Origin of the sequence: Pseudarthrobacter sp. 1C304 (assembly GCF_052245515.1) — a bacterium.
GTDB lineage: Bacteria > Actinomycetota > Actinomycetes > Actinomycetales > Micrococcaceae > Arthrobacter.
Window position 1 is genome coordinate 1 of the sequence record NZ_JBQQCH010000008.1, and the last position, 55,367, is coordinate 55,367.

The 55,367-nt window shown below is 68.4% G+C and carries 56 protein-coding genes (1 of these 56 running past the window's edge); 28 read left to right on the forward strand and 28 right to left on the reverse strand.

Annotated features, from left to right (window positions below; genetic code table 11):
* Positions 1 to 237 precede the first annotated feature (237 nt).
* Positions 238 to 1,113, forward strand: coding sequence for a CHAD domain-containing protein (locus ACTWQD_RS14290; RefSeq protein ID WP_443196785.1), 876 nt, complete (start codon positions 238 to 240; stop codon positions 1,111 to 1,113).
* Positions 1,114 to 1,179: 66 nt separating this feature from the next.
* Here ACTWQD_RS14290 and ACTWQD_RS14295 read toward each other — a convergent pair whose 3' ends face one another.
* Positions 1,180 to 1,482 carry a YegP family protein gene (locus ACTWQD_RS14295; RefSeq protein WP_066439214.1) on the reverse strand — a complete coding sequence of 101 codons (303 nt, stop codon included), beginning with the start codon at positions 1,480 to 1,482 and terminating at the stop codon, positions 1,180 to 1,182.
* Between the two features lie 300 nt (positions 1,483 to 1,782).
* On the opposite strand from ACTWQD_RS14295, the gene ACTWQD_RS14300 reads away from it, so the two are divergent.
* From ACTWQD_RS14300 to ACTWQD_RS14310, 3 genes are all read left to right on the forward strand, one after another.
* Entirely contained in the window at positions 1,783 to 2,520 is a 738-nt protein-coding gene (locus ACTWQD_RS14300) for a DUF72 domain-containing protein (RefSeq protein WP_443196786.1), read from the forward strand.
* Between the two features lie 59 nt (positions 2,521 to 2,579).
* The gene (locus tag ACTWQD_RS14305; protein ID WP_443196787.1) at positions 2,580 to 3,650 is read left to right on the forward strand and encodes an App1 family protein; all 1,071 of its coding nucleotides are present in this window, start codon (positions 2,580 to 2,582) and stop codon (positions 3,648 to 3,650) included.
* A gap of 191 nt (positions 3,651 to 3,841) precedes the next feature.
* Complete coding sequence (locus ACTWQD_RS14310; protein ID WP_443196788.1) at positions 3,842 to 5,542, forward strand: DUF222 domain-containing protein; 1,701 nt, start codon at positions 3,842 to 3,844, stop codon at positions 5,540 to 5,542.
* Between the two features lie 111 nt (positions 5,543 to 5,653).
* On the opposite strand, the gene ACTWQD_RS14315 is transcribed toward ACTWQD_RS14310, so the two are convergent.
* The 3 genes from ACTWQD_RS14315 to ACTWQD_RS14325 all read right to left on the reverse strand — a co-directional run bounded on the left by ACTWQD_RS14315 (position 5,654) and on the right by ACTWQD_RS14325 (position 8,313).
* Positions 5,654 to 7,228, reverse strand: a complete 1,575-nt coding sequence (locus ACTWQD_RS14315; RefSeq protein ID WP_443196789.1) for a GH1 family beta-glucosidase — start codon at positions 7,226 to 7,228, stop codon at positions 5,654 to 5,656.
* A 120-nt stretch (positions 7,229 to 7,348) separates the two neighbouring features.
* Positions 7,349 to 7,738, reverse strand: a complete 390-nt coding sequence (locus ACTWQD_RS14320) for a hypothetical protein (protein WP_443196790.1) — start codon at positions 7,736 to 7,738, stop codon at positions 7,349 to 7,351.
* Between the two features lie 149 nt (positions 7,739 to 7,887).
* Positions 7,888 to 8,313, reverse strand: coding sequence for an Hsp20/alpha crystallin family protein (locus ACTWQD_RS14325; protein ID WP_443196962.1), 426 nt, complete (start codon positions 8,311 to 8,313; stop codon positions 7,888 to 7,890).
* A 169-nt stretch (positions 8,314 to 8,482) separates the two neighbouring features.
* On the opposite strand from ACTWQD_RS14325, the gene ACTWQD_RS14330 reads away from it, so the two are divergent.
* Positions 8,483 to 8,776: a MerR family transcriptional regulator gene (locus ACTWQD_RS14330; protein WP_443196791.1), complete on the forward strand. Its 294-nt coding sequence runs from the start codon at positions 8,483 to 8,485 to the stop codon at positions 8,774 to 8,776.
* A 49-nt stretch (positions 8,777 to 8,825) separates the two neighbouring features.
* Here the strand turns inward: ACTWQD_RS14330 and ACTWQD_RS14335 are convergent, their stop codons facing one another.
* Together ACTWQD_RS14335 and ACTWQD_RS14340 are read right to left on the reverse strand one after the other, a co-directional pair.
* The gene (locus ACTWQD_RS14335) at positions 8,826 to 9,137 is read right to left on the reverse strand and encodes an MmcQ/YjbR family DNA-binding protein (protein ID WP_443196792.1); all 312 of its coding nucleotides are present in this window, start codon (positions 9,135 to 9,137) and stop codon (positions 8,826 to 8,828) included.
* A gap of 95 nt (positions 9,138 to 9,232) precedes the next feature.
* The gene (locus tag ACTWQD_RS14340) at positions 9,233 to 10,015 is read right to left on the reverse strand and encodes a phosphatase PAP2 family protein (protein ID WP_443196793.1); all 783 of its coding nucleotides are present in this window, start codon (positions 10,013 to 10,015) and stop codon (positions 9,233 to 9,235) included.
* A gap of 169 nt (positions 10,016 to 10,184) precedes the next feature.
* Here ACTWQD_RS14340 and ACTWQD_RS14345 point away from each other — a divergent pair, with 169 nt between their 5' ends.
* Both ACTWQD_RS14345 and ACTWQD_RS14350 read left to right on the forward strand, forming a co-directional pair.
* Positions 10,185 to 11,321: a DNA alkylation repair protein gene (locus ACTWQD_RS14345; protein WP_443196794.1), complete on the forward strand. Its 1,137-nt coding sequence runs from the start codon at positions 10,185 to 10,187 to the stop codon at positions 11,319 to 11,321.
* 63 nt (positions 11,322 to 11,384) lie between these two features.
* Positions 11,385 to 11,594, forward strand: coding sequence for a hypothetical protein (locus ACTWQD_RS14350; protein WP_443196795.1), 210 nt, complete (start codon positions 11,385 to 11,387; stop codon positions 11,592 to 11,594).
* A 195-nt stretch (positions 11,595 to 11,789) separates the two neighbouring features.
* Here ACTWQD_RS14350 and ACTWQD_RS14355 read toward each other — a convergent pair whose 3' ends face one another.
* Positions 11,790 to 12,821 (reverse strand): aldo/keto reductase, encoded by a 1,032-nt coding sequence (locus ACTWQD_RS14355; protein WP_443196796.1) that lies wholly within the window; start codon positions 12,819 to 12,821, stop codon positions 11,790 to 11,792.
* A 10-nt stretch (positions 12,822 to 12,831) separates the two neighbouring features.
* Entirely contained in the window at positions 12,832 to 13,704 is an 873-nt protein-coding gene (locus ACTWQD_RS14360; protein WP_443196797.1) for an NAD-dependent epimerase/dehydratase family protein, read from the reverse strand.
* Between the two features lie 137 nt (positions 13,705 to 13,841).
* Between ACTWQD_RS14360 and ACTWQD_RS14365 the strand changes: the two genes are divergently transcribed.
* The 3 genes from ACTWQD_RS14365 to ACTWQD_RS14375 all read left to right on the forward strand — a co-directional run bounded on the left by ACTWQD_RS14365 (position 13,842) and on the right by ACTWQD_RS14375 (position 15,880).
* The gene (locus tag ACTWQD_RS14365; protein ID WP_443196798.1) at positions 13,842 to 14,306 is read left to right on the forward strand and encodes a universal stress protein; all 465 of its coding nucleotides are present in this window, start codon (positions 13,842 to 13,844) and stop codon (positions 14,304 to 14,306) included.
* Positions 14,307 to 14,350: 44 nt separating this feature from the next.
* A complete protein-coding gene (locus ACTWQD_RS14370) occupies positions 14,351 to 15,058 on the forward strand; it encodes an SRPBCC family protein (protein WP_443196799.1) in 708 nt (235 codons plus the stop codon).
* Between the two features lie 90 nt (positions 15,059 to 15,148).
* Entirely contained in the window at positions 15,149 to 15,880 is a 732-nt protein-coding gene (locus ACTWQD_RS14375; protein ID WP_443196800.1) for a hypothetical protein, read from the forward strand.
* A 4-nt stretch (positions 15,881 to 15,884) separates the two neighbouring features.
* Here the strand turns inward: ACTWQD_RS14375 and ACTWQD_RS14380 are convergent, their stop codons facing one another.
* Complete coding sequence (locus ACTWQD_RS14380; protein ID WP_443196801.1) at positions 15,885 to 16,298, reverse strand: DUF302 domain-containing protein; 414 nt, start codon at positions 16,296 to 16,298, stop codon at positions 15,885 to 15,887.
* A gap of 4 nt (positions 16,299 to 16,302) precedes the next feature.
* Positions 16,303 to 17,652: a phosphoribosyltransferase family protein gene (locus tag ACTWQD_RS14385; RefSeq protein WP_443196802.1), complete on the reverse strand. Its 1,350-nt coding sequence runs from the start codon at positions 17,650 to 17,652 to the stop codon at positions 16,303 to 16,305.
* Between the two features lie 418 nt (positions 17,653 to 18,070).
* On the opposite strand from ACTWQD_RS14385, the gene ACTWQD_RS14390 reads away from it, so the two are divergent.
* Positions 18,071 to 18,820 carry a GAF and ANTAR domain-containing protein gene (locus ACTWQD_RS14390; RefSeq protein WP_443196803.1) on the forward strand — a complete coding sequence of 250 codons (750 nt, stop codon included), beginning with the start codon at positions 18,071 to 18,073 and terminating at the stop codon, positions 18,818 to 18,820.
* Between the two features lie 55 nt (positions 18,821 to 18,875).
* Here the strand turns inward: ACTWQD_RS14390 and ACTWQD_RS14395 are convergent, their stop codons facing one another.
* The 5 genes from ACTWQD_RS14395 to ACTWQD_RS14415 all read right to left on the reverse strand — a co-directional run bounded on the left by ACTWQD_RS14395 (position 18,876) and on the right by ACTWQD_RS14415 (position 21,784).
* Positions 18,876 to 19,574 carry an esterase/lipase family protein gene (locus tag ACTWQD_RS14395; RefSeq protein ID WP_443196804.1) on the reverse strand — a complete coding sequence of 233 codons (699 nt, stop codon included), beginning with the start codon at positions 19,572 to 19,574 and terminating at the stop codon, positions 18,876 to 18,878.
* A complete protein-coding gene (locus ACTWQD_RS14400; protein ID WP_443196805.1) occupies positions 19,571 to 20,347 on the reverse strand; it encodes an alpha/beta fold hydrolase in 777 nt (258 codons plus the stop codon). Before ACTWQD_RS14400 ends, ACTWQD_RS14395 begins: the two co-directional genes overlap by 4 nt.
* Positions 20,348 to 20,423: 76 nt before the next feature.
* Entirely contained in the window at positions 20,424 to 20,633 is a 210-nt protein-coding gene (locus ACTWQD_RS14405) for a hypothetical protein (protein ID WP_443196806.1), read from the reverse strand.
* A gap of 17 nt (positions 20,634 to 20,650) precedes the next feature.
* Positions 20,651 to 21,070, reverse strand: a complete 420-nt coding sequence (locus ACTWQD_RS14410; RefSeq protein WP_443196807.1) for a VOC family protein — start codon at positions 21,068 to 21,070, stop codon at positions 20,651 to 20,653.
* A 147-nt stretch (positions 21,071 to 21,217) separates the two neighbouring features.
* Entirely contained in the window at positions 21,218 to 21,784 is a 567-nt protein-coding gene (locus ACTWQD_RS14415) for a type 1 glutamine amidotransferase domain-containing protein (RefSeq protein WP_443196808.1), read from the reverse strand.
* A gap of 162 nt (positions 21,785 to 21,946) precedes the next feature.
* Here ACTWQD_RS14415 and ACTWQD_RS14420 point away from each other — a divergent pair, with 162 nt between their 5' ends.
* From ACTWQD_RS14420 to ACTWQD_RS14440, 5 genes are all read left to right on the forward strand, one after another.
* Positions 21,947 to 22,198, forward strand: a complete 252-nt coding sequence (locus ACTWQD_RS14420; RefSeq protein WP_443196809.1) for a DUF2630 family protein — start codon at positions 21,947 to 21,949, stop codon at positions 22,196 to 22,198.
* 39 nt (positions 22,199 to 22,237) lie between these two features.
* A complete protein-coding gene (locus tag ACTWQD_RS14425) occupies positions 22,238 to 23,227 on the forward strand; it encodes a CapA family protein (RefSeq protein WP_443196810.1) in 990 nt (329 codons plus the stop codon).
* A gap of 104 nt (positions 23,228 to 23,331) precedes the next feature.
* Complete coding sequence (locus ACTWQD_RS14430; RefSeq protein ID WP_443196811.1) at positions 23,332 to 23,556, forward strand: hypothetical protein; 225 nt, start codon at positions 23,332 to 23,334, stop codon at positions 23,554 to 23,556.
* Positions 23,557 to 23,620: 64 nt separating this feature from the next.
* Positions 23,621 to 23,938, forward strand: a complete 318-nt coding sequence (locus ACTWQD_RS14435; protein WP_443196812.1) for a DUF6221 family protein — start codon at positions 23,621 to 23,623, stop codon at positions 23,936 to 23,938.
* A gap of 148 nt (positions 23,939 to 24,086) precedes the next feature.
* Positions 24,087 to 25,514: a S8 family serine peptidase gene (locus tag ACTWQD_RS14440; protein ID WP_443196813.1), complete on the forward strand. Its 1,428-nt coding sequence runs from the start codon at positions 24,087 to 24,089 to the stop codon at positions 25,512 to 25,514.
* Between the two features lie 34 nt (positions 25,515 to 25,548).
* Here the strand turns inward: ACTWQD_RS14440 and ACTWQD_RS14445 are convergent, their stop codons facing one another.
* The gene (locus tag ACTWQD_RS14445; protein ID WP_443196814.1) at positions 25,549 to 26,157 is read right to left on the reverse strand and encodes a J-domain-containing protein; all 609 of its coding nucleotides are present in this window, start codon (positions 26,155 to 26,157) and stop codon (positions 25,549 to 25,551) included.
* A gap of 217 nt (positions 26,158 to 26,374) precedes the next feature.
* On the opposite strand from ACTWQD_RS14445, the gene ACTWQD_RS14450 reads away from it, so the two are divergent.
* Both ACTWQD_RS14450 and ACTWQD_RS14455 read left to right on the forward strand, forming a co-directional pair.
* Complete coding sequence (locus tag ACTWQD_RS14450; protein ID WP_443196815.1) at positions 26,375 to 27,541, forward strand: glycosyltransferase; 1,167 nt, start codon at positions 26,375 to 26,377, stop codon at positions 27,539 to 27,541.
* Positions 27,538 to 28,989: a lipopolysaccharide biosynthesis protein gene (locus ACTWQD_RS14455; protein WP_443196816.1), complete on the forward strand. Its 1,452-nt coding sequence runs from the start codon at positions 27,538 to 27,540 to the stop codon at positions 28,987 to 28,989. Before ACTWQD_RS14450 ends, ACTWQD_RS14455 begins: the two co-directional genes overlap by 4 nt.
* A gap of 49 nt (positions 28,990 to 29,038) precedes the next feature.
* Here ACTWQD_RS14455 and ACTWQD_RS14460 read toward each other — a convergent pair whose 3' ends face one another.
* The 9 genes from ACTWQD_RS14460 to ACTWQD_RS14500 all read right to left on the reverse strand — a co-directional run bounded on the left by ACTWQD_RS14460 (position 29,039) and on the right by ACTWQD_RS14500 (position 41,541).
* Positions 29,039 to 30,940, reverse strand: a complete 1,902-nt coding sequence (locus ACTWQD_RS14460; protein WP_443196817.1) for a hypothetical protein — start codon at positions 30,938 to 30,940, stop codon at positions 29,039 to 29,041.
* 168 nt (positions 30,941 to 31,108) lie between these two features.
* On the reverse strand, positions 31,109 to 32,797 hold the full coding sequence (locus ACTWQD_RS14465; protein ID WP_443196818.1) for a long-chain-fatty-acid--CoA ligase: 1,689 nt from the start codon (positions 32,795 to 32,797) through the stop codon (positions 31,109 to 31,111).
* Positions 32,798 to 32,855: 58 nt separating this feature from the next.
* Positions 32,856 to 33,869 (reverse strand): aminoglycoside phosphotransferase family protein, encoded by a 1,014-nt coding sequence (locus ACTWQD_RS14470; protein ID WP_443196819.1) that lies wholly within the window; start codon positions 33,867 to 33,869, stop codon positions 32,856 to 32,858.
* Positions 33,866 to 35,134 carry a hypothetical protein gene (locus tag ACTWQD_RS14475; RefSeq protein ID WP_443196820.1) on the reverse strand — a complete coding sequence of 423 codons (1,269 nt, stop codon included), beginning with the start codon at positions 35,132 to 35,134 and terminating at the stop codon, positions 33,866 to 33,868. Before ACTWQD_RS14475 ends, ACTWQD_RS14470 begins: the two co-directional genes overlap by 4 nt.
* A 33-nt stretch (positions 35,135 to 35,167) precedes the next feature.
* Entirely contained in the window at positions 35,168 to 35,986 is an 819-nt protein-coding gene (locus ACTWQD_RS14480; RefSeq protein ID WP_443196821.1) for a glycoside hydrolase family 16 protein, read from the reverse strand.
* A gap of 1 nt (position 35,987) precedes the next feature.
* On the reverse strand, positions 35,988 to 38,246 hold the full coding sequence (locus tag ACTWQD_RS14485; RefSeq protein ID WP_443196822.1) for a hypothetical protein: 2,259 nt from the start codon (positions 38,244 to 38,246) through the stop codon (positions 35,988 to 35,990).
* A 121-nt stretch (positions 38,247 to 38,367) separates the two neighbouring features.
* Entirely contained in the window at positions 38,368 to 39,672 is a 1,305-nt protein-coding gene (locus ACTWQD_RS14490; RefSeq protein WP_443196823.1) for a glycosyltransferase, read from the reverse strand.
* Positions 39,669 to 40,676: a glycosyltransferase family 2 protein gene (locus ACTWQD_RS14495; RefSeq protein ID WP_443196824.1), complete on the reverse strand. Its 1,008-nt coding sequence runs from the start codon at positions 40,674 to 40,676 to the stop codon at positions 39,669 to 39,671. The genes ACTWQD_RS14490 and ACTWQD_RS14495 overlap by 4 nt, the downstream gene beginning before the upstream one ends.
* 1 nt (position 40,677) lies before the next feature.
* Positions 40,678 to 41,541: a glycosyltransferase family 2 protein gene (locus tag ACTWQD_RS14500; RefSeq protein ID WP_443196825.1), complete on the reverse strand. Its 864-nt coding sequence runs from the start codon at positions 41,539 to 41,541 to the stop codon at positions 40,678 to 40,680.
* 648 nt (positions 41,542 to 42,189) lie between these two features.
* Here ACTWQD_RS14500 and ACTWQD_RS14505 point away from each other — a divergent pair.
* Complete coding sequence (locus ACTWQD_RS14505) at positions 42,190 to 45,345, forward strand: PKD domain-containing protein (RefSeq protein ID WP_443196826.1); 3,156 nt, start codon at positions 42,190 to 42,192, stop codon at positions 45,343 to 45,345.
* 93 nt (positions 45,346 to 45,438) lie between these two features.
* Here ACTWQD_RS14505 and ACTWQD_RS14510 read toward each other — a convergent pair whose 3' ends face one another.
* Positions 45,439 to 46,218 (reverse strand): SDR family NAD(P)-dependent oxidoreductase, encoded by a 780-nt coding sequence (locus ACTWQD_RS14510; RefSeq protein ID WP_443196963.1) that lies wholly within the window; start codon positions 46,216 to 46,218, stop codon positions 45,439 to 45,441.
* Between the two features lie 82 nt (positions 46,219 to 46,300).
* On the opposite strand from ACTWQD_RS14510, the gene ACTWQD_RS14515 reads away from it, so the two are divergent.
* The 4 genes from ACTWQD_RS14515 (at position 46,301) to ACTWQD_RS14530 (ending at position 49,416) form a co-directional block, all read left to right on the forward strand.
* Positions 46,301 to 46,906, forward strand: coding sequence for a TetR/AcrR family transcriptional regulator (locus ACTWQD_RS14515; RefSeq protein ID WP_443196827.1), 606 nt, complete (start codon positions 46,301 to 46,303; stop codon positions 46,904 to 46,906).
* A gap of 471 nt (positions 46,907 to 47,377) precedes the next feature.
* A complete protein-coding gene (locus ACTWQD_RS14520; RefSeq protein ID WP_443196964.1) occupies positions 47,378 to 47,719 on the forward strand; it encodes a YidH family protein in 342 nt (113 codons plus the stop codon).
* A 26-nt stretch (positions 47,720 to 47,745) separates the two neighbouring features.
* On the forward strand, positions 47,746 to 48,069 hold the full coding sequence (locus ACTWQD_RS14525; protein WP_443196828.1) for a DUF202 domain-containing protein: 324 nt from the start codon (positions 47,746 to 47,748) through the stop codon (positions 48,067 to 48,069).
* 345 nt (positions 48,070 to 48,414) lie between these two features.
* A complete protein-coding gene (locus tag ACTWQD_RS14530; RefSeq protein WP_443196829.1) occupies positions 48,415 to 49,416 on the forward strand; it encodes a glycoside hydrolase family 16 protein in 1,002 nt (333 codons plus the stop codon).
* 4 nt (positions 49,417 to 49,420) lie between these two features.
* On the opposite strand, the gene galT is transcribed toward ACTWQD_RS14530, so the two are convergent.
* Positions 49,421 to 50,542: a galactose-1-phosphate uridylyltransferase gene (gene galT, locus ACTWQD_RS14535; RefSeq protein ID WP_443196830.1), complete on the reverse strand. Its 1,122-nt coding sequence runs from the start codon at positions 50,540 to 50,542 to the stop codon at positions 49,421 to 49,423.
* 52 nt (positions 50,543 to 50,594) lie between these two features.
* Between galT and arfB the strand changes: the two genes are divergently transcribed.
* Positions 50,595 to 51,017: an alternative ribosome rescue aminoacyl-tRNA hydrolase ArfB gene (arfB, locus tag ACTWQD_RS14540; protein WP_443196831.1), complete on the forward strand. Its 423-nt coding sequence runs from the start codon at positions 50,595 to 50,597 to the stop codon at positions 51,015 to 51,017.
* 22 nt (positions 51,018 to 51,039) lie between these two features.
* Here the strand turns inward: arfB and ACTWQD_RS14545 are convergent, their stop codons facing one another.
* Positions 51,040 to 51,411, reverse strand: coding sequence for a DUF6221 family protein (locus ACTWQD_RS14545; RefSeq protein WP_443196832.1), 372 nt, complete (start codon positions 51,409 to 51,411; stop codon positions 51,040 to 51,042).
* A 162-nt stretch (positions 51,412 to 51,573) separates the two neighbouring features.
* On the opposite strand from ACTWQD_RS14545, the gene ACTWQD_RS14550 reads away from it, so the two are divergent.
* The 4 genes in view from ACTWQD_RS14550 to ACTWQD_RS14565 are tightly spaced (at most 17 nt apart) and all read left to right on the forward strand, a layout consistent with a single transcriptional unit that may run on beyond the window.
* Positions 51,574 to 53,127, forward strand: a complete 1,554-nt coding sequence (locus ACTWQD_RS14550; RefSeq protein WP_443196833.1) for an ABC transporter substrate-binding protein — start codon at positions 51,574 to 51,576, stop codon at positions 53,125 to 53,127.
* A gap of 17 nt (positions 53,128 to 53,144) precedes the next feature.
* On the forward strand, positions 53,145 to 54,134 hold the full coding sequence (locus tag ACTWQD_RS14555; RefSeq protein ID WP_443196834.1) for an ABC transporter permease: 990 nt from the start codon (positions 53,145 to 53,147) through the stop codon (positions 54,132 to 54,134).
* Positions 54,131 to 54,913 (forward strand): ABC transporter permease, encoded by a 783-nt coding sequence (locus ACTWQD_RS14560; protein WP_443196835.1) that lies wholly within the window; start codon positions 54,131 to 54,133, stop codon positions 54,911 to 54,913. Before ACTWQD_RS14555 ends, ACTWQD_RS14560 begins: the two co-directional genes overlap by 4 nt.
* A 2-nt stretch (positions 54,914 to 54,915) precedes the next feature.
* Positions 54,916 to 55,367: the beginning of an ABC transporter ATP-binding protein gene (locus ACTWQD_RS14565; protein WP_443196965.1), read on the forward strand. It continues 973 nt past the right edge of the window; the window shows 452 of its 1,425 coding nt (coding positions 1-452); the start codon lies at positions 54,916 to 54,918; its stop codon lies off the right edge, out of view.

Sequence of the window (55,367 nt, forward strand, 5' to 3'; positions counted from 1 at the left end):
GAAGCAGCGAGAATCGACATCCCGCCACACACCGAGTCAACGAACTCAGTGCGGGCATTCGAAGGAAACAACTTGACCATGAAACGCTCCATCCATCAGAGCGTTGCAACGACCATATGACTTTGCCGCTCGAACATTGCCGTGAAATGTCATCTCGGCGGGGTCCGGCCTTCCCGCGCAGCCTTCCCCGGCCGCCGGAGGGCTTGCGCCCGGCAGCACGGTGCAGCACAGTGAAGCATGGCAACCACCGCTGGAGAGGCCCTGCTGGCTTACCTCGCTGAGCAGTCCGCAGAACTGCGCCAGCATGAATCCGGGGTCCGGAAGAACGACGCCGAATCCATCCATAAGATGCGCGTCGCAGCCCGGCGCCTCCGCTCCCTGCTGGCAACAGGCAGGTCGTTGTTCGCCAAGGGCTCCGCTGATGAGCTCCGGTCCGAGCTGCGCTGGCTCTCGGGCGCGCTGGGGCCGGCCCGCGACCCCGGTGTGGTGCAGGCCCGTCTCAAGGAACTCCTGGCTGAGGAACCCGACGAACTGGTACTCGGTCCGGCGCCCGCGCGGATCGACGAGGAGCTCGACGCCGCCGCTGCCGCCGGTTTTGAAGGCGCTTTGGAGGCGCTAAACAGCAAGCGGTACAAGCAGCTGCTGTCCGCCCTCGATTCCTGGCTCGACGGCGGCAGCCTGTCAGAGAAGGCGTCCAGGCCCCCGCGGAAAGCCATCCGGAAGCTCTCTGCCAAGGATGAGGCCCGCTTGCGGCGGGCCGTGGAGGCACTGCCGGCGGAGGAGGACCGGCCGGCCCGGGACGAAGGGCTCCACGATGTCCGGAAGGCGGCCAAACGTCTGCGCTATTCCGCCGAGCTGGCCGCGTCCCTGGGCGGCGGGTGCGGCGCCAAGAATGCCCGGCGGGCCGCCAAGGCCGCGCGCCGGATCCAGACGGACCTGGGCCAGCTCCAGGACAGCGTGGTGGCCCGGACCCTGCTTGCAGATCTTGGCGCGCGGTCGCTGCGCAGCGGGGAGAACGGCTTCACTTACGGCCGCCTGCACGCGAAGGAGGAAGGGATCGCCGTGCAGGCCGAGGCCGACTTCCTCAAGACGTGGCGGAAGTTCACCGCCTGACGCCCGACACGACCGCCCGGCAGGTAAATCAGCCGGGGCGGATGCCGCGGCGGGGCTGACTAGCGGTCAGTTATGGGCGCGTGCGCGTTTGCCGGCGGCCAGCGACCCACCTGCGAGTGAGGTGGAGCGGCCGGCGCCCCCTGCGGTCCGCCGGGTGACCCGGGAGGGCGGCACCACGGACTGCCCGCCCGCGCTGCGGTCGCGTATCAGACCGGTGCCGGCGATTTCACGGGCCTGGGCGATGCCGGCCACGGCTGCCCTCTTGGTGGGAAAGGTGACGGAGACAGCCATGAGGCTTCCGCCGCCGTCAAGCATGCGGATCCGGTAGCCGCCGTCGGGCGCGTCCACGAGTTCGAAATATCCTGCCATCGCACACTCCTTTGTCCTTCTTCCCAATAAGCGGGATATTAGTAAGTATACTTATCTAGGGTCTGGAAGAACACCGGGGGCCATCGCTCAGCCTTCAGCGCCCGGCGACCGGAGAGTCGCTGCGGCGGACACCGCCGTCGTGCAGTTCGAGGGGGCACTCATCACCAGCGCAAAGCGGCGTGTCCCCCAGCTCGGTCCGACTAGGATCCAAAACATGCTGCAGCGGAACATCTCCACCCCACCCGTCGGCGCGGCACAGCCGCTCTCCCCCGGTCCGGGCCCGCAGCGGGGACGGCCCATGTGAACAGCGGCGTGCACATCGGCACCAGCGGCTGGAGCTACGACCACTGGGAGGACGTGCTGTACCCTCCCGGGCTGCCGGCCCGGGACCGGCTGGCGCACTACGCGGCGCGTTTCTCCACGGTGGAGCTCAACGCCAGCTTTTACCGCTGGCCCCGAGAGGCCTCCTTCGTGAGCTGGCGCCGGCGTCTTCCGCCCGGGTTCCTGCTGTCCGTCAAGGCCCCGCGCGGGCTGACCCACGGCAAGAAGCTGTACGCCCCGGAGGTGTGGATCGATCGGATCACCCGGTGCTGGCACGAGCTCGGCGACAAGCGGGCGGTGCTGCTGGTGCAGCTGCCCCCGGACTTTGCCCGGGATGACGCGCGGTTGGACTATTTCCTCGCGGCGCTGCCCGGCTGGGTCCGGGTCAGTGTGGAGTTCCGCCACCCGTCCTGGGACGCACCAGACGTCTATTCCCTGCTGGAACGCCACGGCGCCGCGTACTGCGTCATGAGCGGCGCTGGGCTACCTTGCGTTCTCCGCGCCACCGCGGACTTCGTCTACGTGAGGCTGCATGGCCCGGACCGGGAGTACCTCTACGGCGGTTCCTACTCGGACGAGGAGCTGCGCTGGTGGGCGGACCGGATCCGCGAGTGGCGTTGGGCCGGCCGGGAGGTCTTCGTGTATTTCAACAACGACGGCGGCGGAAACGCCGTGCGCAATGCCCAAGTACTGAAGGACATGCTGGGCGGCGCCTGAACGGCGTCGAATCCGGACACGATCCTCGCCGGGCCGCCCGTGTGTGGGAGAGTGGTGGCATGGAATTGGCCTCACAGCAACCACCCCGGCAGCAAACAGTCACCGGCAACCGGGCGTTCCACCTGGCGCACTGGGTCTCCGACACGGTCAACAGCGTCCGCCTGAAGACCGCCCGCCGCTGGAACTTTGTTCCCAAGACAGTGGCCTACCAGGGCTACGGATCCACAACCTGGGTCCGGGTACTCGGCCGGGTGGTGCTGACCAGCAAGCCCAACCCCGGCAGCCGGGCGGAGCGGGCCGCGCAGAACGGCAACCAGAACATCCGCGGCTGGCGGGCGTTTACGTCCGTGCCGATTCAGTACTCCGAGGTGGAAATCGAGATCGGCGGGGTGACCGCCCGGGTCCGGGCGGACCGCGGCGGGCTGGTGGACACCGTCGTCAAGGTGGAACTGACACCGGGCTGGCACACCGCCACCCTGCGCGCCGAAGGCACCGAAGCCGCTGCAGCCGAGATCTTCGTCATCTCCCCGGACACCAAGCTGGGGATCGTGTCCGACATCGATGACACGATCATGGTCACCGCACTCCCCCGGCCTTTCCTGGCGCTGTGGAACACCTTTGTGCTCAACGAGCGCGCTCGGATGGCGACGCCGGGAATGGCCGTGCTGTTGGACCGGATCAAGGTGGAATACCCGGAAGCCCCGGTGATTTACCTGTCCACCGGCCCGTGGAACGCCGCCCCGACGCTGGCACGCTTTATCGCCCGCAACATGTACCCCACCGGCACCCTGCTGCTCACTGACTGGGGCCTTACCCACGACCGCTGGTTCCGCAGCGGCCAGGAGCACAAGCGCCGCAACCTGGAACTGCTCGCCGAAGAGTTCCCGAACATGCGCTGGTTGCTTTTTGGTGACAACGGCCAGCACGACGAGGCGATCTACTCACACTTCGCCCAGCAGCACGGTGACCGGGTCGCCGCCATCGGCATCCGTCAGCTCTCGGCCAGTGAAGCCGTTCTGGCAGGCGGCCACTCGGAGACCGGCGACCACACCGGCTCCGAGGTGCCGTGGATCTACTCCCCGGATGGTGCGGGAATGGCGAAAAGCCTGCAGGGGCTGGGTATTCTCTAGGCAACAAGGTCTGATCTTCCTGGCGGACGCGTGGCGGAGCATCTCTTTGGTGCGGAGTGCTGGGAGGCGCAGCGGCCGTCGCCGCATCCGCGGCGCTGGCTGGAGGCACCGCATCCTTCGGGAAGCGCTCTGTTCTGCCCGACGGCGGCGGGGGCCGCTTTAATGTCAGTGCCTCGCGGGACGATATGGGTATGGAAAACAGGGTGGTTTTCAGTGCGGAGTCTCGGGAGGCAGCGCGGGCTTTGGCCGCGTCAGCTGCGGCGCTGGCTGCTCACATTGACGCGGATCCTTCCGGTCTTCCTGACGATGGTTCTCCAGACGGCCGTTCTGAGGACGGTTCTCCGGAGGATGGTTCTGATCCGTTGGAGGGTGGGGATCCGTTGCGGGATCTGGCGGACGCGTGTCTGGACGGCCTGGCGGGGCTCGCCCGGGTGGAGGCGCAGGGCGCGGCGTTGAAGGCCCTGGTAGCCGCGGAGTACCTGCACACAAGCGAGGCGTTGGCGGCACCCGAGGCGTCCGGCACTGCGCAGGAGATGGCGGAGGTCGCCGAGGTCGCCGGTGTGCTGACCGTCTCCGAGCGTTCGGCCGGGGCGTTTCTGGGTGAGTGTGTGGCGTTGACCGCGCGCCTGCCGCTGACGCTGGCGGCGTTGGGCGCCGGGACACTCTCGTGGCAGCACGCCCGGATCATGGTGGACGAGACGGCGAACCTCGATCCTGCCGGCGCCGCGGCGCTGGAGGCGCATTTCCTGGACCCGGCCGTACCGGACCCGGCCAGGGGGTGCCCGGCCGGGGAGCTGGTCCCGGGACGGTTCCGGGCCAAGGCCCGCACGTGGCGCGAACGCCATCACCCGGTGAGCATCGAAAGCCGCCACAGAAAGTGCGCGGCGGACCGGCGGGTGGAGTTCGTTCCGGACAACGACGGGATGGCCTGGTTCAACGCGTACCTTCCGGCGGAGACCGCGGCAGGGATCTGGAACCGGACCACCGCCGGGGCGAGGGCGCTGCAGGGCCCGGAGGAGCCCCGGACCCTGACCCAGCTCCGCGCTGACGTCGCCGCCACCCTGCTCCTCGGAGCCAACACCGGCAACGGCACCGGCAACGGAGACAGCGCAGATTCTGGGACGGCCGGCGGCGCAGGCACCGCCCGGGCTGGCAGCGGGCATCTTGACGGCCGGGATTGGAACAGTGGTGTGCCGGTGCCGCGGGCGCAGGTTCTGGTCACCGTCCCGGTGATGTCACTCCTGGGGGTGACGGAGGAACCGGCGATGCTGGACGGGTACGGGCCGATCCCGCCGTCCATGGCCCGCCGCCTCGTGGCTGATGGCGCGGATTCGTTCCACCGGGTCCTGGTCGACCCGCGGGACGGGGCGCCGCTGCAGATCGGGCGGACCACTTACCGGGTCACCAAGGCCCTGCGGCAATGGCTGCGGCTTCGCGACGCCAAATGCTCCTTCCCGAACTGCAACAACCCGTCGCTCGACAACGATGCGGACCACCTGTTGGCCTGGGCCGACGGCGGCACCACCGGGATCACCAACCTTGGCCAGCCCTGCCGGAAACACCACCGCCTCAAACACACCACAGCCTGGACCCCCGCCGGAGCCACCAAGACCAGCCCGCCGGGTTGGACCTCACCGACCGGACGGACTTACCCCAGCGAACACCAAGACTGGGAACCACCCCACTGGCCGGCCAGCCTGATCGCTCCGGAGGAACCCGGATGGTCCGTCCCCGGCATGGAACCGCCTCCAGACCCGTTCGCGGGCTGGTTCCAGTTCACCGAAGGCCGGGAACCTGAACCGGAAGCGGACCCCGCTGTCTCTGGATGGGTTTCCGACATGGAGCCACCCATGGGTCCGCTCCCCGACTGGCACCAGTTCACCGCCGCTTGACCACCAGCGGCGCGGGCCCGGGTAACCGCGGAACCCAGACGACAACGGCTAGCCTGCGCCAAGCGGTGGCCCCAGGACGGACCACCCCCACTCCAGTAGGTGTGAGGACTTCTAACCCGCCGGCTGGGGGTGCCCGGCGTCGGTCGATGCGGGCCCGGCGTCCGGTACTGGCAGGGAGTCGGGGACCGTTCCGGCGTCGGAATTAACCGTCACGGCACCGGCGCCCGGAGCCTCCGGCACGGAATCCCGGTGCCGAGCGGCGAGTACTTCCTTGAGCCAGTGGAACGAGGCCTTTTTGGTGCGGTGCTGCGTCTCCCGGTCAACGTGCAGCAGACCAAACTGCTGCTTGTAGCCGCCGGACCATTCGAAGTTGTCCATCAGCGACCACACGTAGTAGCCGCGCAGGTCTACGGACTCCGCGGCGCCGCCGGGTGATGTGGCTTCAATGGCTGTTGCAATGTGGTCCGCCAGGTAGCGCACGCGGCGTTCGTCCGGGATGATGAGCCCGCCGTCCGGGTCCTGGATCTCAAGGTCTTCGAAGCTGGCCCCGCCCTCGGTTATGTAGACCGGGGGAAGGTTGGGGTAGCGTTCGGCCATTTCTGCGAGGGCGACGGCCATGTACTCCGGCTTGATGGGCCAGCCGTAAGCGGTGATCTCGGTGTCCGGGAAGGATGCAATGTGGAACGGGGCCCCGGGTGCAGTGCCGCTCAGGTCGTCCCCCATAGCCTCGGCCATTCCCTTGGGCACGGCACCGTCGCCGGGACCGGAGGCCACGCGCGTGGGCATGTAGTAGTTGAGCCCATAGAAGTCCAGCGGCTGCGAGATCAGTTTCATGTCCTCGCTGGACGGGCTGAACGAGGAGAAGAAGGTGGCGGCCCGGATGGCGTCGGGATACTTGCCGAGCAGGACCGGGTCCGCGTAAAGCCTGTTCTGTGCCATGTCCATGAGCCCGGCACTGAGCTTGTCCAGCGGGTTGATCGAGGCGGGCACCATCGGGGAATAGACGTTGGTGATCCCGATTTCGCCGGGCACGTTGGCGGCCCGGAGCGCCTGCAGCGACAGGCCATGGCCCAGGAGTTGATGGTGGACGCTGGGGAACGCCTTCAGCATGAGCGCTTCGCCCGGTGCGTGCATCCCCAGCATGTACCCGTTGGTGCTGACGGTGGCGGGTTCGTTGACGGTCACCCAGCGGGTTACCCGGTCGCCGTAGGCGGCCGCGGCGATCGCGGCGAACTCTCCCAGCCGGTAAGCCGTGTCCCGGTTCATCCAGCCGCCGGCTTCATCGAGTTCCAGCGGCGTGTCCCAGTGGTACAGGGTGGCCATCGGTGCGATTCCGTTGGCCAGCAGGAGGTCGATCAGGCGGTCGTAGAAATCCAGACCGGCCGGATTGACCGGGCCGCTGCCGCCGGGCTGAATGCGGGACCAAGACAGCGAGAACCGGTACGAATCGATCCCCAGTTCCTTCATCAGGGCGACGTCTTCGGGCATCCGGTGGTAGTGGTCGCACGCTACAACGGGGCTGTGGTCCTCCACGATGGCTCCCGGTTTGGCGGCAAACACGTCCCAGCCCGAGGGACCCCGTCCGTCCTCGTCCAAAGCACCTTCGATCTGGAAGGCCGCGGTGGCTACGCCGAGGGTAAAGCGCGGCGGCAGGAGGGAAGCCAGGTCCTTGGCGGAAGCTTTCATCAGGAGTCCCTTATGTAGTTTGTTTCAGTTGCAGGCAGTTGACTGATTTTAGGCCTCCGGCAGGCCCCGCGCCACGATCGCCGCGCATGCCGGTCCTTGGCTCGCCGCTCACGCGGTGGTTCAGAACGCCGTGGCCTCCGGCCCGAACAGGAACTCTTTAGCGTGCGCGACGGCCTTTTTGAAGGCATCGTTCCGCAGGGACTGAAGCTGGTCGGCGTCGTCCGCCGCTGGTTCCAGGTAGCTCGTGTATCCCGGCCGGAGCACCCAGATGTCGCCGGCCGGCGGCAGGTAGAACACGCCAAAGGAGCGGTGCTGGCGGTCATCAGCTGTCCAGATCGGAACCACCGCGAGGGCGGCGCCGGTATCGACATTGATCCACTGGGCCCGCGGAAGTGGAGCCTCATGGGCTTCCGGGTCAAGAAATGGGGCAGTGCCCTCGCCCCACCGCGCCTCGAAGCGCTCGTGGAAGACCGGCATGAGGTGTGAATCGTAGCGGCGCCATGCACTCATGGCCGCCCTCCTTTGGTTGTGCTTGATGGGGCTGTTGGCCGTGACAATGAGGTGGGGGCAAGACGGGACCCGTGGACGCCGGCAAGGGCCAGCGCCGACGGGTCCCCGCACTCAGCGACAGGCGGGGCGGCGGGCATCCACCGCCGCCACTATCGCCCGATCTCCTGCAACTTGTCCTGGTTGTGGGTGATTTCAATCTTCCGCGGCTTAGCGCGCTCGTGCACCGGGATCCGGAGGGTCAGTACGCCGTCGGAGTACTGCGCCCTGACCTTGTCGGTGTCCAGGGTGTCGCCGAGAATCAACTGGCGGCTGAACACGCCGCGCGGCCGCTCCGAGGCAACCAGCTCTACGTTGGGCGGCGTCGGATCGCGCCTCTCAGCCCGGACCGTCAGGACGTTGCGCTCAATATCAAGGTCCACCGAGTCAACATTGACGCCGGGAAGATCGAAAGCGACCACGAACTCGCCGTCCTCCTGCCACGCATCCATCGGCATCGCAGCAGGCCGTGCCGCCGTTCCCAGAACCTGCTGGGTCAGCCGGTCCAGTTCGCGGAACGGGTCCGTACGCATCAACATCATTTCCCACTCCTTCACGTGAGAGCTCTGTAGTTTTCATGTATCCATCCAGCCCGATTATCTGTGGTGGTGGATATAGATTTTTTATAACACCAGTGCCAGAATGATGCAAGAGGAAATTGTAGGGAATCGCCGGGGGCGGCGGTCGGAGTAACACGAGGGAGGACCTGTGGCAGATCGTGGCCAGGAGCTGGGCGTCTACGCGATCTCCGTGGTGGCGCAGCTGGTCGGGACAGGGCAGCAGAACATCAGGCTCTATGAGCGCAAGGGCCTCCTGACGCCGGACCGCACCGCCGGAGGAACACGCCAGTACAGCAACGCTGACCTGGCCGTGCTGCGGCGGATCAACGAACTGCTCGCAGAAGGGCTTAATCTCGCCGGGGTGGCCAAGGTGCTGGAACTGGAGGAGGTCAACGCCGGGCTACGGAGCGAGCTGCAGCGCCTCCGCTCGCGCCGGGCCTAGGAGGCACCTCCGGCAGGAGGCACCTGCGGCAAGAGGCACCTGCGGCAAGTCAGCCGGGGGCCTTGCCCCCGGCGATGCGGTGGGATTCCATCAGGAGTTCGCCCAGTTCCTCGGTGCCGATCCGGTCCAGGCGAACCAGCACCAGCCGGGGTGAACGTTCGTGGTGTGCGGTCCAGAAGTAGGTGTCCGGGTCCGTTCCGGCGAGGGCCTCGCGTTCCTCGGACTTGACCGTAAGTACGCCGTCTTCCCAGATCCGGGCCATGAGCGTGGCTGCGAACCAGGCGGGCTGGCCCCAGCTGGGGCGCTCCACCACGCCCGGCAGGGCCAGTGCCATGCGGCGGACATCCTCTTCGGTGGCCATGGCCCCACTGTGGCACCGGCGCCGGGCCGAGACAAGACGGGACAAGACGGGACAGAGCAGAACACCCCGGCCCCGGCTCCGGCCCCGGGCGAAACCTAGTTCTGGCCGGTGTCGGCTTTCGAGAGCGTCCCAGTGATCTGCTCGCCGGGGATGCGGGCAGTCCGCCAAGTGTCCAAGGCGATCACGCCGCCCAGGATGACGAAGGAGATGGACAGGGAGGCGAAGGCATCGGTCAGCCAGTGGTACCCGAGGTAGAGCCGGCTGACCGCTGCGAAGAAGATCCCCACGCCGGCCAGCGCAAAGCCGGCGACGGCGGCCAGGCGGTTGCTGTGGCGGGAGAAGACCAGGTAGGCGCTGACCAGCAGGAAGTCGCAGGCGCCCAGGACGTGGCCGGACGGGAAGGAAAAGGTGAAGTCGGCGCCGAAGAGCATCAGGTCCACGGGCGGCCGCTGGCGGTCGATGATGCGTCCGATGATCTGGGCGAGAATGACACCGGTCAGCATGGCGCCGGCCAGGAGCATCGGCCGCCAGGCGTGCTTGGCCAGCAGCCCCCAGGCGACGGTCACCACGAGGATGATGATCGGCAACGCGACGGGCCCGAAAACAATCGCAAGGATGATCATGATGGTCGTGAGCGGTTCGGACCGGAGGGTGAGGAGCCAGGAACGGACAGGTTCGTCGCCCGCAGTGAGGCCGCCCTGCTGCAGGACGCTGGCAAGGATGGTAGAGAACAACACGGCGCCGACGATCACGAGGCCGATTGCGATCCGGTACAGGTTCTGCCGGTCCCGCGCCTCCATGTAGCGTTCCTCGACCACGAACTTGTCGTGGAAAACCCGCCACCGGCCGGGCGACTTCCCGGTACTATCTTCAGCCATTCCCGCATCCGCCTTCTCGCCGTGCCTGCACTCTTCCTTTGTGAAGAATATCCCGGTTCCGGTGCCGCCGGGCTCCGATGGTGCGCGGCGCCACCCGCGGCCGACGGCGGTAAGGCCGCGCCGCGCGGACACGGCAGCCCCGCGGCTGGCTGCCCGGTAGCCTGAGGCAATGGGCGCCATGAATGAACTGATCAATCCGCGTGTCGTCGATTCCCTCGACCGGATCCTCGCCGAGGCCGCACCGGAGTGCCGGCTGATCCACCTGGCCGGCGCGGCTGCACAGCTTGACGGGCTGAGCCTGCGGGAACGCACCGACCTCCTGAGCCACGCCCTGCTGGCCGACCTGCCCGCGGCCTACGCGGAGACGGCCGGCATCTTCCGCCGGTCATTGGCTGATCCGGACTTCACCGGCTGGATGATCTGGCCCGTCACGGAGACCGCAGCCACGCTGGCTCTCGCCTCACCCGGCCAGGCCGACGTCGAGGACTGCCTGGCGCTGCTCGCCGAACTGACGCCGCGGCTCACCGCTGAATTCGCCATCCGGCGGATCCTCGCCGCCGATCTGGACCGCGCACTGGCCGTCATCCAGGGCTGGACCTCGCACCCGGACTGGCACGTCCGCCGGCTGGCCACCGAGGGCACCCGCGCGTACCTGCCTTGGGCAATCCGGGTCCCGGAGATCACCCGGCGCCCCGCCGCCACCTTGCCGATCCTCGACGCCCTGTACCGGGATCCGGTGGAAGACGTCCGCCGCTCTGTGGCCAACCACCTCAACGACCTGGCCCGCCACGCCCCCGACGAGGTGGTCGCCACGGCAACGAGATGGATGGCCGCTCCGGATGAGAACACACCCAAGGTGGTCCGGCACGGGCTGCGCACGCTGCTCAAGAAGGCCCACCCCGGCGCGCTGGAGCTCCTGGGGTTTCCGCCGGCCTCGATCGCCGTGACCCCGCCCCGCCTGGAGCGGACCGTCGTCGACCTGCCGGGGGAACTCGGCTTCGACTTCGAAATCTCCAACCTCGGGCCGGCGGAGGCCCGGCTCGCCGTCGACTACGCCGTGCACTACAGGAAGGCCAACGGCACCCTCGCGGAGAAAGTGTTCAAGCTCGGCACGCCGGTCCTGGCTCCGGGCGAGTCCAGAACATTCGCCAAGCGCCACATCTTCCGGCAAATGACCACGCGGCGCCATCATCCCGGCGCGCACGTACTGGAACTGCAGGTCAACGGCGTGCGGTACGCGCCAACCGAGTTTTTGGTCCGGACAGAGTCCGGGGAGGCACGGCGCGGTGATTTGACGGGCCCATAAATCTGACGTTATTGTCGCTTCAATTATTGGGGAAGACGAGTCAACCCAAGAAAGAACAGAGCGATGAACACAGCAACCGAGTGCATTGATATCCAGGTCGACAGCCGTCAGGTCCTTGACGAACGGCTGGATGACGCCGTCCGTGGGCTCCAGCAGATCGCCATGGAGACCGGGACGCAGGGCATCCTGATCACCCGCCACAAGCCCGGCCACTACACGGCGGCACTCTCCGACCAGGTCCCCTTCGGCATGACCCGGGAGCTCATTCACTGAGTCCTGACGGAGCGCGCAGCTCCTGCATTCAGCACACAAAGCCAGGTCCCGGGCGGCGGAGCATCGACTCCCGCCCGGGACCTTTTTGTCATGCGCCGGCAGAGCAGCTTCCGTAGCGGCACCGGCAACCCAACGCGGAGTCACTTCGTGCCCATCTCCGGCAGTGGAATAGCCGCGGAGTGACCCCGCGCTGCTTCAGCGTCCGCCGCTGAGCTTCCGGCTCCGTTGCTCCCGGGCCAGGGGGCCGTACGGGTAGACGCCGACGCGCGGCCGGCTCACCTCGTCCAGCCGTATCAGTTCGTCCTCCGTGAGCTGCAGGTCCGCGGCCGCCAGGTTGCCGGCCAGTTGTTCGGTGCTGCGCACACCCAGAATCACCGAGGACACGGCCGGCTGTTCCGCCAGCCATGCCAGGGCAACCTGCGCCGCGGTGGCCTCGTGGCGTCCGGCGATCTCGTGCACCGCGTCCACGATGTCCCAGGTCCGCGGGTCGGCATTCCGGGCTTCCCAGGCCTCCATGCCACGCTCCGGATTCTCGCCCAGCCGGGTCGCCCCGGCCGGCGGCTGGTCCCGCTTGTATTTCCCGGAAAGCCAGCCGCCGCCCAGCGGTGACCAGGGCAGCAGGCCGATCCCGGCGTCGAGCGCTGCCGGCACTATTTCGGATTCGATCTCCCGCACCAGCAGGCTGTACTGCGGCTGCAGCGTCACCGGCCCGTTCCAGCCGCGGCCACGCGCCACGTGGACGGCCTTGGTCAGCTGCCAGCCCAGGAAGTTCGAGAAGCCGTAGTAAGCGATTTTCCCGGCCGCGACTGCGTCCTGCAGAAACCCCAGGGACTCCTCCAGCGGGGTGACGGGGTCCCAGGCGTGCAGCTGGTACAAATCGATCTGCTCGACGCCGAGGCGCCGCAGCGAATCGTCGAGGGCACGGTTCAGGTGCCGGCGGGAGTTGCCGACGTCGTTGGGCGCCGCGCCCATCGGGAACCGGCCCTTGGTGGCCAGCAGCACGCGGCCGCGGGCGTCCGGGCGTGCCGCAAGCCAACGGCCGATAATCTCCTCCGATACCCCGGAGCTGTAGACGTCGGCGGTGTCAACGAAGTTGCCGCCCGCCGCGACGTAGCCGTCGAGGATGGCGTGGGACTCTGCCTCGGTGGCTTCGGCGCCGAAGGTCATGGTGCCCAGCGCGTAGGCGGATACCACGGCGCCGCTGGTGCCAAGGGTGCGGTACTGCACGGGCGCCTCCTCAGTCTTCCGTGGGAGTGGTGCGGAGCGGGTGGTAGTTCCGCCACGAGTGCTCCGGCGCGTAGCCGAGCAGCCGCTTGGCCTTGTCGATCGAGAGCAGGGTCTCGTGCTCGCCGAGGTCCTTGGTCAAGGGGACGCCGGGGAACACTTCCGCGGCGAGGCTGGCGCTGGAGCGGCTCATCACTGTGTCCGCGTTGGCGATGATGAAGGCCTCGAATCCCGGGGTGCCGTGTTCCAGTGCGCGTGCCACCGCCTGTGCGCCGTCCCGGCCGTCAATGTAGCCCCAGAGGTTCCACTTGCGCAGCCGAGCGTCGGCGTCGAAGCCGGGGAATTCCTCGTAGTCCTCCGGGTCCATAACGTTGGAAAAGCGCAGCCCGGTGATGCTCAGTTCCGGATCCCAGCGGGTGAGCTGGACCGCCATCTGCTCCTCAAGGTGCTTGACGAGGGAATACGTGCTTTCCGGCCGGGCCGGATATTCCTCGTCCACCGGGATATAGGGAGGGTCGACGTCGAACGGCAGGCCCAGCACCGTCTCACTGGAGGCGTAGACAATTTTCTTGATCCCGGCCCGGCGGGCCGCCTGGAACACGTTGTACGTCGCCTGCATGTTGTTCTCGAAGGTTGCGGCGTCCGGGGCGAGGCCGGGGGCCGGGATTGCGGCCAGGTGCACCACCGCGTCGAACCCGGTGTGGCGGTCCTCCAGGCCCAGGAATACATCCACCACCTGCCCGTAGTTGCGCAGGTCCACCTCGGCAAACCCGGGCTCGCGCGAGCCGGTACGGTCGAGGCTGGTCACCTCGTGGCCGTCCTGCCTGAGCCGCCGGACCACATTGCGGCCCAGCTTTCCGTTTCCTCCGGTAACAGCGACTCTCATCAGAACTCCTTACGATGGCGGGTTTGTTCCACCCTAGGCGGCGGGCGGCTGCAGTGCACGGCCCGGGATGGGGGTGGCGCGGCGCCGCGTGACTTTTGGCCCTAGGCGATGCCGGCCGTTCCGGGCAGGCTGGGGCCATGAACGCTGACCAGCGAATAGTCGTGGGCGTGGACGGTTCGGATTTCTCGACGACGGCGCTCCGGCTCGCCGGGCGCATGGCCGGAAGCCTGGGCGCGCCGCTGGAGGTGGTGACGTGCCTGGGCACGTCGGACCACTTCCTCGCCTCCCACCTGCCCGAAGAGAGCTCCCCCACCACCACGCAGCTGGAAGAGACCGCCAAACGGCTTGTCGACGAGTCCCTGGACCGCGCCTTTGGCGGCGCCGTACCGGAGGGGCTGACCCGGACGGTGAAGTTCGGGTCCCCGGCCAAAGTCCTGGTCGAGGAGAGCCGCGATGCACAACTGCTGGTGGTCGGCCGTCGCGGCCGCGGCGGTATCCTCCCGCAGATGATGGGATCGGTCAGCGGCGCCTGCGTGGCCCACGCCCACTGCCCGGTGCTGGTGGTTGGTGAGGGAACGGACAATCCCCAGGCAGGCGGGTGAACCGCCGGCCGGTCCGGGGCCCACAGCAAGGACCGGGCCGCACCATGAGCCGGACGCGCCGGCCGTATTCCCTCCGTGGCCCCGCGGCGGCTCTCGCCGCTGCGGTCATCGCCGCCGCCTACGTCCTGGCCGCCCGGCCCCGGCTGCTCCGCTGGGGTGCCACCGCCCAGGAGGCCGCCGGACCGCTCCCGGGAGACGAGCTGGTCCGGGTTCCGCGGATGCAGAGCACCCGCGCCGTCACTATCAGCGCACCGGCCTCGGAGGTGTGGCCCTGGCTGGTCCAGCTGGGATCAGGGCGCGGGGGAATGTACAGCTACGACGTGCTGGAGAACGCGGCGGGCCTCGGTATGGTCAGCGCCGACCGGATCCTGCCCGAATTCCAGCAGCTCGACGTCGGCGACGCCGTTCCGCTGGGCCGCGGCCTCGGGATCCCGGTCCGGCGGCTGGAAGCCGGGTCCGTGCTGGGCCTTGGCGGCACCATGGATCCGCGCACCGGTGAGCCTATCCTGGCCGGTGCCGCCACAGGGGGCCCCCGGGTGCAGGTCGGCTGGACGTTTGTCCTGCAGCCGGTCGGTGCCCGCACCACGCGGTTGCTGTCCCGGACCCGGTACGACTATGCGCCGCTGCCCCTGGGGCTGGTTCTCCGGCCCGTGCTGGAACCCCTGCAGTTCCTGATGGAACGCCGGATGCTGCTGGGTATCAAGTCCCGGTCCGAGGGGCGCGGGCCGCGTCAGGGCCGCCGGCGTGCGTGACCTAGTGCCCTACGTTGGCCGGCTCCTGCGGGTCTAGCGTTAACAGTGGGGGCGGTGGACGGCCGCCCGCCGGATTCCGGGAGGTCAACGGTGAAGTCCGCCAAAACCAGCATCATTGCCGGTGTCGCACTGATGGCGGCCGGCGTGCTCCTACTGCTGGATTTGCTGGGGGTCCTGGACAGTGCGGCCCTTGTGTGGCCGCTGATGTTCGCCGCGGCCGGGACCACATTCCTGGTCCTGTTCTTCCGCCGCCGCGACAACTGGTGGGCGGCGATTCCCGGCTCGGTGTTCTGGGGCCTGGCCGCGGTCATCCTGATCACCCAGCTCTGGCCCGGTCCTGCGGCCTACTGGGCCGGTGCGTTCCTTTTCCTGTTTATGTCCGCAGGGTTCGCCGCGGTCTATGTGCGCGAACCCGCCAACTGGTGGGCGGTGATCCCGTCCGGAGTGATGCTGACGCTGTCCTTCGTGGTGGCCGTACCGCCGGACTGGCAGGGCATGACGGTGGCTGCCGTCCTGTTCCTGGGCCTGGCCGCCACGTTCGCGGTGTTGTCACTGATACCCGTCCGGCCGGAGCACCGCCCGGCCCAGCCCGGCAGCGTTCCCGGCCAGCCCGGGGATGCCGGACCGGCAAGAATGAAGTGGCCACTGATTCCGGCCGCGGTCCTGGCGGTGATGGGACTGATTTTCGGCCTGCAGGCCACGGCACTGCTCACCGCGAGCGAATTCTTCGTTCCAGTGCTTCTGGTGATCGCCGGGGTGGCGTTGCTGGTCTACGCCTACCGCCACCGCGCCGGCGGCCACCACAAAGTGCACGGGGCCTAAAGGCTCACGCCGCCCCTGCAAGACCGGCCAGGGCCGCCCGCAGCCGGGTGCCGGCGTCGTCCGCAACCTCGCGGACGGCGGGGGTGCCGCTGAGCTGCACCATGGTTTGCGGATCGATGGCCTGCACTGTTGTGGCCGTCTCCCCCGGTCCGCGGCGCACCACCACGTTGCAGGGCAGCAGCGCCCCGAGTTCCGGCTCCGCCGCGAGCGCCCGGCTGGCGAGCACCGGGTTGCAGGCCCCGAGGATGACGTAGTCCCCCAGCGTTTCCGCGGCATCCTCGCCGAGCTTGGCGGCGAAGGTGGCGCGCACATCGATTTCCGACAGTATCCCGAAGCCCTGGCCGGCGAGCGCCTCGCGCGTTTTCGCGACGGCGTCCTCCCAGCTCAGCGGGACAACGGCCGTGTGGGTGTAGCTCATGCAGTCACTCCTTGGGGCTGGCGTTGGCCGGCAGAAGGTAATCGACAAACCAGTCCCGGGCGAGAATGGCGGCTGCCGCCAGCGTACCCGGTTCCTCGAAGAGATGGGTGGCACCCTGCACCACGGCAAGCTGGTTGGGGCAACGCATCATCGACTTTGCCTTGCGGTTGAGCTCCAGCACCTCGTAGTCGTAGCTGCCCACGATCAGAAGCGTGGGCGCCCGCACGGCGGACAACCTGGGGCCCGCCAGATCGGGGCGGCCGCCGCGGGAGACCACAGCGTCGATCCGGGCGGTCGGTTCGGAAGCGGCCCAGAGCGCGGCCCCGGCGCCGGTGCTCGCCCCGAAGTAGCCAATGGTGCAGGACGCCGTGTCCCGGCGGGTGGAGAGCCAGCCGGTGGCAGCGGACAGCCGGCGGGCCAGCAGTTCGATGTCGAAAACGTTGGCCCGGTTCCGCTCCTCCGCGGGGGTCAGCAGGTCAAGGAGCAGGGTTCCCAGACCGGCCTGCTGGAGCACACCGGCCACATAGCGGTTCCGCGGGCTGTGCCGGCTGCTCCCGCTGCCGTGCGCGAACACCACCACGCCCCGGGCCGGGACCGGCAGGTGCAGCTGGCCCTGGAGCCGGATTCCGCGCGAGGGGATCTCGACTTCCTCCTCGAGCTCGGCGCCCGGCCCGCCCGCCGGTTCGGCCCTCCGGGCGGCCGGCTGCGAAGACTCGAGGCGCTTGGCCGCGGCGTCGAGCAGCTGCACCACTTCGTCGTCCTCAGTGGGCGAGAAATCCCGGTAGTGGTAACCCACCGCGGAGAAATGGTGCGGGGTGGCGAGGCACACCACCTCGTCGGGCTCGGTCAGGCTGCCCAGCGTATCGGCGGGGGCCACCGGCACTGCCAGGATGACCCTCGCGGCACCGAGCTGCCGGGCCACCCGGCAGGCCACCCTGGCCGTGGACCCGGTGGCGATGCCGTCGTCGACAATCACAGCGATGCGCCCCGTGAGATCCTGCCGGGTCCGGCCTTTGCGGAACCGGGCCACCCGGTTCTCCAGTACGGTGCGTTCGCGGTCCTCGACAGCTTTCAGCTCCGAATCGCTGACCCGCGAGGAGGCGAGGACCCGTTCTTCCAGCACCCGGGCGCCGCCCTCCCCAATGGCGCCCATGGCCAGCTCGGGCTGGTAGGGAAGTCCCAGCTTCCGGACCACGATCACGTCGAGCGGCGCGTCAAGGGCTGCGGCCACTTCGAAGGCCACCGGGACGCCGCCGCGGGGAAGGCCCAGGACCACCATGTCCTGGCCCCGCAAGTCCGAGAGCCGGCGCCCCAGTTGCCGCCCGGCGTCGACCCTGTCTTCGAAAATGGTCATCGGTATGGCTTTCCAATCGGAGATCTCGGCCGTGGCACCCGTCCAGGCATGCAGTCCGCAGCTGGGAAATTAACCAGTTGGCCGCTCTCTCCCACTATCTGCCAGGAACCCAGAAGGGGTGAGGGCCTTTATGCCCGTCTTCGTCCCGCCGCCGGGGTCGCCCCCGTGGATCCGCCGTGGAGGCCCCGATGGAGGCACCGATGAAGGCACCGCGGAGAGTCCGCTGAGGAGACGAGGGGTTGTGGCACTCTGGGTCAAAAGGGCGGAACCGGCTGTATATAATTTTCGGGTACGGTTCTGCAGCGGGCCGTTGGATTGTTCTTCGATCCGGCCGGCTGCCGCCCACCATTGCCTCCCCCCGCAACGGCAGGCCGCCGGCCGGGTCGCATTGACCTGAGTGAAACGGCGCGACGAGACAGTGGTTAGCAAATCAACCGCAGCCTCCACGGAGGCAACATCCACCAACCAGCACCTGCATGAACTGGTGCTCAGCAGCTCCGATGTTGAGGAGTTCCTGCGCGAATTGGCGCGGGTCTCCGCACGCAGCCTGTCGGAGCCCGGCGACGAGATCCTCTGCGGGATCACACTCTTCCGGCACCGGAAGGGCGCCACGGTGGCCAGCAGCAGCGCGGCCGCCCAGGCCATGGACGAAATCCAGTACACGTTCGGCGACGGTCCCTGCGTGACGGCGTCCCGGGAACAGGAAACCGTCCACATCCGGGACCTCGACGAGTGCACACGCTGGCCGCAGTTCGCCGCCACTGTCCGCGGACACGGTGTCCGCTCCATCCTGGCCCTGCCGTTCCTGCTCGACGGCGACACCCGCGCGGCCCTCAACCTGTACTCGCACCGGCCCCGCCGGTTCGATGGCCGGGCGATGGACCTGGCCCAGGACTTTGTCAACCACACGTCGCTGGCACTGCGCCTGGCCGTGCGGTTCGCGCACTACAGCGACAAGGCGGCGAATCTGAAGGCCACGCTGGAGACCCGGACCAGCATCGACGTCGCGGTGGGCATCATCATGGCGCAGAACCGCTGCAGCCAGGCCGAGGCCTTCGAGTTGCTCAAAGCCGCCTCCAGCGCACGCAACATCAAACTGCACGCGGTGGCGGCCGGCGTGGTGGAGTCACTCGGCAAGGGCCCGGCCCGGACACACTTCGACGTTTAGGCCGGGGCTCCCGGGCGGTGGGCCTCCCGGGGCGCTTGAACATCCGAGGCTCCGGCTAAGGTGCGGCCGCCACGTCCAGGATGGTGCGGATGGTTTCCTCCTGGGCAAGGATCCGGAAGTGGCCCGCGGTGTCCAGCTGGATGTTCCGGGCCCCCGGAAGGGAACTGCCTTCCGGGATGTGCGGATCGAAATGCCCGTAAACCGAGGTGATGTGCTCGTTGACGCGTTCCTCGCGGGCGAGCTGCCGGGTAACGGCGCTCCGGGGCGAGAAAGCCCTGAGGCTCGGCACCAGCATGAACGAGGCGTACCGCGAGCCGGAGAACGGCGCGCAGACCGCCACCATGCCGGCGACGCGGCGCTCCGGGTCCAGCTGCATCATCACGAACTTCCCGATCAGGCCGCCTTTGCTGTGCGCAACGATCACGGCGTCCTTGAGGTCGTGGTCCCGGATGTACCCCGCGATCAGGTCCGCCGCCTTGGGCACCGCGCGCCGGTTCCGGCGCAGCAGTGCCACCACATGCACCGGGTGGCCGGCCTCGTGCAGGCGCCGGACCAGGGGCAGCATGAAGCGCCAGTCCTCATACACTCCGGGAATCACGACGACGGGCCGGCGCGGCCCCTCGAGGAACTCCTCCGGCCGGGTCCGCGAGACAGCGCTGAGAACCTGACGCCAAGCTGCATAGACATAGTCCTGCGCCCACCAGCGTGCCGCCCGCAGAAGTCCGCCCCTGCCCTGAGGCTCCGGCCCGTTCACGCTGCCGCCGCCTCGTCCCGGGCGGAGTCCAGGATCACGCGGGCCACTTCGGCGGCGCCGTTGTGCTGCACCACGTGGCCGGACCCTTCGATTTCCACCAACGAAGCCCTGGCCGCCCGTCCAGCCAGCCTGCGGCACCAGTCCGTGGAGGCCACCGGGTCGCTGGCGCCGCGCAGCACGAGGACCGGGACGCTGACGCCGGCGATTCGCTTCTCAATGGGGTAGTCCATCATGACGCGCAGGGTCTTCAGGTACCAGCCTGGGCCGCAGCGCAGGTAGTCCGTCAGGACGAGTGCATTTGAGGAGAAGCTCTCGTGGAATAGGCAATCCCGCCCCAGTGCCAGCGCCTGCTGAAGCACCGTGCGGCGCTGCGGATCCGTCACCGGGCCCATCAGGACCAGCTGGGGCACCCTGCCAGGCTGCTGCAGGGCCGTCTCGACGGCGAACTGGGCGCCCATCGAGTGCCCCACGAGCACAAACTCCAGGACCCCCAGCTGCTCCAGGGCACCAAGGATGTACGTGGCATGGTCGGCGACTGAAAGCGTGTTCTCCGGCCGTGGGGTGGTGCCGAAACCTGGGAGGTCGATCGAGTAGGTGTCGACGGTTTCCGCCAGCAGCCCGTGCAGCCGGCGGAGGTAGCGGTGCGAGACTCCGATTCCATGGACCAGCACAATGGGCGGGCGCGGGGGCTCGAGGCCCCCAGGCGCTTTGGAGACAAAAACGTGGCCGAGGTGGCCTGCAGCCTCGATTTCGAAGCGGTCGGGCCTGCTCATGGTGGGCTCTTTTCTTGTCAGCGCCTGGGGTGCACGCCGGTCAGCGTCCAGTAAGCATACTGACAGATCCGGCCCCTCAGTCGTCGCGCTGGTCCCGTTCGGTGAACTCCTCGTCGAGGTCGTAGTGCCTGAACTCGGTCTCCGGGTGGGGTCCGTCCTCCGACAGATACTCGTGGTTCAGCTGGCGCTCGACCTGGCTGTCTAGGACCTGCAGGTCCTTGTCCTCCACCTTGCTGAGGTCCTCCGGGAACTCGTCCTCGGGTGTAAGACGGAGCTTCTCGCTCATGGCCTGCCCCCTGCTGCCTAGGACTGGCCCGGTTCGGAGCCGACGTTGACCAGCCAGTCGGTTCCGAACTTGTCGGTGCACATGCCGAAGACGTCACCCCACGGCGACTTCTCCATCGGCACTGTCACGGTTCCGCCTTCGGCGAGCTTGTCAAAGTAGCCGCGCAGTTCGGCCTCCTCGGAGCCGCTGAGGGACACCGAGATGCTGCTGCCGGGCGAGTAGTCCATGCTGTTGGGCGTGTCCGCGCCCATAAGCACCATGCCGTTGTCCGTCTGCAGCATGGCGTGCATGATCTTGTCCTGCTCAGTGGCATCTTCGCTGGCGTTGTACTCGCCGAACGAGCTCATGGTGAGCTCCCCGCCGAAGACCGACTGGTAAAAGGCCATGGCTTCCTTCGCGTTGTCGCGGAAGCTCAGGTACGGGTTGAGCGTGGTCATAACCGGACTCCTTGCAGCTCAGGACGCCGGCCCGGATGCCGTGCTGCGGCTGCCGGCGCACGTGTACATGGCCATCCTGCCGCAAATCCGGAGTCCAGGGTAGGTGCCGGGCGGGAGCGTCCGCCCCTGCCCGGCCCCTGCCGATCCTTAAGCCGTCTGGCCGGCGTGTTCGCCTTCTGCGATCTCCTCGAGCAGCTTGTCGTTGAAGGCGGGGAGGTCGTGCGGGTTGCGGCTGGTCACCAGGCCCTGGTCCACCACCACTTCCTCGTCGCTCCAGTTGGCTCCGGCATTCTTCAGGTCGGTCTGGAGCGTGTGGTACGAGGTGATGCTCCGTCCGCTCAGGACCCCTGCCTCGATCAGCAGCCAGGGGCCGTGGCAGATGGACGCCACCGGCTTGTGCTGCTCGAAGAACGCGCGGGTGAACGCCTGGGCGTCCTTGTCGGCGCGGAGATGGTCAGCGTTGACCACGCCGCCGGGGATGACCAGGGCGTGGAAATCGGCGGCATTGGCCTCGGCGACGGTCAGGTCGACGTCGAACGTCTCCCCCTTGTCCGTGCCGTCGTAGCCCTGGACCGTCCCGCTCTTCGGGGCCACCAGGGTGGGCACGCCACCGGCCTCCTTGACGGCATTCCAGGGGCTGGTGAGTTCCACCTGCTCCACGCCGTCAGTGAGCAGGAACGCGACTTTCTTACCGGCAATGTTGTGCTGGGACACAGGTCCTCCTCTGACGAGTTTGATGCTGTACAGGTCCAACTCTAGGAAGCCGCAAAATAATAAGCAAGCTGATGATATTCCCTCTGGCCAGGGCATTGCGGCCTCGCTAGGCTGGCGGGAGGACTGCTAGCGACGAAGACTGCTACCGAAGAAGAGGCCGTCATGGACGAACAACGCATCCTGGATCAGATCTCGGCGCTGGTCGAGGAGGAGCAAGCGCTCCGCGAAAAGGCGCCGTCCTCTTCCCCGGACTATGAGCACGGCCCCGAGCACGCCCGGCTGCAGCGGATCCAAGAGGACCTGGACCAGTGCTGGGACCTTCTGCGGCAGCGCCGGGCGAAGTCTCAGTACGGCGAGAACCCGGACGAGGCCCAGCCCCGCCCCGTGGAGCAGGTGGAGAACTACGAGTCCTGAGCCGGTCAGAGGCCCGGAAGTGCTGACGGGCGGCCTGCCATGCTGATCGCGTTGCTGGGCGACGTCATGCTGGGACGGCTGGTGAACGAGCGGCTGAGACGCGCCCCGGCCGGCTATGTCTGGGGCGACACCATGTCCGTGCTGGGCCAGGCGGACCTCACAATCGCCAACCTCGAATGCGTCCTGGCCGCCGGCGGCGAGCCGGCACCCGGGAAGGTGTTCCATTTCCGGTCCGACCCGAAGAACGTCGAATGCCTCCGCTCCGCGGGAATCGGGATGGTGTCCCTGGCCAACAACCACGTCCTGGACTACGGGACGGACGCCTTCCGCGAAATGCTTCCCGTACTCGACGCGGCGGGCATCCTGCATGCCGGTGCCGGGCTGGACGGAGACGACGCGCGCCGGCCCGCGGTACGCCGGGTGTCCGGGACCGCCGTCGGGCTTATTGCCTTCACCGACAACCAGCCGGACTGGGAAGCGGACCGCGGGCCCGGCGTCTACTACGTTCCGGTGGAGGACCCCGACCGCCGGGTGGCGGAACTGCTGGACCTGGTGCGGCGGACCAAGGCCCGGGTCCAATTCCTGACCGTGTCGGCGCACTGGGGCCCCAACTGGGGCTCGGGGGCGCCCGGCGAACACCGTTCGCTGGCGAGGGCACTGGTGGAGGCGGGGGCCGACGTCGTCTACGGGCATTCCCCGCACATCTTCCGCGGCATCGAGCTGTTCCGGAACAGGCCCATCATCTACAGCGCCGGCGACTTCGTGGACGATTACGCGGTGGACCCGGTGGAACGCAATGACCAGTCGTTTATCTTCCTGCTTGAAACGGACGGCGGCACACCCCGCACCCTGCAGCTGCACCCGACGCTGATCACCGACTTTCAGGTCCGGCTGGCGGGCAGGACCTCCCGGCAGGCCGTGGACCGGATGCAGCGGCTCAGCCGGCACCTCGGGACCGCGAGCGCGTGGCACCCCGACGGCGGGTACCTGGAGGTGCCGCTGTCCCGGGAGGCTGAGACAGGGATCTAACGGGACGGTAACCCGCAGTTAACGCGGCGGTGTGAGACTGGCTCTTCGGACCCACTCGAGACTGACCCCTCCCTGCACGGCAATCCCATCAAGGAGCAGCAGACATGACCAGTCCAGATCACAACCTTTCCGACGGCCCGCAGATCCACGAGGACTCCCAGAACAGGCCGGACCTGAGCAGCACGCACGTCCGCGAGGACGTCGCCATCACCGGCAGGTGCGGGAATGTCCACCTGCCGACGGGCCGGACCTGCGCCCTGCCGGAGCGGCACGAAGGGTCCTGCCATTTCGTGGATCCGACGGACGCGGAGAACCTGGCTGTCCGGTAGGCACGCGCGTCTCGCCGCCGGACAGCGCTGGTTGCCGGGCACGGACCGCGCGTATCCTCGCGGTGTGGACATCGTGGATTTCCTGTCCGCGCGGCTCAGCGAGGACGAAGCCGCGGCACGGACCCTCCTCGGCGATCGGACCCTCTCGAAATCCGGCGCCTGGTACGAACAGCGCCTGCTGCTCGAATGCGAGGCCAAACGGCACCTGATCCGCATCGTGGAATCCGCCCGGCAGTCAGCCCTGGCGGCGATGGTCAGTGGCTCCGGCCAGGACGCGGTCTGGATTCCGCAATCGCTGGAATGGATGGAGCAGTCGCTGGCCGCGCTCGCCCTGCCCTATTACGACCACCCCGATTTCGACCAGGCCTGGTTCCGCGCCTAGGGCGGCGGGCGGCGCCGATGACGGCACCGCCGACTGCCGGCAGTTTCTTCTTCCAATAATTTTCCAAGGCCCGTGTGAATTATCCATTCGCGGGCCTAAGCTAAGAGCGGGGGGCGCTCATTAGCGAAGTCGCTTAAGGGAGGCCAGTATGTTCAGCCACGTCCGCCGTACGGGATCATCACGCAAAGCGGCCGCAGCCGCGGGGCCGGGCCGGGATCCCGCAAAGGCAGCCCCTCCGAAACACCGGTGGCGCGGATTCATCGGCGGCCTGGCGGCGTTGGGCCTGGTAGTGGGCGGCAGCCTCGCTGCAGCCCTTCCCTCTGCAGGCGCGGAGAAGGAACAGCGCTACATCGTGGTGCTGAAGGACGGCCTCGCTGACGCGGGCGCCGCTGCTGCAACCCAACAGGGCAGCTACGGCCTCAACGTCTCCACGGTGTACCGGAGCGCCGTGACCGGATATGCCGCCACAATGACAGCATCCGTTGCCGCCCGGCTCGCCGCCGATCCGGGCGTTGACTTCGTCACCCTGGCCCGGGAGTTTGAGAAGCCCGCGGACCCCGGACCGGATTCGCAGGTGGCCCCGCTCTGGTGGCTGAGGATGGGCGGGGCCCTTCCCGACGGCAAGAAGCAGTGGAAGCAGGACTCCATCGACGTCAACGTGGCCGTGATCGACAGCGGCATCGATGCCGGCCATCCGGACCTCAATGTCCGCGGCGGCGTGGACTGCTCCTCGGGCTCGCCGTCCGAGGTGACGCCGACGGACGACGTTGGACACGGCACCCTGGTGGCGGGTGTGATCGGCGCCAGGGACAACGACCTGGGCGTGATCGGCGCAGCCCCGGGCGCACCGCTGTGGTCTATCCGCGTGGTGAATGACGCCGGCGTGATCACGGAGGACATGCTCATTTGCGCTATTGACTGGGTGACGGCAACGCGCACCGACGACGACCCGGACAACGACATCCAGGTGGCCAACATCAGCATCGGCGGTCCGGGGACTGAAACCGCCAACTGCGGCAAGGGCACGGATCCGATGCACTACGCTTTGTGCCGCTCCGTCAAAGCCGGTGTCGCTTACGCGGTAGCCGCCGGAAACTCCGGCCAGGACATCGCCGGGTTCGTCCCCGCCACATACGACGAGGTGCTGACCGCTACGGCGATCGCGGACTTCGACGGCAAGCCCGCAGGTCTCGCCGAGCCCCTCTGCGGATCAGAGGACTGGTCGGTGCGGGGCCAAAAGGATGACCAGCCGGCGTACTTCTCCAACTACGCCAGCGGGTCCGAGGACGAGGAGCACACCATCGCGGCCCCGGGCGTCTGCGTAACGTCCACGACGCCGGGCGGCTACGGGGTGGCCCATGGCACCAGTTTCGCCAGCCCCGCCGTGGCCGGCTCGCTGGCCCTGTGCATCAGCAAGGGAGCCTGCGAGGGCTCGGGCAAAGAAGTGATGGCCCAATTCCTGGAGTTGACGGCCGAGTACAACCAGAAGCACGAGGACTTCGGCTTCGAGGGTGACCCGTCCCGCCCCATCGAGGGGCAGTACTACGGCAATCTGGCCCAGATCGCCGAATACTGACGCGCAGGACACCCGCGCAGAGCGCGGCCGCAGGCTAGGAACCGGACCAGACCCGCCGCCACCACCGGCGGCGGGTTTCCGGTTCCTGGCGTGCCTTCTGTTCAGCCGCGGCGGCTGCGAGCGCGGCCCGGCGCTCCTTCCAGACCCGCACCTCGTCCTCGACATCACGGGTTTTGGTGACCACGGGCGGTCCGCCCTGAAGCTGCCGGCGGGCGTTCACCACCCGCGCATTGAAGTCGTCCAGGAGTTCGCGGACCTGCTTTTCGGTGTGCAGTTCACTGATCCGCCCGCCCAGCCCGGCGTCCTCGGTGCGGAGCATAATCGCTGCCGGTCCCATGCCGGTGATGTTTTCGCGCTGGATCAGGCCTTTGACCCACCAGTCGGGATCGTACTTCTCCCCCAGCCCCGGGATAGGCTTGCCGGCGTACTTCAGGTGGTCGAACTTCCCCTGGGCCATGGCGTCGCGGATCAGGTACTCGGCCCTCTGCGCCTCGTCAAACCTGGCGCGCAGTTCCCGGTCCTTCTCTTCGGCCGCGGCCAGCTCTTCTTCCTCTTGGACCGTCATCCCGCTCATCCTGAGCGTGCGGAGTTCGGCCGCGCGCTCCACCCGGTGCCGGAACGCCCCGCCCGATTCGGTGCCCATTGCGTCCCTCCCCTCGCTGCCGTACGGATCCTCCTTTCCAGTATGCAAAGCGAACTCCGGACGGCCAAGGGACGGTCCCCGCAACGGCGCCCTCGCCTCCCGCCAGGGGCCGCCGTCGGGGTGCATGACCAGGGACGTGTACAGGCTGGCCGGGCCGGTGCAATCAGGGCCAATCGGCCCCCGGCCGTCCGCAGGCCCGGTCCAGTACACTTCTGCAATGAGGCTTCTGTATGTTGCAGAAAGTGTGCCGAACCGGGACCCCGTGCACGGCGACGGCAGCTCGATGATTTCCTACGAGGTGCTGCGGAACCTGCCTGCCGACATCGAAGTCACCCTCCTCACGTACTCCGGACCGGCGGGGCTCCCGGAGGACGTGCGCAGCCGCTGCGCAGCTGTGCACATCCTGGCGCCCCGGAGCCGCAACGCGGCGCTGGTTCGGTCGATCGGCGGGCTGGTGGGGCTCGGAAAACATGAACGCGCCACCGCGGAGGCCGTGTCAACCGTGGCCCGGCTGTCTGCGGACAGCGATGCCACGCTGATCCATGGCCCGCACGCGCTTTTCCTCTCCCGCCACGTCCACGGCCCTGTGGTCCTGCAGACAGTGGACCCCTGGTCGATCAGGGCCGGGATGGACACCGCCATTGCGGGTCGCCTGCGGCCGGCGTACCGGGTGCGGGAGCGTCTGGCCCTGCGGGCCGAACGGCGGCTGCCGGAACGGGCCCGCCTACTGACTGTGGGGGCGCAGGACGCGCTGGAATGGTCCCAGCGCCTGGGCCGCCCGGTGCGGAGCATCCCTAACGGGGCCGAGCCGGCCCGCCGCCCGGCCGCCCGCCAGGCCCGCCCCGTGGTCTGCTTCGTCGGCAGCCTGAACTACGGGCCGAACATCGACGCCGCGAAGGTCCTGGTCGGCACCATCGCCCCCCTGGTCTGGCAGCAGGTGCCCGAGGCCCGTTTCGTCCTCGCCGGCCGCCGCCCCGGACCGGAGGTCCTGGCACTGGCCGGACCGCGGGTGGAAGTTCTGGCCAACGTCCCTTCCGTCCTGGACGTCTTCGAGTCCGCCAACGTGGCAGCTTTCCCCGACGAACACGGCGTGGGAATCAGGAACTCGGTCCGTGAAGCGCTGGCCGCCGGCCTTCCCGTCGTCGCGACGCCGGTGGCCGCGCGGGAACAGGACCCGCACCCTTTGCTGACGGTGGAAGAGGACACGGGACGATTCGTGGAGCGCATCGTGGACCGGCTGACGGGGCCCCGGCCTGAGCCGGAAGGGCCGGAAGCCACCGCCGTCCGGACCTGGAAGGCGGTGGCCGACGAATACGTGGAGGAACTCCGCAGCGCGATCCGGCCGGGCAGCGCCGATGTGGCGCTGGGAAGCTCACCGGCATGACATACGCTCCCGGGGAACTGGCCCGCACCGGAGTCCGGGGCGCCATCTGGCAAGGTCTGGCTTTCGCGAGCGGGAGAATCATTGTCCTGGTCACCACCATCGTGCTCGCGCGCCTGCTGTCCCCCGAGGAATACGGCCTGGTGGCCCTGGCCCTGGTCCTCATGGCCTACGCGGACACGATTGCGGACGCCGGCGTGGCACAGGCACTGGTCTACCTGCCGCGCACCGGGGTGATCGCGAGATCTGCCCTGCTGATCTCGGCGGCCCTAGGCACCCTCCTGGGCCTGGCCGCCTACTTTGCCGCCCCTTGGATCGCCGACCTCTTCAGCCTCCCCGACGTGACACCCCTGATCCAGGTCCTGGGAATCTCGGTGCTGGCCACCTCGCTAGGCGCGGTCCCCGAAGCCCTGCTGCGGCGTGACCTGCAGTTCAAGAAGCTCACGGCGGCCCCCGTGATCCGTGCCGCCACCATGGGCACAGTAACCCTCTCCCTCGCCTTTACCGGCCACGGAGCCTGGTCGCTGGCCGTGGGAACCGCGGCGGGGTCCGTGGCCTACGCCGTGACGTGCTGGATCCTGGTGGGCAGGAACGCGCCGTGGCAGATCTGGCGGGTGGGCACGGAGGCCCTGCAGGCCAACCTGAAATACGGCGCACCGGTCGCCGGCAGCAGCCTGCTGGCCCGGCTGATCTTCGACATCGACTACCTCATCATCGGCTTATTCCTGGGGGCGCAGGCGCTGGGCTACTACACGCTGGCCTTCCGGCTCCCCGAGGTGCTGATCATCAACGTCTTCTTCGTGCTGTCCACGGTGCTGTTCCCGCTGTACGCGCAGGTGCGCAACGAGCCGGAACGGCTCCGCTCCGGTTACCTGACGAGCGTCCGGATCCAGTCCCTGTACGGCGTCACCACGGGGGTGGGGCTGGCGGTGGTGGCACCTGTCCTGGTGCCGCTGGTCTTCGGCGAGAAATGGATGGACGCCGTGCTGCCGCTGGTCTTCCTCTCCCTCTACGCCGCGGCCCGTTCCCTGGGCGCCGGCGCCAACGACGTGTACAAGGCCATCGGCCGGCCCGGCCTGTCGATCGGGATCTCGCTGGCCCGGCTCGCTGTCCTGCTTCCGGTCCTGCTGTATGCCACCCAGTGGGGCATCGTGGGCATCGCCTGCGCACAGTTCCTCGCTGCCGTGGTGTTCGCCTGCGGCATGCAGCTCGTGGCCGCCAAGGTCATCCAGCTGCGGGCGCGCGAACTGCTCCGCGCGGTGGCGCCCGGCCTGGTGTGCGGGGCTGCGGTGGCGGTGGTGGGCCTGGGTATCCTGGCGGCTCCGGTCCTGGGCGGGGTGACCGCACTGCTCCTGGTGGTCCCCACGGCCGTCGCGGTGGTCTACGCGATTGTCCGGTTCGGGTTCAGGCCCCTGCACGATGAGCTGATGCAGCTCTTCCGCCGCCACTGAGCCCGCCCGCCGGGCCAGGGTGCCGGGTGCGCCGCATTCAGGCGGGTGCTCAGCTCTCGGGCCGGCGTCCTGTGACGGACCCTGCCGGGACGGCCACAGCGAACAGCCGGAGCGCCAGCGCCGCACGAGCAAGGACTGCCTTGGCCAGGCCGAAGCGGACTCCCTCGTGCTGGGACAGCGTGTCCCGGACCGCCGCGGGGGACGCCACGGGCACGAGGCGGGCAGGGCTGTCCAGTGTGGTGGCGTGCCAGTAGACGTTGACATCCTCGAAGCCGCGCCGCTCAAACGTGCGCTTCCAGCCCGCCAGCGTGCGCGGGCCCTGCCGCCGCAGCAACGACCTCTCCACCTGGACGCACATCCAGCCTCCGGGCTGCACCGCGGCCGACGCATCCTCGAAGAGCGGCAGATCCGGCTCCCTCAGCAGCACCACCTCGAACGAGTTGTCCGGGCCGGCGGGGCGGCCCGCGTCCACGCGGGTCGCGGCGGGGTCCAGGAGGCGGAGCGCCGCGGCCGTTCTCGGGTCAACCGCGCCGCCATAGCCCACGCGGCGCGGCTGGACCGGCAGCAGGAAACGCCAGTCCAGCAGCCGCCACGTGTGCAGGGCGAGGGCCGCGGCGTCGTCCGCTCCGGCGTCAGGGGTTTCTGCGTCGTCCGTTCCGGAGTCGGGGCAGATCCGGTGCCACACCGCCCGGGCGGCCAGCCGCTGGACCACTTCCGGGGACTGGCCGGCGTCGAGGACCAAGGCAGCGGGCAGGGTCTCGGCCAGGCGCAGGTATGCCTGCCGCCACTTTTCCAGGATCTCCGCCGTGTGCTCGCCCTTCCGCGCGAACATCACCTCCCCCGGCACGTCCAGCACCAGCAGGAGGTCCGGGGCGGCGCCGAGCCGCACGGCCAGGGCGTCGGACAGCCCCACCCTGGGCTTGCCGGCGGCGCTGTGGGCCGGCCTCCCCGCCGCAGCATCATCGACGGCGGCGGGGAGCAGGGCGTCGTACGCCACCCGGTCCATCAGCACCACCCGTCCGCGGGCGCGGTGGTACCGGGCGGCCGCCCCGCCCTTGAGGACCCGGAACATCTTCTTGGCGGTCCGTCCGCCCGGGACGCGGTGCAGCCACCCGTCCCAGGGCCCGGCACCCCACATTCCCATGTAGACGTACGCGGTGGGGATGGGGAAATCCGCGCGCAGGCCGTGGAGCAGTGTGGTTTTGCCGGCCCCGTCGGGGGCCATCACCCCCACCACCAGGCCGTGGCCTGGGAGCCTGGGGCTGAGCACGAAGCGCGACGCGCGGTGGGTCAGGGCGCGCAGCGGCGTCCGCACCCGGGCCCCGTCCGTCCAGCCGGAGCGCAGCCGGGCCGCCAGGGCGGGGACGTCGTCGAACCGGTTGGACCGGACCAGGTCCAGCAGCTCCGCGGCCGCACCGGCTCCGCAGCGCTGGTCGAGGTACGCGGCGAGCCGGTCCCCGGAGGACGCGGCGGCGGCGGCAGTCCGGGCAGTGTCCTGGCGCTGCGGCCGGATCTCCCCTTTGTCCAGCGCGAGATGGAGCAGTTGCAGCCACGCCTGGTCGGCCGGGGCGGGCATCCACCAGCCGCCGTCCCGGACCCGGCGCTCCAGGCATTCGGCAGCCAGCGGGGTCCGCCACTGCTGGTAACGCCCGAAGGAAATGTCCGAGACGACGTCCAGCTTCAGCCACAGCCCGCCGTCGTCGTCCTCATAGCCAAAGTAGAAACGGTGGCTTCCGTGCCCGGCAGCGCGCACGCGGCACAACCCGATTCCCGCCATCAGCCCGTCCAGCCCGGGCAGCAGGGCACCCGCCACCAGGATGTCGACGTCGCCGGACGGCCGGGCAAGATCGTCCGCGCCGCGCAGCAGCACCCAGGGCAGCCCTGAGTCGTCGAGCGCCCGGAACGCCCTGGCCACGGCCGGATGCACGGCAGATCGGCCGGTTTGAACCATGTGCGTGAGCCTCCTTGACCGGGCGACCAGGCAGCCGCTGCCGGAACCTTGAAGTGAAGCCTACGATCCGGAACAGGGCGTGTCACCAGTAGCGGGCTCTGGCGCCGGCGCCGGCAGCCTACTCGCGCCGCGGGATCAGCCCACGTGGTGCTACTCGCGCACCGCAGGTCAGAGCGCCGGGAGGACCTGTTCGCGGACCTGCTTGCGGAGGACCTTGCCGAGCATGGAGCGGGGCATGTCCGGAATGGCGACGATCCGCTTGGGGACTTTGTAGCCGGCCAGGTGCTCGCGGCAGTGCGCGCGGAGGGCGTCCTCGTCCAGGGTGGTGCCGGGTTCCAGCTCGACGGCGGCGACCACCATCTCGCCGCCCCGTTCGAGGGTTTTGCCCACGACGGCGGCGTCCTTGACGTCCGCGTGGAGGCGCAGCACCGACTCCACCTCGGTGGGCGAGACGTTGAACCCGCCCGTGATGATGAGCTCCTTGGCCCGGTCCACAATGGTGGTGAATCCGTCGTCGTCCACGGTGACGACGTCCCCGGTGCGCAGCCAGCCGTCGGCGGTGAGGGCCTTCGCTGTTTCCTCGGGATTGTTCCAGTACCCCTGGAACACCTGCGGGCCTTTCAGCAGCAGCTCCCCCGGCTGGCCCGGTGCCGCCTCGGCGGAGGGGTCCTCCAGGTCGGCGAGTTTCATGAGGGTCGAAGGGAACGGTACACCGATGGTGCCGTTGCGGCGTGTGGGGTGGAAGGGGTTTCCCAGTGCCACCGGCGAGGACTCGGTCATGCCGTAACCCTCCACGAGCAGCCCGCCGGACACCGACTCCCAGAGTTCCACCACGTGGTCCGGCAGGTTCATGGCGCCGGAGATGCAGTATTTGCAGGACCGGAGCGAGATGCCCTTTTCCTTCGCGGCCATGGCGGTGCGCTCGTAGATGGGAGGGACCGCGCAGTAGACGGTTGCCGGCGACTTCTTCATGGCGCCCAGCACCAGGTCCGGGTCGAACTTCGGGAAGAGCACCAGCAGGCCCTGCTTGCGGATGCCGTAGGTGAGGTAGAGGGTCATGCCGAACGCATGGAACATCGGCAGGATCGCGTAGAAAATCTCCTTGCCGTACTCCGCCCCGTGCATCCACGCCTCGCCCTGCAGGGCGTTGGAGTACAGGTTGAAGTGGGTGAGCATGGCTCCTTTGGGACGGCCGGTGGTTCCCGAGGTGTACTGGATGGCGGCGAGGTCATTGACCGAGGGGCGGGGGTGGCCGGGGTCGATGCGGCCGTGGCCCAGGAGGTCCTTCCACGGGATGGTGCCCGGCGCCGGCGCGGTGAGTGCGTCGCGGGACTCCCGCACTTTTTTGACAGGCAGGCGCAGGGCGAGGCGTTTGGCGGCGGGGAACGCCTCGAGGAGGTTGACGGAGACAACGTGGTCAATTTCAATGTCGGACGGGAAGTCCCGGATGGCCGCCGCGGCCTTGTCCCAGGTGATGACAACACGGGCCTGGTGGTCCTCGAACTGGTGGCGGAGTTCCCGGGACGTGTACAGCGGGTTGTGTTCGACGACGACGGCGCCGAGACGCAGCACTGCGTAGAAGGCCACAACGTGCTGCGGGCAGTTCGGCAGGAGGAGGGCCACGCGGTCACCGGCGCGGACGCCGAGGCGGCGCAGGCCCTCCGCGGCCCGGTCGACCTGTTCGCCGAGTTCGGTGTAGCTGGTACGGCGGCCGAAGAACTCCAGCGCCGGAGCTTTGCCGGCCTCGGCCACGGAGCGCTCCAGCATCGCAACCAGCGACTCCGTGGGCAGTTCAATCTCGGCGGGGACGCCCGGCTGGTAGTTCTTCACCCATGGCTGCTGGTCCGTGTTCTCCATGGACACATCATTTCGTGAAGTGCCCGCAGGGGCGAATTGCCCGGAGCCCGGGGCCCGCTCAGTTCTGCCCGGCGGCGACGACGTGGCGCCACAGCCAGAAGTCCCGGTCCTCCAGGACGGCCGTCCGCAAGTGGTTGGACCCCGGCGCCGGGTTGTCTTCGCTGGCCAGGCGGTAGGCCAGCGTGGAGGCGGACCGCGCCCACGTCGCGATGACCAGCAACGGGAGCAGGTCCGGATCAACCTCCCTGAGCACCAGGTGTTCGCGGAGCGGTTCCAGCGCCCACCCGCTGGGGCCGAACGCTTTGTCGAACGCCGCCAGCTGAGCAACCCGGGAAAACGCCATGTCCGCCGACTCGCTGAGGTACTGGAGGTAGAAGACGAGGTCGTGCCCAGGCACGCCATACAGCGACGCCCTTTCCCAGTCCATGACCTGGAGCCGCCCGTCCGGGCACACCAGCAGGTTGGGGTGGCTGAGATCGGCATGTTCAAACACGGCCGGCAGCGTGCTGCGCCGCAGGGGGCTCAACAGGTCGTGGGTGCGCTGGACCAGCGCCGGCACCTCGGCGTCCCGGGGCAGCAGCGAGGCGAGGGCCTCCAGCGGGCGTTCAACTGTTCGCTCGTACCAGTCCTGGTTCTCCGGTCCCGTCCGGGTGCACGGCAGCGCGCCCACGAAGTCCACACCGAGGGCGACGGCGCCGGGCAGGTCGGCGGCAACCCGGTGGGGATCCAGCGGCGCGCCGGTGAGTGCGGTCTCCACGAGGGCGGTGCGCTCCCCCACATCCAGGGTCGCCACGACGCGGGGAATCCCCGTCACCTGTCCGCCGCTGCGTGTGCTCAGCTGGCGGAGCATGTCCGCCTCCCGCTGGACTCCTTCGTTGTCGCCGGGGCACCGCGGCACTTTGACCACCAGGCTGGGGCGGCGGGCACCGGCGGTGAACACCAGTCCGACGACGTGGCGGGAGGTGGTGAACTGCGGCGTGATCAGGACGGTGGCCCACTCCGCGCCCAGCCCGGTTTCCGCCAGGCGCCACTCCTCGTAGTGCCCGCGCAGCAGGGAATCGATGAAATTCATCCGTGCCCTCCCGGTTCCGGCGGCGGGGAGCCGGCCAGCTGCCCCCAGACAACCTCGGTGGCCGCGCTCCGGATGGCCGCGCGGGGCTGGGCCGCGTCGAGGACCCGTAGCTCGGCAGCGCCCGCGCCGGGCGGCCGGTCCGCCGCGGCCGGGGCGGCCAGGACAAAGAGCAGGCCGGGTTCCGGTGTGAGCGCGGATGCCAGGGCGGTTCCCATCCGGCCCCCGACGCCGGCACCGCCCGGTTGCCGCCGCCACGTGGCGTCGTCGGGTCCGTCCAGAAGGACCACCCGGCCCCGGAGGCAGTGGTATCGGGCGGCGAGCGCACCGCCGATCCGGGCGGCGAGGCTCCGGCCCAACCGCGCGCCGGGGATCCGCCCGGACTGCCTGACCGGCTGTGCGGGCGCACCTGCGCCCAACCTCAAGTACCGGCTGGGAATGGGAAAGTTCTGTGCCAGTCCTTGCAGCAGGGCCGTCCGGGCCGCGGCGTCGGGGCCGGTGGCGGCAACCACAATCCCCCGGAAGGCGCGCCCCGGGACGGTCGGGCTGTTGAGGCGCAGCACCCTGTTCCGCGCCGCCGTTGCACGGGTACGCAGGGGTGCGTTCCGGGTCAGCGCCGCCGCCATGCGCAGCGCCGGGCCCGGAAAGTCCTCAAAGCTGCCGGACCGCACCAGCTTCAGGAGCTCCGCAGCGGTTCCGGGCCCCACCTGCCGGTCAACGAAGGCTGCGATCACATCGTCGGTGGACGCCAGTGCCCCGGACACCCGGACGGTTTCCATCCGCTCCGGCCGGACGACGCCGCCTTTGTCCAGCATGATGTGCAGGAGCAGGAGCCACGCCTGCTCGGTGGTCGCCGGCAGCCAGACCAGCCCGTTGCGGATCCGCCGCTGCAGGCAGCCCCGGGCCAGGGGGGTGCGCCACTGCTGGAACGGGCCGAAGGAGATCTCCGAGACGATGTCCAGTTTGAGCCACAGGTGCTCAGCGGCGTCGTAGCTGAAGTAGAACCGGTGGCTGCCGTGTCCCCGCGCCACCACACGCCGGAAACCGGCACCTGCCAGCAGCGCGTCCAGTCGTTCGACGCCGGCCTCCGCAACCAGGAGGTCCACGTCGCCGTCGGGACGGGCGAGGTCGTCCTCCCCGCGCAGCAGCACCCACGGCAGGCCCGCCCCGTCAAGGGCCCGGAACGCCTGGGCGATCGAGGGGTGCACGGCCGGTTGCTCGCCGCCCCATTCCCCCGGGTCGGGCGGGCCGCTGCTGGTGGCATCCATCTGGTCCTCCCTTCTGTCGCAGGCAATCATGGGCTAGGGCGCGTAGGCATATTGCACGATCCAGTCGACTTCCAGATGCCCCGAGGTTTCCGGTTTGGGCGGGTCCTGGTCGGCCCCGTCTTTTGTCTCGGCCTGCAGCGTCCACCGCATGTTGGTGGTGGGGACGCCTTCCGGCATGGTGGTCTCGCCGACGAGTTTGCCGTCCCAGAACCACTTGACTTTCCCGGGGGTCCATTCCGTCGTGGCGACGTGCCAGTCGGTGGCGTCGGTCGGGGCGTAGTACTTCGTCGGGGGATCAAACCGGGCCGGGCCCTTGAGGGTGGAGTCTTTGATGGCTGAAACGCCGTACATCTTCCCGTTCAGTTCCCCTTCCGGCCAGTCAATCTCGCCCTCGATCCAGTCATCGCTGGTGGGCCAGAGCAGGAACGCGATTTTGTAGCCTGGCAGGGTGTCGGACCGGAACCGGATGGAGTACCGGCCGTAGGTCTGGCCGCGGTAGCCGAAGGGGACGGGGGCCGCCACCCGCGGAATCCCGTCCGCTGTGTGCAGGAAGTAGTCGAGCTTTCCGTTTCGAACGGACAGCACGGAATCCGGTGTGTAGACGCCCATGCCTGAGGTGTCCTCCAGATCGTGGTAGCCACGCATGTCAGCGCCGTAAACGTCGCCGACCTCGCCGGCACGGGCCGGCTCGGTGAAGTCCTGCGCGCCGGTCTGCTTCCAGCCCGGAAGGTCCCCTACCGGCATCTGGGCGGGATCAGGCTCACGTGCAAGGTACACGCCGACCGCGACCACCAGGGCAGCTGCGACGGCCAGCACGGCAACTTTGGCCAGAACTGCGGCCCCGCCGGCCAAGCTAGCCGGTCTTTCTGATCTCGTAGATCCGGACGGCTCCGTTGTCGAATACATGATCGGCCTTATCCCCTGCGCTGAGCTCCCGCTCCAGCGCGGTGAGAATCTCTGGATCGAACAGGTCGTCCTTGATCGCCTGCGCCCGCTGTGAATCCGAGAAGACGACAAAGATGCGCTCCGGCTTCCAGTTCTTGGTGGCGTAGGCTTCCACGTCCGTTGTGGTCACGTTTCCCCTGGCCTGAATGAACTTGGTCAGCGAAGTGACCGAGCCCCACTCCAGGAAACTGGGATAGTTCGGCCCGATCAGGAGCGGAAAGAACGCATTGGTTTCAAGAATGACGTCCTTCTCCTGCACCCGGGCATCCAGCCATTGCGCGGCGACCACGTCTTCCTTGGGGACACGAAACTTCGCTTCCGCCTGGAAATACACGATCGTGAACAGCACAGCCATGATCGTCAACGACGCCGTGGCACCCATGGCCGCGTTGCGGGTCCGGACGGGACCTGCCCAAAACAGCCAGGCCGCCCCGATCGCCAGCCACGGCATGGCGAAGAGAAACACCCGGAATTTCGCTTCCCCGCCGTAGGACTGGCCCACGAGCCAGAACAACGGCGCGACGGCCAGCCAGGCCACCACCAGGGTTTGCCGGACGTTGCCGCGGAGAAAGTTCCGCACAAAACCGGCCACGCCGAGCAGGCCGACGAAAATGGACAGGGCATCCGGGGCGCGGGACAGCCAGCGGGACGAGTCGTCCAATTCGCTGGCCCGCGCCGGGTCGTAACTCGCGTTCTTGAAAATATCGAACCCGGTGAACAGTCCATATTTGTTGTCGACATAGTCGAGGTTCGGCAGCAGGTAGGCGACGGCCAGCACAAACAGCACCGGTCCGACCCACCTGGGCCTGAAGTAACCGAGGAAAAAGAGCGGAAACAGCGCCAGGATGGCCATGTACGGCGTGAGCTGATGGCTGGGAACCGTCACGGCCTGCAGGAAGATGATCGCGGCCGCCGCCGGCAGGACCAAGGCGCGGGAGGAGTGGACTGCCATGGATTCCGGGGCCGCCGTGAGCTTCGGGTTCAACCGCCGTTGCAGCCCCTGCAGCTTCCCTTCCAGGATGGTGGCCAGCCGGATGGGTGTGCCGCGGAGGAACGTCAGAGCGATCAGGCACATCGTCAGATAGAAGCTGTAGGCGAACGCCTGTGGTGAGTAGTAGTTCTGGTTCACCCAGTTGCCGAAGGCGAACACCAGGGCGGCGGTCCAGTAGATCCGCGGGTTTGCCGTGATGGTGCGGGCGATGGCCAGGATGATGACCACGTCCAGCAGGGCGAAGCCGAACTCCGCCCAGGAGGCATAGTCCACGGCATCGCGGTAGCCGATGACTTCGCCCATAAAGGCGCTGACCGAGAAGAACCCCGGCCACCGGTTGTAGATGTCGATCAACGGATCCACCTGGCCGTGGGCCCCGATGTAGTTCGTGACGGCGATGTGTTTGTAGGACCAGGGCAGGCGCGGAACGCTGACCACCATGGCTGGAGAGGCGTAGAGTACGGCCACCAAGCCGGTGGTGGCCGCCGCCAGAAAGACGTTGGATGCCATCTTCCGCGCCGCAACCGCCCAGATGCACAGCCCCACGACGGCGGCAACGGCGACGTACCAGAGCGGGGGGAACGTGCTTAGCAGGCCCCGGTCTCCGATCAGGTCTTCCCCCGTCACGGACAGCGCCACACCCCATGCCAGCATTGCCAGCGCAAGAACGGCCCACGGCACGTAAGCGGAGCGGCTCCGGCCCCGGAACACCTCCAAGGTCCGTACCGACTGCCAGTCGAGCCGGTGCCGTTGGACCAGCTGCCCGAACATGGCATGGCGCCCGGTACCGATCCCGGGCGGGAAGAAAGCGATCAGGATTGACGCCGCGACCAGGATGGCCGCGGCCGCAGGCCGGGGATGCCAGAACCGGGTCCACGCCATGATGAGGGCCACACCGGTGTAGAGCGCTGCACTCATCACGACGGTCCAGACCAGGCGCGCGGCGGGATCGGCGTCGGGAAGCCGTCTCACCAGAACCCAGCCAGGCAGCACCAGGCACCCGGCGAGGGTGACGGGGGCGAGCACCGGTCCGCCCAGGTCGAACAGAATGAGGACAGCCAGCACGACGCCGGCCACCGCCAGACCAAAATCCCAGGGCCTGTCTGCCCGCAGCGCCAAGGCCGGCCGCTTCCGGGATTTGGGAGTGGGTGTTTCGTCTTGCAGTAAGAGACTCATAGGGCTGGTACTTCCTTGATCCATCTGCGGGGACTGTGCAACCGGGAAGCCAGCGCCCCCTTGCGACGCGTCCCCCAGGAACGGTGTGTGCCACCGGCGGAACCGGCGACTGAAAATCGCTTTACGTCTTTTCCGCCCTCCCGGACCGGCGCTCGAGAAGATAGTTCAGCGGTCCGCTGGCCACGGAAAAGAGCTCAGCCCGCAGGGCCTTGGCAATGCGCGGATCCCGGGGAACCGTATTCTCCGGGGCGTCGCTGTGCCCCACGGAGTGGCCGCGGGCGTTTCTTAAGAAGTGCAGCGCGCCCTGGGGGCCGCGGGCGATTGCCAGGCGTGCCGTGCGCGGGTTCAGGAGAATTTTCGTCAGCCACGACCCGAGTCCTTTGCCGTACCCGCTGACCTGCACGATCAGGTCGTCCAGTTCGGCCCTGTGGCGGTGCCACACGATAGCGGAAGGCTGAACCACCAGCGCATGCCCCTCCATCAGGACCCGGGTGAACATATCGATGTCCTCGCCGCCGCACGTCCGCGTCCCGACCCCCAGTGCAGGGTCGAACGACCCCAGCGCCAAGGCCGTCCGGCGGTCGAGCGCGAAGTTCGCACCTGTCCCGAAGGCCCCGACACAGAAAGGGAACGTCGGAAGGTCCTCCGGAGGATGCGCCATGGTGAACACCTTCGGGGCTACGATCTTGGACCAGCTCACACGCTCGTCAAAGTATCCCTGGGCGGCGGAACGCAGCTCTCCGGCCGGCACCAGACCGGTCACGCAGGCAACGTTGGGGGCCTGTTCGAATCCGGCGGCGATCCCCCGCAACCAGAACTCGTCGACGACGACGTCATCGTCCGTGAACGCGACGATGTCGCCCTGCGCGTGGCGCAAGCCGGCGTTCCGGGCGTTCGACAGGCCGGGCCGGGGCTCGGAGATCAGGCTCAGCCGGGGGTCGTTGAACTCGTCACGGACCATGTCCCGGGTCTCGGCGGTGCTGGCGCCGTTGTCCACAACGATGACGTCGAAATTCGGGTAATCGAGGCGCAGAATGGCGGCCAGGGACCCGCGCAGCAGGGCCGGGCGGTCGCGGGTGCACACGATCACGGTGATGGACGGCGTCGACGACGTCTGGGAGGCAACCGCCGGCGGCAGGGCCTCCACCGCCGCTTCGAGGACGCTGCGGTCCAGGACTCCGTGCGGGGCATCCACGTCGATAAAACCGCGTACGGACGGTCCGCTGCGCACCAGCAGGCGGGCACGGTGATAGCCGACGGAGTCTTGGAGCCTCAAGTGGGTGTAACCCGCAAGGGACTCGAGGTCGACGGCACCGACCCACAGGGCGCCGGGCCAATCGGGGACGGCCTCGGTTCCCATGGACGGTGCAATATCCAGTCCTGCGCCTTCGGTTGCCACTGAAATCTCGCTTCCGGCTTCAATCACGTGGCTTCCCTCCAGGGAGGGCGGCGATGAGGGACGGGGGTTGAGCCGGTCAGGAGCGATCCGGACCCCTGCGCCAGCCGGCGGCCGCGGAAGTAGCCCGCGGCGGTGACGGCCAGGACAGCCACGTAGGCGCCGGCCCGTTCCAGCCCCTGCGGGTCTGCGCCGCGGCTCCAGCTGGCTATTGCGGAGAAGAAGGCCCGCGGGAGGACGCTGCGCACGTAGCGCCGCTCTGGTCCCAAGGCGCGTTTGTGGCCCACCACGTGGCTGACCTGGGCCTTGGAGATTCCCTCCGACCAGGAGCGCTCGAGCATATAGCGGAACGTCCCCCGCTGAACGGGAACATGGTGGCGCACCAGGGCAGCCGGTTCGTAAACGATGCGCGAGCCCGGGGAACCGATGGCCGCCCGGATGCAGATCTCGGTTTCCTCGCACCCGAGCGGTTTCGTCCCTTGCCGGCCGAGGGAAAGATTGAAGCCGCCCACCTGCTGGAGCACCTGGAGCCGGAACGACATGTTGGCGCCGACGACGTTGCGCACTTCCGACGCGACTTTTGGCAGGCCCCGGTGGCTGCAGCCGACAATCCAGTCCAGTTCCGGGCCGAAGTGGCCGGGCCTGCCGCCCTCCCATATGGGCTCAACCCGGCCGCCGACACCCAGGACGTCGGAATCGTCGTAGAGGGCCGTCAGCTTCTCGAGCCAGTCCGGGGCAGCCACGGCGTCGTCGTCCAGGAACGCCACGATCTCCGAGGTGGCCAGGCCCACGCCGGTATTGCGGGCACCGGACAGTCCCGGAAGGCCAGTGCTTTCGACCAGGGTGACGTCCTGGACGGCAGCCACCAGCCGTTTGTACAGATCCTCGTTGTGGTCCACCACAACGATCACCTGCCGCGGCTGAAGCGTCTGGGCATGGACGGAGTCGATGACGTCCATCAGAAGGTCCCACCGTTGCTCCGTGTAGGAACAAATGACGACGGAAGCAGACGGCCGGAAATTGAAGTCGAGCACCTTAGGCTCCTTCCGCCAAGGTCAGCACGCTGTACGGATCGGTGGGTGTACGGGCAACGCGCACGTTGGGATACGTGTACTTCACCCGCCGGAGGGCCTCGGGCCTGGCGCCCGCGGTGGGGGCTTCCCAGGTGGTGCATTCCCGTGCCAAGGTGCGGAGCACCCGCCAGCCGTCTCGGAACGTCTGGAGGTTTGAGGCTCCGGAGATGCGGTCGAGCTCGAAGCTCGGCACTTCCGCGATGCGGAGGCCGGCGCGGGCAGCGCGGACGATCAGCTCGGTTTCGATCTCGAAGCCGTCGGATTCCAGTTCGAGGACCTCGAGGCATTCCCGGCGAAGCGCAATGTATCCGTAGCAAAGGTCAGAGTAGTTGCTCCTCAGCACGGTGTTGGCCAGCCCGGTCAGGACCCGGTTGCCGGTGTTCCGCAGCCAGGTGAGGTCCTCTGACCCGCCCCCGGTGACGTAGCGCGATCCCTTGACGAAGTCGTAGTCGTGCTGGAGCGGGGAAACGAACCAGCCGATTTCCTGCGGATCCATGCTCCCGTCAGCATCCAGCATGACGATGATGTCCCCCGATGCGGCGGCGAAGCCGGCACGGACGGCGATTCCCTTGCCTTTCCGCGGCTCGGCCACCACCACGACGTCGACCCTCAGTGCCCGGGCGACGTCGATGGTGTGGTCGTGGGAACGTCCGTCGACGATGACCACCTCATCAACGTACGAAGGCATCCGCCGCAAAACCCAGGGCAGATTCATTTCCTCGTTCAGCGTGGGAATTACTACGCTGACGGAGGCCCGCGGAGAGGGCTCACTAATCCCGGGAAGCGAATTTGGGCCTAAATTAGGAATAGACAAATGGCTCACCACTTCATGACAAATTAGGACGCCGACATTTTTACCATCAGCGAATGAGAACCAAAGGACGAGGCGGAACGCCGTCGTCGGAATAATGTGAAACCCCACACCCCAGCTGCCATTCGATGGTGGCTTTGGGTAGAGCCTAAAGTTCACCCAATGTTGTGTCACGAGTGGCTATTACTTGGTTGCGGGTTCACTTCAGCACGTCGCCCTGACGGCCCTACTTGGGTCTTCGCGGCGGCCTACTCGGTCAGCCTCAGCCAGCGGGGAACGGTGTACTCGGTCGGCGGCACAATGCCTGAGATCCCGTGATTTTCCGGGCTTTCATTCCGACACCTGAAGCGTACGCGCCCGACGCCGCGCGATCCAGACCTTCCTGCCGGCCCCGCCCTTCCGGTCCGGCATCGGCGGCCCGGGCTCCGTAAACGGAATTCCGGGCGCCTCCGGCGCTGCACCCCTGGATCCGTCGGGGAATCTTTCGAACTGTACTTCGTGGACCAAAATTCCCGGAAAGAATATTTGCAAATAGGGGGCATCGCACTTCCCGGCTAAAGGGTTAGTGGCTAACATGTGTCTCGTCAGGTGAGATCTGCAAACTCTGCTTGAACAAACTCCGCCGGGAAACGGCAATCAACGGCAAAAGAAACGGCGTCCAAGATGAAACGTACCGTCCGCTGGCTCAGCCAGGCCCTGGTAATGGCAGTAGTTGTGACGGGTAGCATCCTCGGCATCACCAGCCCCGCAACGGCTGCTGCGGACTACGGGTATGCCGGCAACAGCTTTACCGGGGTAAGCAACCCGCCGACGTCGGACAAACCGCAGAGCAAGCTCTGGTGGCACGACGGTTCCTGGTGGGCGGACATGTGGACCACCGGCACCGGCTGGCAGATCTACCGGCTGGATGTTCCCACGAAGACGTGGGTCAGCACCGGCCTCACGAACGACACCCGGGCCAGCACGCTCGCGGACACGCTGTGGGACGGCACGCATCTTTACATCGCGTCCCACGTTGTGACCGTGTCCGGTGACACGTCACCGCGGGCCTCCGTCGCCGGGCAGCCGGCCCGGCTCTACCGCTACAGCTACTCCGGCGGAACGTTCCGGCTGGACAGCGGCTTTCCGACGACCATCATGAACAACAGCAGCGAGTCGATGACCATCGATCAGGACAGCACCGGCGCCATCTGGGCCACCTGGACACAGGTCGCCGGCAACGCCACCAGCGGATTCACCAACACCGTCTACGTCAACCGCTCCGCGGCCGGCGGAACCAGCTGGGACACGCCGTTTGTGCTTCCCGTGACCAACCCGAACCCGGCCCCTGACGACATCTCGGCGGTGGTGGCCTACGGCGGCAACAAGATCGGGGTGATGTGGAGCGACCAGCGGCTGGGCGCCATCCGCTGGGCCACCCGCACGGACGGGACCAGTTCTACCGCCACGTCGTCGTGGCGGGTCCAGGACGCGGTCCGGGGCAACGGTCTCGCCGATGACCACCTGAACGTCAAGACGCTCCAGTCCGACACCGCCGGCCGCGTGTTCGCCGCGATTAAGACAGGACTCAACGACACCGCCGGCAATCAAAGCCTGGCGCAGCTCCAGCTCCTGGTCTTCCGGCCCGGCACGGGCGCGTTCACCACGTCCACGATCGCCACGGTTGCCGACTGCGTCTCACGCCCGCAGATCGTCCTGGACACCCAGAACAACACGGTGCACGCCTTCCACACAGCACCCGGGACGGATGTCAGCGGCTGCGCGTTCTCCGGCACGCCGGGCGCGATCTACGAAAAGACCGCGTCCATGGACAACCCTGCCTTCCCCTCCGGACGCGGGACCCCGATCATCCAGGACGGCGCATCCGCCAACATGAACGACGTGACCACCAGCAAGCAGAGCGTGAACAACACCACCGGCCTGGTGGTGCTGGCCAGCAACAACGTCACCAAACGGTACTGGTTCTCCTACCGCACCCTGGGCGGCACCACGCCGCCGCCGACTCCGGCGGCGCCGGTGGCGTCGTTCACCGCGTCCCCGCTCTCGGGCACGGCCCCGTTGACCACAGCCTTCACTGACACATCCACCGGCACCCCCACCTCCTGGGCCTGGAGCTTCGGCGACGGCGGAACCTCCACCGCCCAGAACCCCTCACACACCTACACCACCGCCGGAACCTACACCGCCACCCTCACCGCCACCAACGCCGGCGGCTCCACCTCAGCAAACCGCACCATCACGGTCACCACGGGCACCACCCCGCCGCCCACCACCGCGGCCATCACCACCGTCGCCTCCACCACCACCAACAACACCGCGACCACCACCTCCGTGACCCTGAACAAACCCGCCGGCACCGCAGCCGGCGACGTCCTGGTGGCCTCCTTCACGGCCGACAAAAACCCCACGGCCACCGCCCCCGCGGGCTGGACCGCCATCGTGAACAACCTGTCCATCAGCAGCGGCGCACGCGCCTTCGCCTACTACCGCGTGGTCGGCGCCTCCGACCCCGCCAGCTACACCTGGACCCTGAGCACCGCCGTCAAGTGGGGCGGCGGAATCACCGCCTACCGCGGCGTCAACAACACCACCCCGCTCGACAGCACCGTCGCCACCGCCACCAACACCACCTACACGGCCAGCAGCATCGCAGCCCCCAGCATCACCACCGCCAGCAACAACGCACTCCTCATCGGCGGCGTCGGCTTCGACAGCTCAACACCAGGAGCCACCGCCCCCACCGGCTGGACCGAACGCTGGGAAGCCACCGACGGACAAATCGCCCAACAAGCCGACCGCACCCAAGCCACCGCAGGCGCCACCGGCACCGCCACCTGGACCTTCAACACCGCCAAAGCCGTCGCCGTCTGGCGCACAGCCCTCAAACCGGGCGCCGGCACCGGTGGCACCACGCCGCCGCCGACTCCGGCGGCGCCGGTGGCGTCGTTCACCGCGTCCCCGCTCTCGGGCACGGCCCCGTTGACCACAGCCTTCACTGACACATCCACCGGCACCCCCACCTCCTGGGCCTGGAGCTTCGGCGACGGCGGAACCTCCACCGCCCAGAACCCCTCACACACCTACACCACCGCCGGAACCTACACCGCCACCCTCACCGCCACCAACGCCGGCGGCTCCACCTCAGCAAACCGCACCATCACGGTCACCACGGGCACCACCCCGCCGCCCACCACCGCGGCCATCACCACCGTCGCCTCCACCACCACCAACAACACCGCGACCACCACCTCCGTGACCCTGAACAAACCCGCCGGCACCGCAGCCGGCGACGTCCTGGTGGCCTCCTTCACGGCCGACAAAAACCCCACGGCCACCGCCCCCGCGGGCTGGACCGCCATCGTGAACAACCTGTCCATCAGCAGCGGCGCACGCGCCTTCGCCTACTACCGGGTGGTCGGCGCCTCCGACCCCGCCAGCTACACCTGGACCCTGAGCACCGCCGTCAAGTGGGGCGGCGGAATCACCGCCTACCGCGGCGTTAACAACACCACCCCGCTCGACAGCACCGTCGCCACCGCCACCAACACCACCTACACGGCCAGCAGCATCGCAGCCCCCAGCATCACCACCGCCAGCAACAACGCACTCCTCATCGGCGGCGTCGGCTTCGACAGCTCAACACCAGGAGCCACCGCCCCCACCGGCTGGACCGAACGCTGGGAAGCCACCGACGGACAAATCGCCCAACAAGCCGACCGCACCCAAGCCACCGCAGGCGCCACCGGCACCGCCACCTGGACCTTCAACACCGCCAAAGCCGTAGCCGTCTGGCGCACAGCCCTCAAACCGGCCAGCTGACCGGCAGCCTAAACGCCAACGGAGCGGACGACGGCGGGAACATTCCCGCCGTCGTCCGCTCCTTCTGTCGTCCGTTCCCGCTGTCCCCTTAGGCTAGACGGCCGACCAGCCGCCGTCGGAGGCGAGGACCGCGCCGTTGACGTTGGTGCCGTCGTCGCTGAGCAGGAAGGTGATGGAGGCCGCGAGCTGTGCCGCGGTGGCTGGAGACGGAATGTTCGCGCCCATCAGCGGGCCGAGGCGCTCGGCGGCGAGCTGGGATCCCCACGTGGCTTCGATGTTGGTAATGGTGGCACCGGGGGCGACGGCGTTGAAGCGCAGCCCCCTAGGCCCGTACATCACGGCGGAGTTCCTGGTCAGGCCGACGACGGCGTGCTTGGACGCGGTATACGCGGCGCCGGCGGCCGAACCCCGCAGGCCTGCTTCGGAGGCAACGTTCACCACCGAGCCGGCACCGGCATCCAGCATCAACGGGACCACGGCGCGGGTCAGCCGCATCAGGGCGGTCACGTTGATCCGGAAGACCCGCTCCCAGGTTTCGTCATCGACCTCGTGGACGGGGGCGAAGTGGTCCATGATGCCGGCGACGTTTGCGAGGGCGTCCACCCGGCCGCCGGCGGCAGCAACGACGGCGGCAACGGTCTCTTCGGTGGAGATGTCACCGGCCACGGGGACGAGGTCCAGTCCCTGGTTCGCGGATACCAGAGCGTCCAGCCGCTCGGAACTGATATCGGCGGCGATCACCCTGCCACCCTCCCGGGCCACGCGCAGGGCTGTCGCCAGGCCGATGCCCGATCCGGCGCCTGTGACGATGACCGTCTGGCCGGCGAACCGGTTCGAGGTGATGGATTCCTGCCATGCAGCGTCGTTGCCCATGATGTCCTTCCAGACTGTTCGGATCTGCGTCATTTCAGCTTATGACACGCAGTGTCATAATAAAAGGGTGAATACTGGGGTGATGGCTCCGCAAGACTCCAAGCCCGCCGGGAACCGCGCCTCCGGCCGCCCGGCCACCATCGACCCCGACGCCATTGCGGGCATCGCCCTGCGGCTGTTCGCGGAGAACGGCTATGAGCAGACGTCGATGGAGGATATCGCCAGCGCCGCCGGGATCGGGCGCAAGAGCCTGTACCGGTATTTCACCAGCAAGGCCGATCTCATCTGGGGCGGCATGGAACCGGCGGTCCGGGCCTCCGGGCTGGTCCTGGAGGCTGCCCGCGGCCAGTACGCCGCGGATGGTGACATCCTGGCGGGGCTGCGGGCCGCCGCCGTCGCCGGGGTGGCCGGAATTCCCGATCTTGCAGTGTCCCGGGGGCGGCTGCGCCTGATCGCCCACCATCCCGAGCTGGCCAGCCGGAGCTACGCCTCGCTGGCACCGCAGCACGGACGGGCGCGCCGCTTCCTGGTGGACCACGGGGTGCCCGAGGACACCGCCGGCTACTTGTGCGCCGCCTATCTGGCGGCGACTTTTGAGGCCTGGCTGCGGTGGGCCGCGGGCACAGATCCCGACCCGGTGCCGTACCTGCTGGCTGCTGTCGAGGTGCTGCGGGTGCCCGGGACCTGACTCGTTCCGCGGACCGGGCGGAGTGTTTGGCGCCGCGCGGAGCGTTTGGCGCCGCGCGGAGCGTTTGGCGCCGCGCGGAGCGTTTGGCGCCGCGCGGAGCGTTTGGCGCTGCGCGGAGTGTTTGGCGCTGCGCGGAGTGTTTGGCGCTGCGCGAAGGTCTCCACGCTGCGGTATTCGGGTAGCGCCAGCGTTTCTGGGCAGCGTCAGCCATTTTGCGCAGCGCCAGCGGTTTTGGGACGCGCCGAGCTATGGCGACGACCCGATGAGGTGCGGTATTTTTCCGCGGGGTGGCATCCTGAGAACATCATGACTGCACACGACGAGACACATGACGCCCCGCACCCCGGCGGGCTTCCGCCGGCCGAGCACGGATCCGCGCCGGAGGCCGTCGGGGCCAAGCCGGCAGCAGCAGAACCGCGCGGGGAAGAACCGGCAGCGGACCGCCGCCACCGGGGATTCTCGGCCTGGGTTCTGGGCGGCGGGACCGAACCGGATGCCCGGTTTACACTGGCCAACGAGCGCACGTTTTTGGCCTGGATCCGGACCTCGCTGGCCCTGGTGGCCGGCGGCATCGCCGTCGAGGCCTTCACGTCAGAGCTGTTTACGCCGGAGGTGCGCAAGACCGTCGCCGTGTTGCTGCTCCTGCTGGGGATGGTGACAGGCGGCGGCTCCTTCTTCCGTTGGGTGAACGTGGAACGTGCCATGCGGAACCAGACGTCGCTTCCGGTGCCGGTGATTGCCCCCATCCTGGCGGCCGGCGGGGCCCTCGTCGCTGCCGTGCTGGTGGTTTTTGTGATCTGGCGGCCGGCCTAGCCGTGGCGAGGAGCAGGCCGCCTGCGGTGCACAACGATCCCGGGCTCCAGCCCGAACGGACGGACCTCGCCTGGCGGCGGACCGCCCTGACGCTGGTCACGGCGGCCTTAATCTTCCTGCGCTGGATGCCCCTTCACGGGTGGTTCACCGGCACCCTGGTGGCAGCTTCGCTGCTGGCTGCCCTCGGCATCGTGCTCACTCAGCGGCGCCGCTACCACCACCAGGCGAGCGGAATCGCCGGAGCGGTGATGAGCGCGAACGTCAGGGGGACGGCGGCCATCGCCGGCAGCGTGGTGGTCCTCGCCGGGCTGGGAATCTATACGGTCCTGTTCCTGCCGCTGCAGCCGTAGCGGCGGCGCCCGCCGCCGGGGGGTGCGAATCAGCTCAGGAACGTTCAATGGATGTCGCTCCCGAACCGTCGGATGCTGTTCTGCGCTCCGCAGGGCTGTACCCGGCCCGGTCCGGGACGGCCGCGGACCAAGTAATCCGGGCAGCCGATCCGAGGGGTGAAATCCAAGAGATAGGTAGCGGTTACTGCTGACCTGGCGCTGCCCCCGCTTATAGCCTGAACTGACGCAAGGTCTCACGCCGCCGGTCGAGTCGTAGATGGAAGGACCATCGTGCAACCAGACACCACGGGGTGGGCGCCGGTTGGCAGGGGGCCACAGCACCGGCAGCCCGCCCCGACACGGGGGGTGCTTTTCACCGCAACAGGCCGCTCCAAGGCCTGGCTCTGCTCCCTCCTCATCCTGGCCGGGCTGTCAGGCAGCGCAGCGCAGACTGTTCTTCCCCTTCCCCTGGCATCTTCCGACCCCGGAACCACCGCGTCGGAATCCGCGGCACCCAAACCAGTGGCCCTGGAAGCGGACGTGCCGGCGGCCGCGCCCGCTTCCGAGAGCGGGGCCGGCGCCCCGGCGGACGTGCCCGCTCCCGATGCTGCCGCCGAACCTTCCGCCGACGTGCCTGCCGCTGAAGCACCTCCCGCTGACGCTGATTTGCTGGACGTCACCCCGGTCCTGGGCACCGAACAGCGGGGGGGCCCGCCAGGCGACGCCGGTTCCTGGCAACTGGTTTTCGACGAGAACTTCGACGTCCTGAATAAGAAAGTCTGGACTCCTTACTGGTTCAACGACTGCAGCCCCAAATCCGTGATGAACAACGTCAAGACCTGTTCGAAGAACATCAGGGTGGCCAACGGCGAGGCGGTCCTCCAGCTCAGCGATGCAGAGTCCGGCGCACTGCTTTCCACCAACCCCAAGGACGGCGTTCGCGGCCACGCCGGCTTCGCGTTCACCAGCGGCTACGCCGAAGCGCGGATCTCTTTCCCGGGAAACTGCAGGACCGGAATCCCCAACTGGCCAGCGTGGTGGACGGTGGGGCAGAAGTTCCCCCACACCGGGGAAATCGACATCGCAGAAGGCCTTGCCGGTGAGGTGTGGAGCGTCTACCACTCGGCGGCGTGGTCCAAGAGCCAGAAGGTCTCCGCCTGCCGGGCCGGGTCGTACCACACGTACGGATTGCACCGGAAAGACGGAGCCAACGACATTTACTATGACGGCCGGCTGGTCCACTCCTATGTCACGAGTGACGGCAACAGCCCCCACTACCTGCTCCTGAACGTGGGCGCCGCGGCCGGATTCCAGGCCTTCGGCGAGGCGAGCAGCGTGAAGGTGGACTACGTGCGGGTGTGGCAGTAGCCGGTCAGGAGACCCGCACAGCGGCAGACGTGCCGGCCACTTCCCGCAGCCGGGCGGCCACGGATTCCGGGGTGGTGTCGCTGATGAAGGCGCCCATGGCGGCTTCCGAGCCGGCCAAGTATTTGAGCTTGTCCGCGGCGCGGCGGGGCGAGGTCAGCTGCAGGTGCAGGTGGCCGTCCCGGCGCAGTGCCGGCTCCAGCGGGGCCTGGTGCCAGGCCGCAATGTACGGGGTGGGCGTCGGGTAAAGGGCGTCAAAGCGCCTCAGCAGCTCCGGGTACAGCTCAGCGAGCTCATCGCGTTCCGCCCCGCCCAGGGCGGCAAGGTCCGGAACCTGGCGGTGCGGGACGAGATGGACTTCCAACGGCCAGCGGGCCGCGAAGGGGACATAGGCGCTGAAGTGTTCCCCTTCCAGCACCATCCGGCTGCCGTCGTGCCGCTCGGCACTCAGCAGGGAGGACGTGAGGGTCGCCCCGCCGTCGGACGTCGCAGCGAATTCTGCGGCGGCGGCCGCCAGGACTGCGCCGCGGGGCGTCACGTACGGGTAGGCGTAGATCTGCCCGTGCGGGTGGTGCAGGGTGACCCCGATCTCGGCGCCCCGGTTCTCAAAGGGAAAGACCTGCTGGATGCCGGGCAGTGCGCTGAGCGCCTCCGTGCGGTGGGCCCAGGCATCCACCACCGTGCGGGCGCGCTGCCAGCCCAGCTCGGCGAAGGACCCGGTGTGCTGCGGGGTGAACGCCACCACCTCGCAGCGGCCGACGGCGGGTGCGTTCGCTCCCCAGCCCGGTGCCGGCGGGAGTTCGCTCACGTCCGGGCCGAGGGAGGGGAACCGGTTTTCGAAAACGGCGACGTCGTAGTCCGGCGCCGGAATCTCGGTCTGGTTGGCCGGCGTCGTCGGGCAGATGGGACACCGGTCCGCCGGCGGCAGGTGCGTGCGGGACTGCCGGTGCGCGGCGATGGCCACCCATTCGCGGCTGAGTGCGTCGAAGCGCAGCTGGCCCGGTTCGGGGCGGGCGGGCAGCTCCCGGTGGTCCACGAGGGAAGCGGCGGGCCGCTCGGCGGAGCCGGCGTCGTCGAAGTAGAGGATCTCGCGGCCGTCGGCAAGCCTGGTCATCGTGGTTCGGGTCATGGTTCCAGTTCTACACGAGCGGATCCGCCCCGATCGTGCAACGCTAGTGGTTATGGATCTGGAGGTGTCACCCGCGCTCACGATTCCGTCGTCGGAACTCGGGTGGCGGTTCTCGCGGTCGTCCGGGCCGGGCGGCCAGCACGTCAACACCTCGGACAGCCGGGTTGAGCTCTCGTGGAGCGTGGCCGACTCGGCGGTGCTGTCGGATGCCCAGCGGCTCCTGCTGGCCACGCGGCTCGAACACCGGCTGGTCGCCGGGGTGATCACCGTGACCGCGTCCGAGCGGCGTTCCCAGCTTCGCAACCGCGAGTTGGCCCTGGCCAAGCTCGCCGGCCTGGTGGCTGAAGGGCTGGCTCCCGGGCCCGCCCGCCGCCGCGCCACCAAACCCACCGCGGGATCCACCCGCCGGCGCCTCGCCGCCAAGGAACGGCGGTCCGCGACCAAGCGGCAGCGGCAGCGTCCGGCTGCCGAATAGCCCCCTGGCCTACCGCTGCGGTCTACCGTTCCGTGGGTTCCCCGGCGGTAACGTCAGTGGGCAGCTCCGGAGACCAGCCCGGATCGTAGTCCGGGTGATCCCGATACGATCCGGCGAGGATGGTCAGCATGGCCCGGCGGGCGATGGCGACAGTCCCTTGGGCTTCGCCCGGATCCTCTATTCCCTCCTCGTCGGCGGCTTCCTGCCAGCTGGCAATGATGGCCCGTTTCTGCGCACACTCCTCCTGCATTCGCTCCCCCAGGGAACCCTTGGCTTCGCCCCCGTCCCCCGGAAGTTCGGAGGTGCCCACAACGAACGACCCATCCAGGATGCCGGCTTCCTCCTCGGCGATGCGCGCTTCCAGAAACTCGACGATGTTCATGGCGACCATCATTGCATCCCCGTCGGATGCGTCCGGGAGAGCACGCAGCCTACATAAGAATCGTTCGCATATCAAAGCTACTCCACAGCGATGCCTCCTGTTGCTATTGATAATCATTTGCATTTAGGCTGACCAGCGGATCAGAAGCAGCCAGCGAGGCAAAGGGAACAACAGATGAAGTGGCGCAGGACGAAATTGTTGGGTGCGGCGGCCGCCGTCGTCGCACTGGTGGCGGCATGCGCCGGGGAGGCGGCGCCCCGCGGCCAAGCCCCGCAGCGGCCGCTGAAGGTAGTGGGGCAGTTTGAGTTCCACAGCCTGGACCCGTCCACCAGCGGGGGGTTCTTCACCCGGCTCCAGGTCGCGGAGACCCTGGTGGACGCCGACCTCGACGGCGCGCTGCAGCCCGGGCTGGCTACCGGCTGGGAAACCTCCCCCGACGGGCTCACCTGGCGGTTCCCGTTGCGCGCCGGAGCAGTGTTCCACGACGGGACCGCCGTGACGGCCGCCGCCGTCGCCGGTGCGCTGGAGACCGCGCGCACAAAAGCAGGAACGCCGCTGGCCGCTGCCCCCGTCACCGCGATCACCGCCGACGGCGGGGAGGTTCGGGTCGATGTGGCGAGGCCGTTTGCCCCGCTCGCCGCCGTGCTGGCCCACACCAGCACGCAGATCCTCGCCCCCGGCTCCTACGGCCCGGACGGCACCGTCACGAAAGTCGTCGGTTCCGGACCATACCGGGTGGAACGGCTGGAACCGCCGGCCACCATCGAACTGACAGCATTCGAGCAGTGGCAAGGGACGAAGCCAGGCATCACCAGGGTGGACTACCAGGCCGCGGGACGGGCAGAAAGCCGGACGCTGATGGCCGAGAGCGGCCAGGCCGATGTCACCTTCGGCATGGATCCGACCAGCCTGCAGCGCCTGAAGCAGGCAGGCACGCTGGAAATCGCCAGTGTCACCCTGCCGCGCACCATCCTGCTGAAGGTCAATGCCGGCCACGCCGCCCTCGGCGACGTCCGCGTCCGGCGGGCGCTGAGCATGGCCCTGGACCGCGAGTCGATGGCGACGGCGCTGCTCCGGGACCCGGACATGGCCGCCACCCAGCTCTTCCCGCCGTCCCTGCCAGAGTGGCACCGGCATTCCATTGCCCCGCTGGCATATGACCCGTCCAGGGCACGCGAACTGCTGGCGGAGGCGGGCTGGCGTCCCGGCAGTGACGGCATTCTGGTGCGGGACGGCCGGAGATTCTCCGTCACACTGCGCACCTTCCCGGACCGGCCGGAGCTGCCGATCATTGCCACCGCCGTCCAGGCGAAGCTGAAGGACCTGGGGATTGCGCTCGACGTGAAGGTCGGCAACTCCAGCGAGATCCCGGCCGGGCACCAGGACGGCTCCCTCGAGCTGGGGCTGTATGCCCGAAACTATGCGCTCGTCCCCGACGCCCTGGTGACCCTCGCCGACGACTTCGGACCGGACGGCGCCGACTACGGCGCCATGGGCTGGACCAGCCCCGCCCTGACCTCGGCTCTGGACACCATGGCAGGCACCGCCGACGCCGATGTCCTCGACAACGGCCGACAGCAGGTCACCGACATCCTGCAGCGCGAACTGCCCGTCATCCCGGTGGCCTGGTACCGCCAGAGCGCAGTGGTGAGCCCCCGGGTGCAGGGCCTGGTCCTGGACCCGCTCGAACGCTCCTGGCGCCTCACGGACCTGAGCTGGGCAAAGTAAGCGTGGCCGGTCTCCTGATGAACTCTTCCTCAAGTACATCCCGGCTCCCGGCCGGCCCCGCCCTGCGGGTGATCCGGCAGCGCGCCCTCCAGGCGGCGGCGGTGGTCCTGCTCGTCTCGACGGCGTGTTTTGCCGTCATCCAAAGCCTGCCCGGCGATATCGCCTTCCGCATCGCCGCCGGCCGCTACGGCTACGACCAAGTGACCGCGGCCTCGGCAGATACGGTCCGCGCCGAGCTGGGACTCGACCGCCCGGCATGGCAGCAGCTGCTCGACTGGCTCGGCAACCTGGCCACCCTGGATCTGGGCACCTCCCTGGTCACCGGCACCAGCGTTGCCGGCGAACTCGGCCTGTACCTGTCCAGCAGTCTTCAACTCGCCGCCGCAGCACTGGGCATCGGGCTGCTGGCCGGCTGCACGGCCGGAACACTGGCCGCGTCCCGGCCCGGCGGGGCCGCGGACCGGATCACCACCCTGTGGGTCTCCGGCGCGCGGTCCCTGCCGCCCTTCCTGCTGGGGCTGGCCCTGATCTTGGTCTTCTCTGTCCACCTCGGCGTGCTGCCCGCTGCCGGGCACGGTGCCGCCGGCAACATTGTGCTCCCGGCGGCGACGCTCGCCGTCGGGCTTTCCGGACTGTTTGCCCGGGTGACCCGGGACACAGTCGCCCGGATCCGGCAATCGGAGTACGTCCGGTTCGCCGCGACCAAGGGCCTCGGCGGCCGGCTGGTGTTCCTCCGCCATGTGCTCAGGAACGCCGGAGTGACGCTGCTGCCCTACCTCGGCGTGCAGCTGCTGGTCCTCATCGAGGGCGTCGTCGTCGTCGAAAGCCTGTTCGCCTGGCCCGGACTGGGCCACGCCCTGGTGCACGCCATCTTCTGGCGCGACCTGCCCATGATCCAGGCCACCGCCCTTGCCCTGGCCCTCCTGGTTGTGGCGCTGAACGCCCTCGTGGACCTGGGCACCCTCGCGCTGGACCCGCGCCCCCGCCGCCGGGAGGTTGTGCTGTGACGACCCCGGTTCAGCGCACAGCCGCTGCCCTCCTGGCCATGCTGGTGCTGTTCGCCCTCGTCGGCCCGCTGGCATGGCCGGAGCACGCGGCCCAGGACCTCGCGCGCTTCCTGGAACCGCCCAGCCTGGGCGAACCGCTTGGCCGCGACCATCTGGGCCGGAGCGTCATCGCCCGGCTGGCCCACGCCACCCAACTGTCCCTGATGCTGGCGGTGCTCTGCGTCGCCACGGCACTGCTGGCCGGGTCGCTCGCGGGCATCGTCGCGGCCTGGCGCGGCGGCTGGATCGACGCCGTCCTCCATGGCTTGTCCGAGGCCTTCATTGCCCTTCCCGCCCTGCTGGTGGTCCTCATCTTTTCCGCCATCGCCAACGGTGACCTGTGGACCCTATATGTGGGGCTCGCCCTGGCGCAGTGGGTGGAATACTTCCGCATGGTCCGCTCCCGCAGTGGCCTGGTGCTCGCCGGGCCGGCCGTCGAGGCCGCGGGGATGCTGCAGCTAGGCCCGGCCCACATCGTCCGCCGCCACCTCTGGCCCGAACTCCGGCCGCTGCTGGCCACCATGGCAACGTTCGGGGTCGGATCCTCAATCCTTGCCCTGTCCACGCTCGGATTCGTCGGTGTCGGGATCCGCCCGCCCACTCCGGAACTGGGGCTGATGGTCACCGAGGCGTTTCCCTACTATCACGAGGCCCCCTGGATGTCGCTGGCCCCCGTCATTGTTCTGACCACCGTCCTGATAGGGCTGCTGAGCCTGCGAAAGAAGGAGACCGGCCTGTGAACATGCGCCTGTTCGACCTGTCCGTCACCCACGCCGGCAATGTTCTGGTCGACGTCTCCGGGCTGGACTTCGAGCCCGGCGTGCCCGTGACGATCGTCGGCGAAAGCGGTTCCGGCAAGTCCCTGCTGGCGCACGCCATCATGGGAACCCTCCCCGACACCCTCCGGGCGCGGGGAGGCCTGGCCGTGGACGGTCACCGCTACGACCTGGCCGACCGGGCCAACAGGCGCCGGCTCTGGGGACCCGTGATGGCCCTGCTGCCCCAGGAACCCGGACTGGCTCTCGACCCCACCATGCGCGCCCAGGAGCAGGTCGCTGAAGGTGTGGCGTCCTTCGCCTCGGACAAGAACGCGGCCCGGCGTTCGGCCGGAGCGCTGCTGGCCTCCCTCGGGCTCGGGCACGCCGCCGGGGCGTTTCCGCACACTCTCTCCGGCGGCATGGCCCAGCGGGTCGC

Bases quoted from the DNA above. Each gene is read 5' to 3' on its own strand.
- ACTWQD_RS14290 (WP_443196785.1), top strand. From the start codon at position 238: ATGGCAACCACCGCTGGAGAGGCCCTGCTGGCTTACCTCGCTGAGCAG.
- ACTWQD_RS14295 (WP_066439214.1), bottom strand. From the start codon at position 1,482: ATGGCAGGATATTTCGAACTCGTGGACGCGCCCGACGGCGGCTACCGG.
- ACTWQD_RS14305 (WP_443196787.1), top strand. From the start codon at position 2,580: ATGGAATTGGCCTCACAGCAACCACCCCGGCAGCAAACAGTCACCGGC.
- ACTWQD_RS14310 (WP_443196788.1), top strand. From the start codon at position 3,842: ATGGAAAACAGGGTGGTTTTCAGTGCGGAGTCTCGGGAGGCAGCGCGG.
- ACTWQD_RS14315 (WP_443196789.1), bottom strand. From the start codon at position 7,228: ATGAAAGCTTCCGCCAAGGACCTGGCTTCCCTCCTGCCGCCGCGCTTT.
- ACTWQD_RS14320 (WP_443196790.1), bottom strand. From the start codon at position 7,738: ATGAGTGCATGGCGCCGCTACGATTCACACCTCATGCCGGTCTTCCAC.
- ACTWQD_RS14325 (WP_443196962.1), bottom strand. From the start codon at position 8,313: ATGTTGATGCGTACGGACCCGTTCCGCGAACTGGACCGGCTGACCCAG.
- ACTWQD_RS14335 (WP_443196792.1), bottom strand. From the start codon at position 9,137: ATGGCCACCGAAGAGGATGTCCGCCGCATGGCACTGGCCCTGCCGGGC.
- ACTWQD_RS14340 (WP_443196793.1), bottom strand. From the start codon at position 10,015: ATGGCTGAAGATAGTACCGGGAAGTCGCCCGGCCGGTGGCGGGTTTTC.
- ACTWQD_RS14345 (WP_443196794.1), top strand. From the start codon at position 10,185: ATGGGCGCCATGAATGAACTGATCAATCCGCGTGTCGTCGATTCCCTC.
- ACTWQD_RS14350 (WP_443196795.1), top strand. From the start codon at position 11,385: ATGAACACAGCAACCGAGTGCATTGATATCCAGGTCGACAGCCGTCAG.
- ACTWQD_RS14360 (WP_443196797.1), bottom strand. From the start codon at position 13,704: ATGAGAGTCGCTGTTACCGGAGGAAACGGAAAGCTGGGCCGCAATGTG.
- ACTWQD_RS14365 (WP_443196798.1), top strand. From the start codon at position 13,842: ATGAACGCTGACCAGCGAATAGTCGTGGGCGTGGACGGTTCGGATTTC.
- ACTWQD_RS14370 (WP_443196799.1), top strand. From the start codon at position 14,351: ATGAGCCGGACGCGCCGGCCGTATTCCCTCCGTGGCCCCGCGGCGGCT.
- ACTWQD_RS14380 (WP_443196801.1), bottom strand. From the start codon at position 16,298: ATGAGCTACACCCACACGGCCGTTGTCCCGCTGAGCTGGGAGGACGCC.
- ACTWQD_RS14385 (WP_443196802.1), bottom strand. From the start codon at position 17,652: ATGACCATTTTCGAAGACAGGGTCGACGCCGGGCGGCAACTGGGGCGC.
- ACTWQD_RS14400 (WP_443196805.1), bottom strand. From the start codon at position 20,347: ATGAGCAGGCCCGACCGCTTCGAAATCGAGGCTGCAGGCCACCTCGGC.
- ACTWQD_RS14405 (WP_443196806.1), bottom strand. From the start codon at position 20,633: ATGAGCGAGAAGCTCCGTCTTACACCCGAGGACGAGTTCCCGGAGGAC.
- ACTWQD_RS14410 (WP_443196807.1), bottom strand. From the start codon at position 21,070: ATGACCACGCTCAACCCGTACCTGAGCTTCCGCGACAACGCGAAGGAA.
- ACTWQD_RS14420 (WP_443196809.1), top strand. From the start codon at position 21,947: ATGGACGAACAACGCATCCTGGATCAGATCTCGGCGCTGGTCGAGGAG.
- ACTWQD_RS14425 (WP_443196810.1), top strand. From the start codon at position 22,238: ATGCTGATCGCGTTGCTGGGCGACGTCATGCTGGGACGGCTGGTGAAC.
- ACTWQD_RS14430 (WP_443196811.1), top strand. From the start codon at position 23,332: ATGACCAGTCCAGATCACAACCTTTCCGACGGCCCGCAGATCCACGAG.
- ACTWQD_RS14440 (WP_443196813.1), top strand. From the start codon at position 24,087: ATGTTCAGCCACGTCCGCCGTACGGGATCATCACGCAAAGCGGCCGCA.
- ACTWQD_RS14445 (WP_443196814.1), bottom strand. From the start codon at position 26,157: ATGGGCACCGAATCGGGCGGGGCGTTCCGGCACCGGGTGGAGCGCGCG.
- ACTWQD_RS14450 (WP_443196815.1), top strand. From the start codon at position 26,375: ATGAGGCTTCTGTATGTTGCAGAAAGTGTGCCGAACCGGGACCCCGTG.
- ACTWQD_RS14455 (WP_443196816.1), top strand. From the start codon at position 27,538: ATGACATACGCTCCCGGGGAACTGGCCCGCACCGGAGTCCGGGGCGCC.
- ACTWQD_RS14460 (WP_443196817.1), bottom strand. From the start codon at position 30,940: ATGGTTCAAACCGGCCGATCTGCCGTGCATCCGGCCGTGGCCAGGGCG.
- ACTWQD_RS14465 (WP_443196818.1), bottom strand. From the start codon at position 32,797: ATGGAGAACACGGACCAGCAGCCATGGGTGAAGAACTACCAGCCGGGC.
- ACTWQD_RS14470 (WP_443196819.1), bottom strand. From the start codon at position 33,869: ATGAATTTCATCGATTCCCTGCTGCGCGGGCACTACGAGGAGTGGCGC.
- ACTWQD_RS14475 (WP_443196820.1), bottom strand. From the start codon at position 35,134: ATGGATGCCACCAGCAGCGGCCCGCCCGACCCGGGGGAATGGGGCGGC.
- ACTWQD_RS14485 (WP_443196822.1), bottom strand. From the start codon at position 38,246: ATGAGTCTCTTACTGCAAGACGAAACACCCACTCCCAAATCCCGGAAG.
- ACTWQD_RS14505 (WP_443196826.1), top strand. From the start codon at position 42,190: ATGAAACGTACCGTCCGCTGGCTCAGCCAGGCCCTGGTAATGGCAGTA.
- ACTWQD_RS14510 (WP_443196963.1), bottom strand. From the start codon at position 46,218: ATGGGCAACGACGCTGCATGGCAGGAATCCATCACCTCGAACCGGTTC.
- ACTWQD_RS14515 (WP_443196827.1), top strand. From the start codon at position 46,301: ATGGCTCCGCAAGACTCCAAGCCCGCCGGGAACCGCGCCTCCGGCCGC.
- galT (WP_443196830.1), bottom strand. From the start codon at position 50,542: ATGACCCGAACCACGATGACCAGGCTTGCCGACGGCCGCGAGATCCTC.
- arfB (WP_443196831.1), top strand. From the start codon at position 50,595: ATGGATCTGGAGGTGTCACCCGCGCTCACGATTCCGTCGTCGGAACTC.
- ACTWQD_RS14545 (WP_443196832.1), bottom strand. From the start codon at position 51,411: ATGATGGTCGCCATGAACATCGTCGAGTTTCTGGAAGCGCGCATCGCC.
- ACTWQD_RS14550 (WP_443196833.1), top strand. From the start codon at position 51,574: ATGAAGTGGCGCAGGACGAAATTGTTGGGTGCGGCGGCCGCCGTCGTC.
- ACTWQD_RS14555 (WP_443196834.1), top strand. From the start codon at position 53,145: ATGAACTCTTCCTCAAGTACATCCCGGCTCCCGGCCGGCCCCGCCCTG.